This is a genomic window from Kitasatospora sp. NPDC001225, from assembly GCF_053597855.1.
This window is the reverse complement of sequence record NZ_JBSFJC010000061.1, coordinates 1-54,710: the sequence shown is the minus strand read 5'-3', so window position 1 is coordinate 54,710 and position 54,710 is coordinate 1. Positions and strand designations below refer to the sequence as shown.

52 protein-coding genes, 4 pseudogenes and 1 riboswitch are annotated in these 54,710 nt (G+C 73.4%); of the genes and pseudogenes, 27 read left to right on the top strand and 29 right to left on the bottom strand.

Annotation, left to right across the window (positions count from 1 at the left end; genetic code table 11):
• Nucleotides 1-58: 58 nt before the first annotated feature.
• Nucleotides 59-259, bottom strand: a complete 201-nt coding sequence (locus ACWDCZ_RS21775; protein WP_449816709.1) for a hypothetical protein — start codon at nt 257-259, stop codon at nt 59-61.
• A gap of 214 nt (nt 260-473) precedes the next feature.
• Nucleotides 474-650: riboswitch (M-box (ykoK) riboswitch) on the bottom strand.
• Nucleotides 651-861: 211 nt separating this feature from the next.
• Between ACWDCZ_RS21775 and ACWDCZ_RS21770 the strand changes: the two genes are divergently transcribed.
• The 3 genes from ACWDCZ_RS21770 (at nt 862) to ACWDCZ_RS21760 (ending at nt 3,509) form a co-directional block, all read left to right on the top strand.
• On the top strand, nt 862-1,641 hold the full coding sequence (locus ACWDCZ_RS21770) for a DUF4118 domain-containing protein (protein ID WP_449816708.1): 780 nt from the start codon (nt 862-864) through the stop codon (nt 1,639-1,641).
• Between the two features lie 63 nt (nt 1,642-1,704).
• Nucleotides 1,705-2,067 carry a hypothetical protein gene (locus ACWDCZ_RS21765; protein WP_198959392.1) on the top strand — a complete coding sequence of 121 codons (363 nt, stop codon included), beginning with the start codon at nt 1,705-1,707 and terminating at the stop codon, nt 2,065-2,067.
• Nucleotides 2,068-2,249: 182 nt separating this feature from the next.
• Nucleotides 2,250-3,509, top strand: coding sequence for an APC family permease (locus ACWDCZ_RS21760; RefSeq protein ID WP_449816707.1), 1,260 nt, complete (start codon nt 2,250-2,252; stop codon nt 3,507-3,509).
• A 49-nt stretch (nt 3,510-3,558) separates the two neighbouring features.
• Here the strand turns inward: ACWDCZ_RS21760 and ACWDCZ_RS21755 are convergent, their stop codons facing one another.
• The 4 genes and pseudogenes from ACWDCZ_RS21755 to ACWDCZ_RS21740 all read right to left on the bottom strand — a co-directional run.
• Nucleotides 3,559-4,194, bottom strand: coding sequence for a class I SAM-dependent methyltransferase (locus tag ACWDCZ_RS21755; RefSeq protein WP_380781666.1), 636 nt, complete (start codon nt 4,192-4,194; stop codon nt 3,559-3,561).
• Between the two features lie 140 nt (nt 4,195-4,334).
• Nucleotides 4,335-4,535 carry a ferredoxin gene (locus ACWDCZ_RS21750; RefSeq protein WP_449816706.1) on the bottom strand — a complete coding sequence of 67 codons (201 nt, stop codon included), beginning with the start codon at nt 4,533-4,535 and terminating at the stop codon, nt 4,335-4,337.
• Between the two features lie 3 nt (nt 4,536-4,538).
• Nucleotides 4,539-5,744, bottom strand: a complete 1,206-nt coding sequence (locus ACWDCZ_RS21745) for a cytochrome P450 (RefSeq protein WP_449816705.1) — start codon at nt 5,742-5,744, stop codon at nt 4,539-4,541.
• A gap of 200 nt (nt 5,745-5,944) precedes the next feature.
• Nucleotides 5,945-6,403: pseudogene (locus tag ACWDCZ_RS21740) on the bottom strand (MmyB family transcriptional regulator); the annotation flags it as partial.
• On the opposite strand from ACWDCZ_RS21740, the pseudogene ACWDCZ_RS21735 reads away from it, so the two are divergent.
• Nucleotides 6,402-6,776, top strand: a pseudogene (locus ACWDCZ_RS21735) (SDR family oxidoreductase); the annotation flags it as partial. The pseudogenes ACWDCZ_RS21740 and ACWDCZ_RS21735 overlap by 2 nt on opposite strands.
• Before the next feature lie 126 nt (nt 6,777-6,902).
• On the opposite strand, the gene ACWDCZ_RS21730 reads toward ACWDCZ_RS21735, so the two are convergent.
• Nucleotides 6,903-8,639 (bottom strand): amidase, encoded by a 1,737-nt coding sequence (locus ACWDCZ_RS21730; RefSeq protein WP_449816704.1) that lies wholly within the window; start codon nt 8,637-8,639, stop codon nt 6,903-6,905.
• Between the two features lie 154 nt (nt 8,640-8,793).
• On the bottom strand, nt 8,794-10,290 hold the full coding sequence (locus ACWDCZ_RS21725) for an APC family permease (RefSeq protein ID WP_449816703.1): 1,497 nt from the start codon (nt 10,288-10,290) through the stop codon (nt 8,794-8,796).
• A gap of 97 nt (nt 10,291-10,387) precedes the next feature.
• Between ACWDCZ_RS21725 and ACWDCZ_RS21720 the strand changes: the two genes are divergently transcribed.
• Nucleotides 10,388-11,017 (top strand): TetR/AcrR family transcriptional regulator, encoded by a 630-nt coding sequence (locus ACWDCZ_RS21720; protein ID WP_074003363.1) that lies wholly within the window; start codon nt 10,388-10,390, stop codon nt 11,015-11,017.
• 139 nt (nt 11,018-11,156) lie between these two features.
• Here the strand turns inward: ACWDCZ_RS21720 and ACWDCZ_RS21715 are convergent, their stop codons facing one another.
• Nucleotides 11,157-13,688 (bottom strand): collagenase, encoded by a 2,532-nt coding sequence (locus tag ACWDCZ_RS21715; RefSeq protein ID WP_449816702.1) that lies wholly within the window; start codon nt 13,686-13,688, stop codon nt 11,157-11,159.
• A 335-nt stretch (nt 13,689-14,023) separates the two neighbouring features.
• Nucleotides 14,024-14,704: a TetR/AcrR family transcriptional regulator gene (locus ACWDCZ_RS21710; protein ID WP_449816701.1), complete on the bottom strand. Its 681-nt coding sequence runs from the start codon at nt 14,702-14,704 to the stop codon at nt 14,024-14,026.
• A 99-nt stretch (nt 14,705-14,803) separates the two neighbouring features.
• Here ACWDCZ_RS21710 and ACWDCZ_RS21705 point away from each other — a divergent pair, with 99 nt between their 5' ends.
• Entirely contained in the window at nt 14,804-15,769 is a 966-nt protein-coding gene (locus ACWDCZ_RS21705; RefSeq protein WP_449816700.1) for an NAD(P)-dependent alcohol dehydrogenase, read from the top strand.
• 461 nt (nt 15,770-16,230) lie between these two features.
• Here the strand turns inward: ACWDCZ_RS21705 and ACWDCZ_RS21700 are convergent, their stop codons facing one another.
• Nucleotides 16,231-16,611, bottom strand: a complete 381-nt coding sequence (locus tag ACWDCZ_RS21700) for an alpha/beta fold hydrolase (protein WP_449816699.1) — start codon at nt 16,609-16,611, stop codon at nt 16,231-16,233.
• 300 nt (nt 16,612-16,911) lie between these two features.
• On the opposite strand from ACWDCZ_RS21700, the gene ACWDCZ_RS21695 reads away from it, so the two are divergent.
• From ACWDCZ_RS21695 to ACWDCZ_RS21680, 4 genes are all read left to right on the top strand, one after another.
• The gene (locus tag ACWDCZ_RS21695; protein ID WP_449816711.1) at nt 16,912-18,204 is read left to right on the top strand and encodes a molybdopterin-dependent oxidoreductase; all 1,293 of its coding nucleotides are present in this window, start codon (nt 16,912-16,914) and stop codon (nt 18,202-18,204) included.
• Nucleotides 18,201-18,713 carry a hypothetical protein gene (locus tag ACWDCZ_RS21690; RefSeq protein ID WP_416875397.1) on the top strand — a complete coding sequence of 171 codons (513 nt, stop codon included), beginning with the start codon at nt 18,201-18,203 and terminating at the stop codon, nt 18,711-18,713. The genes ACWDCZ_RS21695 and ACWDCZ_RS21690 overlap by 4 nt, the downstream gene beginning before the upstream one ends.
• Before the next feature lie 86 nt (nt 18,714-18,799).
• Entirely contained in the window at nt 18,800-19,657 is an 858-nt protein-coding gene (locus ACWDCZ_RS21685; protein ID WP_449816698.1) for an S-methyl-5'-thioadenosine phosphorylase, read from the top strand.
• Nucleotides 19,658-19,719: 62 nt separating this feature from the next.
• Nucleotides 19,720-21,057: a glycosyltransferase 87 family protein gene (locus ACWDCZ_RS21680; RefSeq protein ID WP_449816697.1), complete on the top strand. Its 1,338-nt coding sequence runs from the start codon at nt 19,720-19,722 to the stop codon at nt 21,055-21,057.
• Between the two features lie 12 nt (nt 21,058-21,069).
• Here ACWDCZ_RS21680 and ACWDCZ_RS21675 read toward each other — a convergent pair whose 3' ends face one another.
• The 4 genes and pseudogenes from ACWDCZ_RS21675 to ACWDCZ_RS21660 all read right to left on the bottom strand — a co-directional run.
• On the bottom strand, nt 21,070-21,315 hold the full coding sequence (locus ACWDCZ_RS21675; RefSeq protein ID WP_449816696.1) for an acyl carrier protein: 246 nt from the start codon (nt 21,313-21,315) through the stop codon (nt 21,070-21,072).
• 47 nt (nt 21,316-21,362) lie between these two features.
• On the bottom strand, nt 21,363-22,034 hold the full coding sequence (locus ACWDCZ_RS21670) for a methyltransferase domain-containing protein (RefSeq protein WP_049658826.1): 672 nt from the start codon (nt 22,032-22,034) through the stop codon (nt 21,363-21,365).
• Nucleotides 22,031-22,489, bottom strand: a complete 459-nt coding sequence (locus ACWDCZ_RS21665) for a TIGR04282 family arsenosugar biosynthesis glycosyltransferase (RefSeq protein WP_449816710.1) — start codon at nt 22,487-22,489, stop codon at nt 22,031-22,033. The genes ACWDCZ_RS21670 and ACWDCZ_RS21665 overlap by 4 nt, the downstream gene beginning before the upstream one ends.
• Nucleotides 22,490-22,687: 198 nt before the next feature.
• A pseudogene (locus ACWDCZ_RS21660) lies at nt 22,688-23,380 on the bottom strand (glycosyltransferase family 2 protein); the annotation flags it as partial.
• 209 nt (nt 23,381-23,589) lie between these two features.
• Here ACWDCZ_RS21660 and ACWDCZ_RS21655 point away from each other — a divergent pair.
• A pseudogene (locus ACWDCZ_RS21655) lies at nt 23,590-24,354 on the top strand (response regulator transcription factor); the annotation flags it as partial.
• A 5-nt stretch (nt 24,355-24,359) separates the two neighbouring features.
• On the top strand, nt 24,360-25,517 hold the full coding sequence (locus ACWDCZ_RS21650) for a sensor histidine kinase (RefSeq protein ID WP_449816695.1): 1,158 nt from the start codon (nt 24,360-24,362) through the stop codon (nt 25,515-25,517).
• A gap of 2 nt (nt 25,518-25,519) precedes the next feature.
• On the opposite strand, the gene ACWDCZ_RS21645 is transcribed toward ACWDCZ_RS21650, so the two are convergent.
• The 4 genes from ACWDCZ_RS21645 to ACWDCZ_RS21630 all read right to left on the bottom strand — a co-directional run bounded on the left by ACWDCZ_RS21645 (nt 25,520) and on the right by ACWDCZ_RS21630 (nt 29,345).
• A complete protein-coding gene (locus ACWDCZ_RS21645) occupies nt 25,520-26,575 on the bottom strand; it encodes an NAD-dependent epimerase/dehydratase family protein (protein WP_449816694.1) in 1,056 nt (351 codons plus the stop codon).
• Nucleotides 26,576-26,628: 53 nt separating this feature from the next.
• Nucleotides 26,629-28,110 carry a flavin-containing monooxygenase gene (locus ACWDCZ_RS21640; RefSeq protein ID WP_449816693.1) on the bottom strand — a complete coding sequence of 494 codons (1,482 nt, stop codon included), beginning with the start codon at nt 28,108-28,110 and terminating at the stop codon, nt 26,629-26,631.
• A gap of 263 nt (nt 28,111-28,373) precedes the next feature.
• Nucleotides 28,374-28,793 carry a RidA family protein gene (locus tag ACWDCZ_RS21635; RefSeq protein WP_449816692.1) on the bottom strand — a complete coding sequence of 140 codons (420 nt, stop codon included), beginning with the start codon at nt 28,791-28,793 and terminating at the stop codon, nt 28,374-28,376.
• A 45-nt stretch (nt 28,794-28,838) separates the two neighbouring features.
• Nucleotides 28,839-29,345, bottom strand: coding sequence for a cupin domain-containing protein (locus tag ACWDCZ_RS21630; RefSeq protein ID WP_449816691.1), 507 nt, complete (start codon nt 29,343-29,345; stop codon nt 28,839-28,841).
• Between the two features lie 85 nt (nt 29,346-29,430).
• Here ACWDCZ_RS21630 and ACWDCZ_RS21625 point away from each other — a divergent pair, with 85 nt between their 5' ends.
• On the top strand, nt 29,431-29,934 hold the full coding sequence (locus ACWDCZ_RS21625) for a MarR family winged helix-turn-helix transcriptional regulator (protein WP_387973201.1): 504 nt from the start codon (nt 29,431-29,433) through the stop codon (nt 29,932-29,934).
• A gap of 326 nt (nt 29,935-30,260) precedes the next feature.
• Here the strand turns inward: ACWDCZ_RS21625 and ACWDCZ_RS21620 are convergent, their stop codons facing one another.
• The 6 genes from ACWDCZ_RS21620 to ACWDCZ_RS21595 form a co-directional block, all read right to left on the bottom strand.
• Nucleotides 30,261-30,806: an EF-hand domain-containing protein gene (locus ACWDCZ_RS21620; RefSeq protein WP_387973198.1), complete on the bottom strand. Its 546-nt coding sequence runs from the start codon at nt 30,804-30,806 to the stop codon at nt 30,261-30,263.
• Between the two features lie 143 nt (nt 30,807-30,949).
• On the bottom strand, nt 30,950-31,471 hold the full coding sequence (locus ACWDCZ_RS21615) for a pyridoxamine 5'-phosphate oxidase family protein (RefSeq protein ID WP_198959389.1): 522 nt from the start codon (nt 31,469-31,471) through the stop codon (nt 30,950-30,952).
• Nucleotides 31,468-31,836, bottom strand: a complete 369-nt coding sequence (locus tag ACWDCZ_RS21610; RefSeq protein WP_049650457.1) for a hypothetical protein — start codon at nt 31,834-31,836, stop codon at nt 31,468-31,470. Before ACWDCZ_RS21610 ends, ACWDCZ_RS21615 begins: the two co-directional genes overlap by 4 nt.
• 29 nt (nt 31,837-31,865) lie before the next feature.
• Complete coding sequence (locus ACWDCZ_RS21605; RefSeq protein ID WP_387973195.1) at nt 31,866-33,071, bottom strand: GNAT family N-acetyltransferase; 1,206 nt, start codon at nt 33,069-33,071, stop codon at nt 31,866-31,868.
• A gap of 45 nt (nt 33,072-33,116) precedes the next feature.
• On the bottom strand, nt 33,117-33,854 hold the full coding sequence (locus tag ACWDCZ_RS21600; RefSeq protein ID WP_387973192.1) for a class I SAM-dependent methyltransferase: 738 nt from the start codon (nt 33,852-33,854) through the stop codon (nt 33,117-33,119).
• A 78-nt stretch (nt 33,855-33,932) separates the two neighbouring features.
• Nucleotides 33,933-34,766: a hypothetical protein gene (locus tag ACWDCZ_RS21595; RefSeq protein WP_449816690.1), complete on the bottom strand. Its 834-nt coding sequence runs from the start codon at nt 34,764-34,766 to the stop codon at nt 33,933-33,935.
• A gap of 370 nt (nt 34,767-35,136) precedes the next feature.
• Here ACWDCZ_RS21595 and ACWDCZ_RS21590 point away from each other — a divergent pair, with 370 nt between their 5' ends.
• Entirely contained in the window at nt 35,137-35,436 is a 300-nt protein-coding gene (locus ACWDCZ_RS21590) for a hypothetical protein (protein WP_449816689.1), read from the top strand.
• A 101-nt stretch (nt 35,437-35,537) separates the two neighbouring features.
• Here ACWDCZ_RS21590 and ACWDCZ_RS21585 read toward each other — a convergent pair whose 3' ends face one another.
• Nucleotides 35,538-36,563, bottom strand: coding sequence for a DUF5937 family protein (locus ACWDCZ_RS21585; RefSeq protein WP_449816688.1), 1,026 nt, complete (start codon nt 36,561-36,563; stop codon nt 35,538-35,540).
• A gap of 100 nt (nt 36,564-36,663) precedes the next feature.
• On the opposite strand from ACWDCZ_RS21585, the gene ACWDCZ_RS21580 reads away from it, so the two are divergent.
• From ACWDCZ_RS21580 to ACWDCZ_RS21555, 6 genes are all read left to right on the top strand, one after another.
• Nucleotides 36,664-37,956, top strand: a complete 1,293-nt coding sequence (locus ACWDCZ_RS21580) for an MFS transporter (RefSeq protein ID WP_449816687.1) — start codon at nt 36,664-36,666, stop codon at nt 37,954-37,956.
• Between the two features lie 142 nt (nt 37,957-38,098).
• Nucleotides 38,099-38,326 (top strand): hypothetical protein, encoded by a 228-nt coding sequence (locus ACWDCZ_RS21575; RefSeq protein ID WP_388051022.1) that lies wholly within the window; start codon nt 38,099-38,101, stop codon nt 38,324-38,326.
• A gap of 5 nt (nt 38,327-38,331) precedes the next feature.
• A complete protein-coding gene (locus ACWDCZ_RS21570) occupies nt 38,332-39,885 on the top strand; it encodes a radical SAM protein (RefSeq protein WP_449816686.1) in 1,554 nt (517 codons plus the stop codon).
• 53 nt (nt 39,886-39,938) lie between these two features.
• The gene (locus ACWDCZ_RS21565; protein WP_449816685.1) at nt 39,939-40,334 is read left to right on the top strand and encodes a hypothetical protein; all 396 of its coding nucleotides are present in this window, start codon (nt 39,939-39,941) and stop codon (nt 40,332-40,334) included.
• Nucleotides 40,334-41,677, top strand: coding sequence for a lanthionine synthetase C family protein (locus tag ACWDCZ_RS21560; protein ID WP_449816684.1), 1,344 nt, complete (start codon nt 40,334-40,336; stop codon nt 41,675-41,677). Before ACWDCZ_RS21565 ends, ACWDCZ_RS21560 begins: the two co-directional genes overlap by 1 nt.
• Entirely contained in the window at nt 41,674-44,850 is a 3,177-nt protein-coding gene (locus ACWDCZ_RS21555; protein ID WP_449816683.1) for a lantibiotic dehydratase, read from the top strand. Before ACWDCZ_RS21560 ends, ACWDCZ_RS21555 begins: the two co-directional genes overlap by 4 nt.
• Nucleotides 44,851-45,754: 904 nt before the next feature.
• On the opposite strand, the gene tsaD is transcribed toward ACWDCZ_RS21555, so the two are convergent.
• Complete coding sequence (gene tsaD, locus ACWDCZ_RS21550) at nt 45,755-46,822, bottom strand: tRNA (adenosine(37)-N6)-threonylcarbamoyltransferase complex transferase subunit TsaD (RefSeq protein ID WP_449816682.1); 1,068 nt, start codon at nt 46,820-46,822, stop codon at nt 45,755-45,757.
• A 106-nt stretch (nt 46,823-46,928) separates the two neighbouring features.
• Here tsaD and ACWDCZ_RS21545 point away from each other — a divergent pair, with 106 nt between their 5' ends.
• Nucleotides 46,929-47,144, top strand: coding sequence for a hypothetical protein (locus ACWDCZ_RS21545; RefSeq protein WP_387973168.1), 216 nt, complete (start codon nt 46,929-46,931; stop codon nt 47,142-47,144).
• 90 nt (nt 47,145-47,234) lie between these two features.
• Here the strand turns inward: ACWDCZ_RS21545 and ACWDCZ_RS21540 are convergent, their stop codons facing one another.
• Nucleotides 47,235-47,759 carry a hypothetical protein gene (locus ACWDCZ_RS21540; RefSeq protein WP_449816681.1) on the bottom strand — a complete coding sequence of 175 codons (525 nt, stop codon included), beginning with the start codon at nt 47,757-47,759 and terminating at the stop codon, nt 47,235-47,237.
• Between the two features lie 99 nt (nt 47,760-47,858).
• Between ACWDCZ_RS21540 and ACWDCZ_RS21535 the strand changes: the two genes are divergently transcribed.
• The 4 genes from ACWDCZ_RS21535 to ACWDCZ_RS21520 are packed head-to-tail and all read left to right on the top strand — an operon-like array spanning nt 47,859 to nt 50,654.
• Nucleotides 47,859-48,173 carry a type VII secretion target gene (locus tag ACWDCZ_RS21535; protein WP_449816680.1) on the top strand — a complete coding sequence of 105 codons (315 nt, stop codon included), beginning with the start codon at nt 47,859-47,861 and terminating at the stop codon, nt 48,171-48,173.
• Nucleotides 48,170-49,765: a hypothetical protein gene (locus ACWDCZ_RS21530; protein ID WP_449816679.1), complete on the top strand. Its 1,596-nt coding sequence runs from the start codon at nt 48,170-48,172 to the stop codon at nt 49,763-49,765. The genes ACWDCZ_RS21535 and ACWDCZ_RS21530 overlap by 4 nt, the downstream gene beginning before the upstream one ends.
• Nucleotides 49,762-50,151 carry a hypothetical protein gene (locus ACWDCZ_RS21525; RefSeq protein ID WP_449816678.1) on the top strand — a complete coding sequence of 130 codons (390 nt, stop codon included), beginning with the start codon at nt 49,762-49,764 and terminating at the stop codon, nt 50,149-50,151. Before ACWDCZ_RS21530 ends, ACWDCZ_RS21525 begins: the two co-directional genes overlap by 4 nt.
• On the top strand, nt 50,151-50,654 hold the full coding sequence (locus ACWDCZ_RS21520) for a hypothetical protein (RefSeq protein WP_074003334.1): 504 nt from the start codon (nt 50,151-50,153) through the stop codon (nt 50,652-50,654). Before ACWDCZ_RS21525 ends, ACWDCZ_RS21520 begins: the two co-directional genes overlap by 1 nt.
• A gap of 705 nt (nt 50,655-51,359) precedes the next feature.
• On the opposite strand, the gene ACWDCZ_RS21515 is transcribed toward ACWDCZ_RS21520, so the two are convergent.
• On the bottom strand, nt 51,360-52,469 hold the full coding sequence (locus ACWDCZ_RS21515) for a hypothetical protein (protein WP_449816677.1): 1,110 nt from the start codon (nt 52,467-52,469) through the stop codon (nt 51,360-51,362).
• 274 nt (nt 52,470-52,743) lie between these two features.
• Here ACWDCZ_RS21515 and ACWDCZ_RS21510 point away from each other — a divergent pair, with 274 nt between their 5' ends.
• Together ACWDCZ_RS21510 and ACWDCZ_RS21505 are read left to right on the top strand one after the other, a co-directional pair.
• Complete coding sequence (locus ACWDCZ_RS21510; protein ID WP_449816676.1) at nt 52,744-53,316, top strand: CHAP domain-containing protein; 573 nt, start codon at nt 52,744-52,746, stop codon at nt 53,314-53,316.
• Between the two features lie 107 nt (nt 53,317-53,423).
• Nucleotides 53,424-53,822, top strand: a complete 399-nt coding sequence (locus tag ACWDCZ_RS21505; RefSeq protein WP_380744234.1) for a peptidase inhibitor family I36 protein — start codon at nt 53,424-53,426, stop codon at nt 53,820-53,822.
• Nucleotides 53,823-53,969: 147 nt separating this feature from the next.
• Here ACWDCZ_RS21505 and ACWDCZ_RS21500 read toward each other — a convergent pair whose 3' ends face one another.
• Entirely contained in the window at nt 53,970-54,515 is a 546-nt protein-coding gene (locus ACWDCZ_RS21500; RefSeq protein WP_117486284.1) for a hypothetical protein, read from the bottom strand.
• Between the last annotated feature and the right edge of the window lie 195 nt (nt 54,516-54,710).

Sequence of the window (54,710 nt, the reverse complement as noted above, 5' to 3'; positions counted from 1 at the left end):
GGTGGCGAGCCGTACCAGGAAGTCGACGGTGGTCAGGGTGTGCACGACGGCACCTCCTTCACGGGAGGAGGGGTACGGACGGTGGCACGCGGTCGGTGGCCCCGGTGCGATGGGGGCAGCCGCCCAGGGCGGTCCGGACGATCACGATGACGACCAGGACCGCCACGATCGGCGGGTAGGTGCGCAGGGCACCCGTGCCGATGTCGCAACCGGTGGAGACCGCGCATCGCGCGCCGAGGACGCGATGCCGGCAGGGCATGGCGAAGCCGTCGGGCGGGCGTGACGCAGCGGCGCGTGTGCGCGCGGGGGAGGTGGCTACCGCGTGCCGGAGGTGTACGAGGGCAGGCGCGGGAAGGGGCGACTGTGGCCCGGACTACTGCAATCCATGTCTCTCGCCTCCTCCCGGTCGACGCACCCCGTGGTGCGTGTGATCGACACGGCAAGGAGTTCGCCGGCGCGCGGAAACAGCAGCCGACTCACCCCAACTCGTCAGAGCTTTGGCACTCCACGGCGTGTCCGGCCGCCTCGGCCGGAAGCCACTTCGGATCAACCCTTAGGTCGGGAGGATCTGTCCTAACCCTGGGCGTCTCTCGACGTCGTCGGATCAGTGGCCTGTGTCCGTGAAGAAGCCTCACCGAACGAGGTGCCTTCTTCAAACCTCGAAAAGCATAGTCCTCCGCCCCGGGCATACTTGCGCACTTGGTAGAATCTTTACCTTTCGCGTCATGTGGAGGGATGTGGAGGGCGGTGGCGCGAGTGGCCGGCGCCGCCGCGGGGCCGGGCCGCAAGGATCGCGTTAAGGCTTCGCCGGCCGCTTGCCACCGCCGCAGGGGCTGCTACACCGGAACCAGGAGGTGCGCGATGCCCTGGTACGTTCGGCAGGTCCGGCTCGTTCGGCGCCTGATGGCAGGGCCGTCCTCGCTGGTGGTGGCCGTGGTGGTGCCGCTCGCGCTGAGCGCGGTGCTGCTGCCGGCGCGTGGCCACCTGGCCAACACCAACGTCGCCCTGCTGCTGGTCGTCGCGGTGGTGGCGGTCGCCGCCGTGGGGCACCGGCTGGCCGGTGCCGTCGCCGCGCTGAGTGCCGCCGCGTGGTTCGACTTCTTCTTCACCGCCCCCTACGAGCGGTTCAGTATCAGCGACTCGTCGGACATCACGACGGCGGTGCTGCTGCTCGCCGTCGGCCTCACGGTGTCCCAACTCGCCGCCCGTGCCCGCCGGTTCGAGGTCGTCGCCGTCACCGACGCCGGCCACCTCGCGCGAATCCACGACGCGGCGGTCCTGGCCCGCTCGAAGCCCGCCCCGACCGTGGTGGACCACGTCCGGGACGAGCTGGTCGACCTGCTGGGCCTGCGGGCCTGCCGGTTCGAGTACGGCTCCCTGATCGGCCACCCGCCGCGCCTGGAGCACGACGGGTCCGTCGTCGTCGGCCGGAAGGTCTGGCCGACCGAGGAACTGGGCCTGCCCGCCGAGGAGGTGGAGCTGCGCGTGTTCGGCGGCAACGGCCGCTACATCGGCAGGTACCTGCTCGACCCTGCCCCCGGCAGCCACCCCGACCGCCAGACCCTCCTGGTCGCGGTCACCTTGGCCGACCAGGCCGGCGCGGCCCTGGAGACCTCCACGGGCCACGTGACGGCCGCCTGACCCCTCACCTCGCCAATCCCGGGCACCCACCGCGCCGGGCGGTGATCCGGTCTAGCGTGAACGGTGCTGACGACGAGGACGAAGGAGGTGGCGGCCGTGCGGCTGGAGATGCTGACGGTTCCGCAGTGCCCGAACGAGTCGGTGCTGGCGGAGCGGCTCGCCGTGGTGCTGGCCGACCTGCCGGGCGTCGGGCTGGTGCGGCACGTGGTCGAGGACCAGGAGGACGCCGAACGCCTGGGCATGCACGGCTCGCCCACCCTGCTGGTCGACGGGAACGACCCGTTCGCCGCCCCCGGAACACCGCCGAGCGTGTCCTGCCGGCTCTACCGGAGCGCGGACGGCCGGGTGGACGGGGCGCCGAGCGTCGAGGAGCTGCGACGGGTACTCGGTGCCCCGGCCCGGTCCGCCACCCGCGAGGTCGGATGACGTGCTCCGCGGGGACCGACCCGCGGGCTCGTGCCCACTCACGGTGAGGCGTCCTGGCTCGCGGGCGGTGGCCAGACCCTCGCCTCGGTCCGGTCCGCGAGGCCGGCTCGACACCTTGCTCCTATAGCGTGCGCCGGAACCGAAGTCCGGAACGGCCGTGCGCCGTGGTCGAGGAGCGAGCGATGGGGACACCGGCAGCGGCCCGGGCCGGGGAGCTGGGGCGCCACCTGGGCGTGTTCGACGCCGTGGTGATCGGGCTCGGGTCGATGATCGGCGCGGGGATCTTCGCCGCGCTCGCCCCGGCCGCCGGCGCGGCCGGGTCCGGTCTGCTGCCGGGCCTCGCCCTGGCCGCGGTGGTGGCGTACTGCAATGCCACCTCCTCGGCCCGGCTGGCCGCCCGCTACCCGGAGTCCGGCGGCACCTACGTCTACGGCCGTGAGCGGCTCGGCGAGTTCTGGGGCTACCTGGCGGGCTGGGGCTTCGTGGTCGGCAAGACCGCCTCCTGCGCGGCGATGGCCCTCACGGTGGGCTCCTACGTGTGGCCCGGACAGGCGCACGCGGTCGCGGTCACCGCGGTGGTGGTGCTCACCGCGGTGAACTACGTCGGCGTGCGGAAGTCCGCGTGGCTGACCCGGGGGATCGTCGCGGTCGTCCTGGCGGTGCTCGCCGCCGTGGTCACCGCCTGCCTGACCGGCCCCGCCGCCGAGGGCGCTCGGCTCGCCGTCGGTGCGGACGCGACCTTCGGCGGGGTGCTCCAGGCCGCCGGCCTGCTGTTCTTCGCGTTCGCCGGCTACGCGCGCATCGCCACCCTCGGCGAGGAGGTCCGCGACCCGGAGCGGACCATCCCCCGGGCGATCCCCACCGCGCTCGCCATCACGCTCGTCGTCTACGCGGCCGTCGCCGTGGCCGTGCTCGCCGTGCTCGGGCCCGACCGGCTCGCCCACACCGCCGCACCGCTCACCGAGGCCGTGCGTGCCGCCGGCGTCCCCGCGCTCGCCCCGGTCGTGCGCACCGGGGCGGCCGTCGCGGCGCTCGGCTCGCTGCTCGCGCTGATCCTCGGGGTCTCGCGCACCACCCTGGCGATGGCCCGCGACCGGCACCTGCCCCACGTCCTGGCCGCCGTCCACCCGCGCTTCCGGGTGCCGCACCGCGCCGAGCTCGCGGTCGGCGCGGTGGTCGCGGTCCTGGCCGCCACCACGGACGTCCGCGGCGCGATCGGCTTCTCCTCCTTCGGTGTGCTGGCCTACTACGCCATCGCGAACGCGTCCGCCTGGACCCTCACCCCCGTGAAGGGCCCCGTGCGGATCGTGCCCGCCGTCGGCGCCGTCGGCTGCGTGCTCCTGGCCTTCGCCCTGCCGCCCTCCTCGGGCCTGTGGGGAGCCGCGGTGATCGCGGCCGGTGCCGCCGCCTACTGCCTGCGCAGGGCCGCCGCCCGCGCCTGACGGACGGGAGCACCGTCCCGGCGGCTAGGCAGGGCCCCGGGAGGTGGCGTTACGCCTGGGCGCGACTCAGGACCCAGACGCCGTAGGCGTCGTTCGCGGGGTGCAGCTGGTAGGTGCCGGCCCGCAGATCGACGCGCAGTCCGGCGGCGGCCAGGTCCGCCTCGAACTCCGCCGCCGGGTAGGTGCGGGCGTGCGGCGGCGGGTCCTGGAGGTGGAAGCCGACCAGGATCCGGCCGTTCTCGCCGAGCACGTCGCGCATCGCGCCCAGCGCCCTGCGCTCCGTGTCCTCGGCGAGGAAGACGATGACGTTGCCCACGCAGACGACCAGGTCGAACGGGCCGTCGTCGGGGCCGAGGTCGAGGATGTCGCGCTCCTCGATCGCCAGCCCGGGGTAGGTCTCCCGGGCCTGCCGGACCAGGGCCGGGTCGGGCTCGATCGCGACCACGTCGTGCCCCCGCCGCAGCAGCGCCGCGGCGACCCGGCCCATGCCGGCGCCGGCGTCGAGCACCCGGGCGCCGCGCGGCAGGAGGGTGTCGGCGAGCCGGGCCTCACCGTCGACGTCCTCGCCGGCGGAGATGAGGTCGGCGAACCGCTTGCCGTAGTTCCCGCTCTGCCGCGCCTCCTGCCAGCGGGTTCGCCGCGTCGTCGGTATGGGCTCTCCGTGCGGCGGCGTGGTGCTGTTCATGTCCCGCATCCTAAGGCGAGACCGTCGGCGCTGGTCACGGCCACCGAACGCCCGGCCGCGGGCCCTGGCGCCGCAGGCCCTCCCGGGGCCTCGGGCTCCGCGAGACGACCGGACGATCATGTGTCGGACCGGCCCGGCCGTCACAGCTCGGCCGACAGGCTGATCGCCGAGGCGGGGCACAGGGCGACCGCCTCGCGCACCGCGTCCAAGGCCTCGGCGGGAGGGTCGGGTTGCCGTACGACCGACGTGCCGTCGTCCTCGCGCTGGTCGAAGACCTCGCCGGCCGTCAGGGCGCACATTCCGGAGCCGATGCAGCGGTCGACGTCCACGGTGATCCTCATCGGTCACGCGTCCCAGGTGACGGGGAGGCTCTTCACCCCGTAGATGTCCGCGAGCTCCGGGCGCAGGGCGACCTCCTCGGGCGGTACGGCCAGCCGCAGCGTGGGGAAGCGGCCGAGCAGCGCGGGGAAGGCGACCCGCATCTCGATGCGGGCGAGCTGCTGGCCCAGACACTGGTGGATGCCGTGGCCGAAGGCCAGGTGTCCGCCGTCCTGCCTGCTCAGGTCGAGCACGTGGGGATCGGGGAAGCGCTCGGGGTCGCGGTTGGCGGTATTGAAGGAGAGGATCAGCCGCTCGCCGGCCTTGACGGTCCGGCCGCCGAGTTCGACGTCCTCCAGGGCCGTCCGCATGAAGGTCTTGGCGACGCTCAGGTAGCGCAGCAGCTCCTCCACGGCCCGGTCGGCGAGCGCGGGATCGGCGCGCAGCGCGGCCAGTTGGTTCGGGGTGCGCAGCAGCGCGAAGGTGCCGAGGGCCAGCATGTTCGCGGTGGTGTCGAGTCCGGCCGCGAGCAGGATCAGGCTGATCCCCTTCAGCTCCTCGTCGGTCAGGTCGCTGTCGGTGAGGTCGCTGAGCACGTCGTCGGTGGGGTCGGCGCGCTTGGCGGCCACCAGTTCCGCCAGGTACTCCTGGGTCGCGGCGTAGGCCGCCATGAGGTCCTCGTCGCTCGTCTCCCCGTTCATGAACGAGTCGACCTGCTCCTGGAAGGAGCCCCGGTCCTCGTACGGCACCCCGAGCAGTTCGCAGATCACGATGGCGGGGATGGGCTTGGCGAACGCGGTCACCAGGTCCGTCGGAGGCCCGGCGGCCTCCATGGCGTCCAGGCGGGCGGCGGTGACCTGCTCGATGCGCTCGGTGAGCAGCCGCATGCGCCGGACGGTGAACTTGCCCGTCAGGGGCTTGCGGTAGCGGCTGTGCTGGGGCTCGTCCATGAGGACGAACTCCCCGGGCGGCGCCGGCGGGATCTGGAAGTCGCCGTAGTCGATGGTCGGGTGGAGCATCAGGTCCTTGCGCGAGCTGAACCGGGTGTCGGCCAGCACCGCCCGGACCAGGTCGTAGCCGGTGACCAGCCAGCCGGGCTGCCCGCCGGGGAAGGTGTAGCGGCTCATCGGCCCGTGCCGGCGGGCGTCGATCAGCTCGGCGGGCGGGTCGAAGGGACAGCCGGGGCGGCGTGCCGCCGGCATGGTCGTGACGGTGTGCGGGGATTCCCCCATGGCCGTGCCTCGTTTCGCGTTGCCGCACGTTCGGATAACTGGAAAGCTACGGCTTTTCCTGACGTGGCGTCAATCGCATGAAAGGCATTGTGCCAGCTCAGTAGCGGTAAACTGATGCAATGACGCTGAACTCGAACGCAACGGCCCGTTGCAATGGATGAAGGTTAAGGCAAACTCGCCGGGCGTCACGGAGCAGGCTGTCACCCGGCGGGCCGGTGGGCGCGGTTCGCTGTGGCGTGCACGGAGCCGAGCAGGCTGAGTGCCTCGGCGCTGGGGCTGCCGGGTTCGGCATGGTAGATGATCAACTGCTGGCCGGGGGCGTCCCGCACGTCGAACGCGTGGTGGGTGAGGGTCATGCCGCCGACGTCCGGGTGGTGGACGTGCTTGTGTTCGCGGGTCTTGCCGCGCACGGTGTGGGTGTTCCACAGCCGGGCGAAGTCCGTGCTGCGCGTGCTGAGTTCGCCTACGAGAGCCCGTAGGCGCGGACTGCCCGGGTCGACGCCGGACGCCTGGCGCAGGTGCCCCACCACCGTCTCCGCCGTCCGGTCCCATCGGAGGTGGAACGGTCGACCTGCCGGGTCGAGGAAGACCATGCGGGCCAGGTTGTCCATCGCTTCGAAGGGGGAGTACAGGGCCTCGGCCAAGGCGTTGGCGACCATCTCCGCCGCCTTGCCCGTGTTGCGCGCCCAGGGCGGCGGGCACATCGTGAACATCGCCTCCGTCGGCGCGCACGAGGTCTCTCCCACCGCCGCCGTGTACTGCGCCACCAAGTTCGCGGTCCGTGCGATCTCCGAGGGCCTGCGTCAGGAGTCCGCCGGTGACGTCCGGGTCACGCTGGTCTCGCCGGGTGTCACGGAGTCCGAACTCGCCGACGGCATCGCGGACCCGGCCGCCCGGGCGGCCATGCGGACCTACCGCGCCGTGGCCCTGCCGGCCTCCGCGATCGCGGACGCCGTCGCCTATGCGATGTCCCAGCCGCCGTACGTCGACGTGAACGAGATCGTCGTACGACCCGCGGCGAGCGTCCAGTGACGGAAGGAAAGGGCTGGAGAGGCCACCTCCACCCTCTGGTGGAAACGGCCTCTCCGGTCTGTGGAATCGCGGTCGGGAAGGTGTAAACCCGCCAATTCCTCGGTGTCTTGACGGATCGTCAGGTTGTCAGGAAGCCGGAAGGCGCGGGGTGCGCGGCGGCTCCGTGCGGCGGTGTCCGGTCGACTCGAAGGCGGCGGCGAGCCGGAGCAGGCTGTTGTCGTCGTAGGAGCGGCCCGCGAAGGTCAGTCCGACGGGCATGCCGGTGTCCGCCATGGTGCCCATGGGGACGGTGACCGTCGGGATGCCGAGGTGGCGGGGGGCGAGGTTGCCGTTGGCGACCCAGACGCCGTTGCGCCAGCCGAGGTCGGCGGAGGCCTCGTTCACGTCCATGTCCGCGGGGCCGACGTCGGCGACGGTGGGGAAGACCACGGCGTGCAGGCCGAGTTCGTCCATCCACGTCTCCAGGTCGATCCGGCGGGTCTCCTCCAGGCCGCGCAGGCCTTCCTCGAGGTGCGGCATGTCGGTGATCGACGCGTAGGGGTGGTCGCGCACCAGCCGCGGGTAGTCGGCGATCCCGTCGTCGAAGCCGGCGTAGCGGTCCGGCAGTTCGCCGGGGTGCTTGGGCCAGATGAGCGCGCCGTCGACGTCGGCGAGCGTCGCCAGCGCGGGGTCCCCGTTGGCGCGCAGGAAGTCGTCCCAGGCCCAGGCGGAGAGGTCGAGGATCTCGTGGGTGAGGAAGTCGCGGCTGACCAGGCCCCGGGTGAGGAGCGACGGCGCGCCGGGGCGGTCCGACTCGTAGTTGGTCACCACGGGGAAGTCGACCTCGACGACCTCGGCGCCGGCGGCCTCCAGGTCGCGGCGGGCGGCCTGCCACAGGGCGATCACCGAGGCGCGGGTGTCGATCGGCTGCCCGGTCTGGCCGCCGATGCCGCCGTCGGGGTTGGTGCCGGCGTCGGGGTCGGCGTTGATGTACATCCGGGGGACGCCGACGCGCCGGCCGGCGAGCGTCGCGCGCGCCGCCGCCGCGTTGGCGGGGGCCAGCGCCGGGTAGGAGGCCGGACGGACCTGGGACGGCGCGGGCAGCGGGATCCAGGGCTGGGCGCGCCACAGGTCGCCGCGGGTGTCCGGGTCGTCGGCGACGATGACGTCGAGCAGTTCGAGCAGGTCCGCCATGGTGCGGGTGTGGGGGACGACGACGTCCATGGTCGGGACGAGCGGCCAGTTGCCGCGCACCGAGATCACGCCGCGGCTGGGCGTGTAGGCGCACAGCGCGTTGTTGGAGGCGGGGGCCCGGCCCGAGGACCAGGTCTCCTCACCGAGGCCGAAGGCGCCGAACGAGGCGGCCGTGGCGGTGCCGGAGCCGTTGGAGGAGCCGGAGCCGTAGGCGCTGGTCAGCCAGTCGGCGCTGTACGGGCTCTCCGCGCGGCCGTACACGCCGCGCTGCATGCCGCCGTTGGCCATCGGCGGCATGTTGGTCAGGCCGATGAGCACGGCCCCGCCGGCGCGCAGGCGCTCGATGGCGAAGGCGTCGCGCTGGGCCACGAGGTGCTCGAAGGCCGGTGAGCCGGCGGCGGCGGTGAGGCCCTCGGCGAGGTAGCTGTCCTTGGCGGTGTAGGGGATGCCGTCGAGGGGGCCGAGGGTCTCGCCGCGGGCGCGGCGGGCGTCGGAGGCCTCGGCCTCGGCGCGGGCGCGGGGGTTCGTCACGACCATCGCGTTGAGCGCGGTGGCGGTGCCGGGCCGGTCGTAGGCGTCGATCCGGGCGAGATAGGCGTCGAGCAGGCCGAGCGCGGTGGTCTCGCCCTTCTCCAACGCCGCGCGCAGGTCGGCGATACCGGTCTCGACGACGTCGAATGCGCGTGTCATGCGGGTGCCTCCAGGGTTTTCGGTTGAACGGTCCGAGGTGTCGGGCCTCGAAGGTGCGGCGCTGGGCCGCTGGTGGGACGTGACCCCGCCCGGGGGGGGGTGGGATGCAGCTTCGCACGCGTCGGCCGAGCGGTGCCGCCCGGGCCGACGCCGGCTACAGGACGGCGGGGGCGGGTTCGGCGGTGTGCGGGTGCTCCTGGTCGGTGTCGGTCATGCGGCGGTCGGGGCGGCGGGCCAGCAGGTAGGCGAGGCCGGCGAGGGTGACGGTGCCGACGCCGAGCGGCGCCGCCCAGATCTGGTACCAGGGTGCTCCGGCCGGGGCGAGGATGGTGCGCGGCCAGCAGATGTTGACCAGTTCGAAGCCGGTCCACAGCACCGCGAGGACGTTGAGCGGGGTGCCGAGGCGTCCGTAGCCGACCGCTCCGGCGGGCGTCCAGGTGCCGCGCAGGCGGGCGACGAGGGCGACGAGGGCGAGGATGAAGAACGGCACGAAGATGGCGGCGCTGCCGAAGGTGATCAGGCTGCCGATGGCCGAGGTGTTCAGGCCGAGCACCAGCGCGGCGCAGCTGACCGCCGTGGCGGCGACGAGGCCGCCGATCGGCGCCTGGTGCCGGTTGACCTTGCGGACGTGGCGGGAGAAGGGGAAGACGTCGTCGCGGGCGAGGGAGTAGAGGCCGCGGGCGGCGCCGCCCTGGGAGGCCATCAGGCAGGCCGTGAAGCTGATCAGGACGACGAGGACGAAGGGCTTCTCGGCCCAGCCGCCGAAGGCGTGGGTGACGGCGCTGGTGACCGGGTCGAGGTCCTTGACCGCGACGACGTCGGCGGGGTCGGGGTGGGCGAGTTCGACGGAGACCGCGTTGAGGATGACGACGAGTCCGACGCTGAGCAGCGACCACCACATCGCCCTGGGGACCTGTCGGGCGGCGTCCTTGGTCTCCTCGGCGGTCGACACGCAGGCGTCGAAGCCCATGAAGGCCCAGCCGGCGACGGCCACGGCGGCGAGCAGGGCACCGGTGTCGCTGATGCCCAGCCCCTTCGGCGCGTTCAGGAAGTCGGTGAGCAGGGAGAGGCCGTGCTGCCGGAAGACCAGCAGCAGGGTGAGGCCGACCAGGACGGAGGCGACGGCTTCGGCGGCGATGCCCAGGCCGACGAACCAGCGCAGGAAGTTGATGCCGTAGGCGTTGACCAGGGTGCAGCAGAGGATGAAGCCGGCCGAGACGAGGACCTGTTCGGCGGGCGTCGGGACGGTGCCGAAGAGCGCGAAGAGCCAGGGCGAGGCGAGGTAGGCGACGGTGGTGTTGCCGAACATCACGGCGAACTGCCACATCCAGCCGCTCAGCCAGGCGACGGCCGGTCTGGCCAGGCGTCTGCTCCACTGGTAGGCGCCGCCGGCCAGCGGCCACTGCGAGGCGAGCTCGGAGTAGACGGCGACGACCAGGCACTGCCCGAGCAGGCACAGCGGCAGCGCCCAGACCCAGGCCCCGCCCGCGACGCTCATGCCGACCTGCACGGCGGCGTACAGCCCCACGACCGGGGAGACGACGGCGAAGCCCATGGAGATGTTTCCGAGCACGGTCAGGCTGCGCCGCAGCTCCTGCTGGTAGCCGAGCGTGGCCAGCCGGTCGGCATCGGTCGGGGTGGTCTCGGCCACGGGCTGCGCCTTCCAGATAAAACTAACTTTGTTAGCAACCGCTGTTGATCTGGCACGATAGCCTCCGGACACGGGGAGCGGAAGAGGGGATTTTTCTGTGGGCCGACCGAGCAGGGCAGTGCTGACCCGCGAGCGGATCGCGCTCGCCGCGCTCCAGGTGGTGGACGAGGACGGCCCCGACGGCCTGACCATGCGGGCGCTGGCGGAGCGGCTCGGGGTCAAGGCGGCCTCGCTCTACAACCACATCCAGAGCAAGGACGAGCTGGTCGACGCGGTCTCCGGGCTGGTCAACGACGAGATCGACCACACACCGCTGGGCGATCCCGACTGGCGGGCCGGCCTCGCGGCGTACGCGCGCGGCTACCGCGCGGTCTTCCTGAGGCACCCGAACGCCATCGCCCTGCTCGCCCGCCGCCGCGTCGAAGCGGCCAGCGCGCTGCGCGGCTACAACGGGCTGCTCGCCCTCCTCGGCCGGGCCGGCCTCGGCCCCGCGGACGCGGCGGAGGTCGCCGCGGCGGTGGACTACCTGGTACTCGGCTCCGCGGTGGAGACCTTCGCGGCCGGCTTCACCCGGGCACCGGCCGAGTACCGGCCGGAGTACCCGGCGCTCGCGGACGCCCTGGACAGCTCCTTCGCCCGCGGCGGCGGTGCCACGGGCCTCGACGACCGCGGGTTCGAGCTGGGGCTCGGTCTGCTGCTCGACGGCGTGGAGCGGCGGACCCCGTAGCGCCGGGGCGGCTCGTCGCTGCCAGGGGAGGGGACCGAGGCTCGTGCCGGACGGCGGGGGCGTTCGCGCGCCGACGGGTTGTCGGTCTGCGAACGCCCCCGTCCGGGGCCGCGGCGGATTGCTCGCGCCGGTGTGCGGGTCAGTACCGGGTGGTGACGGTGACCCCGCTGAACGCGGTCTTGCCGTAGAGGGTGATGTACCGGTACCCGGCGGTGGTGTTGGTGACGGTGATGCTCTGGTCGGCGCCGTTCTTGGTGGAGGAGGCGGTGTAGGCCGTGTTCGAGGCCCAGGCGTCGGAGTTGTAGTACAGGTGGGCGGTGCCGGTGCCGCCGGCCGTGCTGACGTTCAGGGTGACGGTGCCGGCGGGCATGAAGATGTACAGCTTGTCCTGCTCGCCCTCGGCGGCGGACCGGTCGGTGCGGAAGCAGTTGCGGTCCATGGCCCGCGGGTCACTGCCGGTGCAGGCGGTGGGGGCCGCGGGGGTGGTGACGGTGACGGGCTTGCTGGTGCCGGCGGTCTTCCCGTTGGTGTCGGTGACGGTCAGGGTGACGGTGTAGGTGCCGGGCGCGGTGTACGTCTTCCACGGGGTGGTCTCCGTGGAGGTGGTGCCGTCGCCGAAGTTCCAGGCCCGGGAGGCGATGCCGCCCTTTCCGCCGGTCTCGGTGGAGCGGTCGGTCAGCTGCGCGGTCAGGCCGGAGACGGTCGCGTCGAAGGCGGCGGTCGGCGTGCCCGCGCTCAGACAGGTGTCGGCGGCGCAGGTGTCGAGCCAGGTCCTGAAGCCCGCGTCGTAGAGGGTGCCGATGGCGTTGTAGTAGGCGTAGCCCTGGGCGTAGTTGCCGGCGCGGAAGTAGTAGAGCATGCCCTGGATGACGCTCGGGTACCGCTCGACCATGTGGCGCACGGCGAGGTAGCCCCAGTGGTAGGTACGGACGAGGTCGCTGTTGCGGTAGGTGCTCTGGAACAGGGTGCTGAGCGGGTAGGTGTGCTTGGGGGCCTGGGTCACCGCGTTGGTGTCGGTGACGCCGCGATACGTGTAGGAGACGTACTCGGCGACGCCCTCGATCCACCACAGGTCGGGGACACTCGTCTGCTGGTCGAAGCCGCCCTTGAGGTTGTAGCGGGCGTCCAGGACGTGGGCGTACTCGTGGTTGAGGTTCCAGATCCGGGCGGTGAAGCCGTTGTCGGTGGGGTGCCGGTACATGATGGTGACGGGCTGGTTGGCCGGGTCGGTCGGTGTCCCGGTGAGGGTGATGCCGCCGTTGTTGGTGTTGGCGCCGTAGATCGCCCCGGCGTAGGTCTGGTAGTCCGCCTTGCCGGAGAAGACCACGATCTGCACGGACGATTCGTACTGGCCGGGTATGGGGCCGTTGTCGCGGACGAGGTTGTGGAAGAACGCGTCCTCGCCCCTGAGATCGGTGCAGACGGCGGCGAGTTCGGCCGGGGTGAGGTCCTGGGCCAGGACGGTGCGGGTGGCGTCGCAGGTGTGGCGGACCGGCAGCGAGGCGGCGATCAGCCGCTTGTTCAGGTCGCAGGTGCCGTAGGTGGAGCACTGGTCCGGGTCGAGGTAGTCGGCCATGGCGGCGGTGGCGACCCACAGCGGGGCGGTCGGGCCGGTGATCGACGATCCGTCGAGCAGGGACTTGACCAGCGGCCGCACCTTGCCCTGGAAGGCCGGGTACTTGACGAAGCGGGTGAGCACGCGGCCGGCGTTGGCGTCCAGGACCGCGTTGTCGGTGCCGAGCAGGTCCCGGTGCTTGAGGGTGAAATCGTTCAGGGTGTCGATGATGCTCGGGTCGGCGGCGACGGCGGCGAGGAAGTCCGGGTTCTTGTCGTGGCCGCGGTCCAGCGGGGTGAAGACGCTGTTGACGAAGGTGACCATGTTCCTGGAGCCGTCGTACGAGCGGTCGTAGCCGTTCAGTACCCGCTTGTAGGTGTTCAGGTAGCGGGCCTGCAGCTTGGCGCTGTCGGTGAGGATGACGACGTCGTTCGCGATCTGACCGTGCGCGTCGGTCACGTCGGTGAAGTGCGGGCCCGCGACGAACGCGTCGATGCCGCGTGCCACGGCCTCGGTGAGCGTGCTGTCGAAGCCGGGGATGTGCGCGGGGTCGTTGGACTGCACGTAGTAGCCCGCGCGCAGGAACAGGACGAGCTGCCACGCACTCGTCGAGTTGTCACCCGGGTAGGTGGCGGCGGCGTCCCGGAAGGCGTCGGCGACCGTCGCCATCTGGCCCTGGCGGAACACGCTGACCGCCTCCGAACCGGAGGCGTAGAACAGCGAACCGATGCACTCGGGCTTCGAGGCCTTGACGAAGGCGACGAGGGCCGTCCCGGAGCGGCCGCTGAAGTCGGCCGGGGTGCACGACTGGACGGCTGCCGGAGCCGCGGACAGCGTCTGCGGCGAGGCCTTGGCCGAAGCCGTTCCGGAGGAAGCGGGCTCGGGCGACACGGGAACGCCGGGCAGCGGGAGCTGATCGGGCGTCAGTCGGCGGCTCTGCGGTGCGTCGTGCTCCGAGGAGTCCGTCCCGGGAACGTCGGTGGGCGGCAGGAGGCTGCCAGGGGCCTGCCGGGTGCTGGGGGTGGTTGTGGGGGTGGGGGCGGCAGCCAGGCTGGGGCCGGCGGCCAGGCCGAGGAAGGTGGTGCTCGCCGCGATCGCGGCGAGCAGTCTGGGCATGCGTGAGGGCAGGCGCAACGTCGTTCCTTAGTGGGGGGAGGCAGACGAGCGCTCAGCAGGCGGGGGAAGGGGAGGCGGCTGGGGCGCGTCGACGCATGCTCTCACGTGGTCCGACGCGCCATCAATAGGGCGTGACATGTCACATGCCTTAGAGGGGTGAGGCGTGGTTCGGTGGGGGGTGGCCTGAAGTCGCCCACGCGGAGAGGATCATGACCCGCAGTCGGTTGGTGGGCGACCGGGATCCGTCAGCAGGCGCCGGTCCGGCGAGCGGGCCGGCGCCTGCTGACGGCCAGACAGATCCTGGTTGCCGGTGGAGGTGCGGGTGCCGTCTCGTGTCAGCCCCTGGGGTGCCGCTGCCGCTGCGAACTGTCCGTTGCCATCGGGAGGTTGCGCAGTGTCAGTGCGGCCGGCGGAGGCAGCGGTCCGCTGGCCGCGTCGGCGCGGAACGACTGGAGCAGGTAGGCCACCAGGCGGCGGGACGCCGCACCGTCGTCCGGCAGGGCGGTCACCAGGGCGCAGTGTGCCAGCAGGACCACGGTGAGGTCGGAAGGATGGAAATCGGCCCGCAGCGCGCCCGAGGCCTGGGCCCTGCGCACCAGGGTCGTGAGGTCCCGCTCGGCTCGTCGCCGGGACGGCGCGTGCTCCGGCGTGCTGTCCGGGAAGGCCGTGACGAACGCGGCCGGGAACCCGCGCTCCTCCCGTTGCAGGGCGCAGACCGTCTCGACCAGCTGCTGGAAGCCCTGCCACGGGTCGGGGGCGGCCAGCGCCTCGGTGAGCGCCCGCGAGCAGGTCTCCATCTGCCGCGCGAACGCGCCCCGCACCAGGGCGTCCCGGGTCGGGAAGTGCCGGTACAGCGTCGCCACGCCGACCCCGGCCCGACGGGCCACGGTCGCCATCGGGGCGTCGATCCCGTGCTCCGCGAAGACCGCACGCGCGGCGACGAGGACACGCTCCCGGTTGCGCCGGGCGTCCGCCCGCGCCCCGTCCCGGGCTGTGATCCGAGAGGATTCCGCCATCACTGTCTCTCGCTTCCGGTCGAAACGGACGATTGCGTCCACTTGAGAGCCTACGGTCGCTGCCAGATCCCTGCGGCCCCCGGCGGCAAAGGCGGAACGATGAACGACCACATGATGAAGGCAGTGCTCTACGACCGCTACGGCGGCCCCGACGTGCTCTACACGGGCCGCGTGCCGCGCCCCGAGCCGGCCCGCGGCGAGGTCCTCGTGAAGGTGCGCGCGTTCAGCGTCAACGGCGGCGAACTGGCCGTCCGGGCCGGCCGTCTCCGCCTCCTGAGCGGCCGGACGTTCCCCAAGCGCGTCGGCCTGGACTTCACCGGCGAGGTCGCCGCACCGGGAGCCGGAGTCACCCGGTTGGCGGCCGGCGACCGGGTCTGGGGAGTCCTGGGCCGCACCTCCGGGTTCGGCAGCGCCGCCGAGTACGTCACCGTGCCCGCCGAGCGGGTCGGCCGGCTCCCCGACGGCCTCGACCCGGTGGACGCCGCCGCGCTGCCCGTGGCCACCGCCGTCATCACCGCCCTGCGGGACAAGGCCGGGCTGCGCCCCGGCGAACGACTGCTCGTCCGGGGCGCGGCCGGCGGTGTCGGCAACGCCGCCGTCCAGCTCGGACGGGCGTACGGCGCCGAGGTCACGGCCCTCGCCCGCGCGGCGAGCCTCGACTTCGTCCGCGGGCTCGGCGCGCACCGGGCCGTCGACCATCGGACCGTGCGCTCGGCCGAGTTGGGCCGCTTCGACGTGGTCCTGGACGCCGTGGGGACCGACCTGCGGGTCTTCCGGCGCCTGCTGACCCCCGGCGGGCGCATGGTCGCCCTCGCCTTCGACGCGAAACGGCCCGCCGCGACGTTCGGCTACGTCGCGGCCAGCACGGTCCACGGACACCGCCGGGTCCGCTTCTTCAGCGGTGACCCCAAGCGGGCGGACTTCGACGACCTCGCCCGCCACGTGGCCGAGGGCAAGCTGCGCCCCGCGGTGGACACGGTCTTCCCCCTGGAGGAGACGGCAGCGGCACACCGGGCGCTGGAGGCGGGCGGCGTCCGGGGCAAGTACGTGGTCAGGGTCGCGTAGGACCCGGTGGAGGCGCTGATCCCAGTCACCCGTACGGGTTCGTGCGGCCCCGTCCGAGCAACGGTTTCATTCGGCTGACCAGGGGTTGTACGACCAGTACGTCCACGTTCGGCGCAATCGTGGTTCGGGGCCGGTCGGCGGCGTCAGGCTGCGCCTCGTTCTTGATCGCGGCAGTGTCGGAGGCCCGGGGCTGTCGCCGCGCGTGGCGGTCCGCCGCCGGTCGTCATCGCCCCGCCCGCCGCCGTCGCCGGCCGCCTACGGCCGGAGCCAAGACCGGGCTCCACCGCCACCCCGACAGAGTCATGATCGTCCTGAGCACCTTCCGATGCCGCATGACCGAGGAGGCGACACCGTGATCGAGGTCGAGCGGACACGGGCACCTGAGGCGAACCGGTTGCCGGCCCGAACCCACGTCGGCGAGAACATCGGAACGACGGACACCCACATCGACTTCGTCGAACTCAAATGACCGGCTGCCTGGCGGGTGCCGCGTCCGCGTGAGTCTTGAAGAAGCCGATCAGTTCGCGGCTCAGCAGCTCCGGCTGTTCCTCCGACAGGAAGTGGCCGGCGTCGGGGATCCCGACGAACCGGATGTCGGTCGCGAGGCCTTCGTTCGAGGCGCGGGACAGCGGCCGTCCGCCCGTGACCGCGGCGCTCCGCGACCGGTTGCTGCGCCTTGCCGGCGCGGGGGTTCGGACGGCCGAGTCACGGTGCCACGACTGAGGATGATCTGACATGTAGTCAAATCCATGGGGCGAGCCGCCGGATGCTTCCTCGATGACCGACGGCGACCTGAAATTCCGTAATAAGTTGATTGCTGCTTCATGGGTGATCTGCGGCATACGGTCGTGTCAGCGCGGCCAACCCGCCTCCGCACGCACCCGCGAAGGAGCGCCACCCTGAACGCCCACGACGACGCCGACGGACCCCACCGCCCCCAACCCGGCCCCGAGCGGGAGCCCGGGCCGGTCCCGGCACCGCAGCCCTCCGCGGGCAAGCCGGCCGCCGGACCTCCACCACCGCTCCCGCAGCCCGAGCAGCCCGAGCAGCCCCCGGCGCCGCCGCGCGACCACACCGCGGAGGGACGGCGACCGGCCCCCCACGCGCCGACGCGCACAGCCCCCAAGGCCAGGGGATCCCGCCTGCGTGCCGCGCCCGCCGCAGGCCCCCCGCCCGGGCCCGCCCGCCCGGAGTTCTGGCGCAGCCCCTTGCGCGGCCCCTGGCTCACCTCGGTGTTCGGCCTGGTGCTGCTGCCCGGGATCACGGTGGTGTTCGTGACCGGGCTGCTGTCCTACGCCGCCTACAACCCCGACCTCGCCGCGGTCAACGACCAGACCCCGGACAAGGGCTGGCTCGGCTTCTACCTCTTCTCCTGGCCCACCAGCCCCAGCTGGCTCTACCGGCTGAACCAGGGGATCCACGTGACCCTCGGCATCGTGCTGGTCCCGGTGCTGCTGGCCAAGCTCTGGTCGGTCATCCCCAAGCTCTTCGCCTGGCCCCCGCTCCGCTCACTGGCCCAGGCGGTCGAGCGCCTGTCGCTCCTGCTCCTGGTCGGCGGCGCGCTGTTCGAGTTCGCCACCGGCATCCTCAACATCCAGCTGCACTACATCTTCCCCGGCTCCTTCTACACCCTGCACTACTACGGTGCCTGGGTCTTCATCGGCGCCTTCGTCGTCCACGTGGTGTTCCGCGTCCCGGTCATGGTCCGGGCGCTGCGCAGCCGGCGCCTGCGCACCGAACTGCGCACCGGTGCCGCCGACACGCTGCCCGAGCCGCCCGACGACACCGGTCTGGCCTCCCCGCGCCCCGCCCCCGCGACCCTCTCCCGGCGCGGAGCCCTCGCGCTGGTCGGTGCGGGCTCCCTCGCGCTGTTCGCGGTGACGGTCGGTCAGAGCATCGGCGGATGGTGGCGCAGGACCGCGCTGCTCGCCCCGCACGGCCAGGAGCCCGGCGACGGCCCGAACGGCTTCCAGATCAACAAGACCGCCGCCGCCGTCGGCATCCGCCCCGCCGACATCGGCCCCGACTGGCGGCTGACCGTCCGCGGCCCCGGCCGGGAAGCCGTCCTCACCCTGGATGAGCTGAGGAGCCTGCCGCAGACCACCGCGGCCCTGCCCATCGCCTGCGTCGAGGGATGGTCCACCCCCGACCAGGACTGGACCGGAGTCCGGCTGACCGAGCTGGCCGCGCTCGTCGGCCTGACCGACAGCCCACCGGACGTCTTCGTGGAATCCGTCGAACGCGGCGGGTCCTTCGCCTCCACCGTCCTGCGCGACAACCAGGTCCGCGACGCCCGCTCCCTGCTGGCCCTGCGCGTCAACGGCGCCGACCTCTCGCCCGACCACGGCTACCCGGCCCGGATCATCGTTCCCGCCAACCCCGGTGTCCACAACACCAAATGGGTCACCCGCCTCACCTTCGGAGCCACCGGATGAAGCGCCGCAGCGGCCTCCGCGAGCGCTACGGCGCATCCCCCCTGCACCTGCTCCTCCTCCTGTGTTCCTTCGCCCTGGCCCTGTACGCCGGGATCCGCCTCCTCAAGGGCGATCCGCTCGGCGTCGTGATCTGGTTCGTCGGGGCCGCGCTGCTCCACGACCTGGTCCTGCTGCCGCTCTACACGCTCACCGACCGGGCCGCCCAGGCCCTGACGGGTGTCCGCCAGGCTCCCGCGGGCGGTACGCACCGGATGCCGGCGGTCAACTACGTCCGCGTCCCCGCGTTCCTCTCGCTGCTGCTGCTGGTCGTCTGGTACCCGCTCGTCCTGCGTCGCGTCCCCGGGTACCGCTCCGCCACCGGCCTGGACCCGGACGTCTTCCTCGGGCGCTGGCTGCTGCTGACCGCGGCGTTCTTCGCCGTCTCGGCGCTCTTCCTGCTCGCCGCGACGGCCCGGCGGGGACGGTCGCACAAGCCCCGCCGCGAGCCGGCGGCGCGGGGACGTTCGTGATCCGTAAGGCATGGTGCCCCGGTTCCGGCCCGGTCCGTTCCTAGAGTTGGCCGGGAGGCTGTTCCCGAGAAGAGAGGTGGACCGGGATGACGGTCGACCAGGACGTCCCGCCGAGCGCCGAGGTGGGCGTCATCGGTGGCTCCGGGCTCTACGAGCTGCTGGACGACGTGACCGAGGTACGGGTGGACACCCCGTACGGCGAACCGAGCGACGCGGTGTTCGTGGGAGAGGCGGCCGGCCGCCGGGTCGCGTTCCTGCCCCGGCACGGGCGCGGCCACCGGCTTCCCCCGCACCGGATCAACTACCGCGCCAACCTGTGGGCGCTGCACACGCTGGGCGTGCGGCAGGTGGTCGCGCCGTGCGCGGTGGGCGGGCTGCGCCCGGAGTACGGGCCGGGCACGCTGCTGGTGCCCGACCAGTTCGTGGACCGGACCTCGGGGCGCCCGCAGACCTTCTACGACGGCCTGCCGCTGCCGGACGGCACGGTGTCGGAGGTGGTGCACGTGTCCATGGCCGACCCGTACTGCCCGGCGGGGCGGAAGGCGGCGCTGGACGCCGCCCGGGAGGCGGCCTGGGAGCCCGTCGACGGCGGAACGCTGGTGGTGATCGAGGGCCCGCGCTTCTCCACCCGCGCCGAGTCCCGCTGGTTCACCGCCAACGGCTGGTCGGTGGTCGGCATGACGGGACATCCGGAGGCCGTCCTCGCCCGTGAACTCGGGCTCTGCTACGCCTCGCTGGCCCTGGTCACGGATCTCGACGCCGGGGTGGAGAGCGGCGCGGGCGTCACCCACGGCGAGGTGCTGAAGGAGTTCGCCCGCAACGTCGACCGGCTGCGCGCCGTGCTGTTCAAGGCGGTGGAACGGCTGCCGCTGGTGCGCGAGTGCCCCTGCCCGCACGCCCTGGACGGTCTCACGACCGGTCTTCCGGGGGTCCCCGGCGTCTGACGCCCCACCCCGGCGAGGGAACGCCGGGGCCGTGAGGCCTCATCAGTGGGAGGTTGGACAGGATGATCGACCGTACCGTTCCGTCCTGCGCGCTCGCGCTCGCGGCCCTGGTCACCGCGCTGGCGCTGACCGTCACCGACGGCGGCTCCGTGCCGCTCGCCGTCTGGTACCTCCTCGACACGGCCCTGTTCGCGGTCGCGGTGGTGCTGCTGCGCGGGGTGCGCGGTCGGCTGGTCGCGCCGCTGGTCCTGGCCGGCGCCGTGGCCGTCGCCGCCGTCGGGCTGCTGGCCCCGCCCCGCACCAGTGACGACGCCTACCGCTACGTCTGGGACGGCCGGGTCCAGGCGGCCGGGATCTCGCCCTACGCCCACACCCCGGACGATCCGGCGCTGGCCCGGTTGCGTGACCCGGGGCTCTTCCCGGTCGGTGACGGCTGCACGGGCTGGGACGAGCGGCGCACCACGGCCGGGGACTGCACCCGGATCAACCGGCCGGCCGTGCACACCATCTATCCGCCGGTGGCACAGGTCTGGTTCGTCGTCCTGCACCCGTTCGGCGACGGGGTCCGCGGGGTGCAGGCCGGCGGTGCGGTGCTGGCGGTGGCGACGACCGCCCTGCTGCTGAGAGTGGGGCGGGAGCGGTGGCGGGCCGCGTTGTGGGGGTGGTTCCCCGGCGTGGCCGTGTGGGCGGTCAACGACGCGCACGTGGACACGCTCGGAGCCCTGCTGACGGTCGCCGGGCTCGGCTGCGCGGCGCGCGGGAGGGCCGTGCGAGGAGGGCTCCTCCTCGGCGGCGCGGTCGCGACCAAGCTGCTGCCGGCCCTCGTCCTCCCCGGCGCGCTGGCGGGCCTGTCCGCCCGGCGCCCTTCCCGGAAGGACGTCCTGCTGGTCGGATCCGCGCTCGGCGCCTTCGCCCTGTCCTACCTCCCGTACGTCGTGGCCTCGGGCGCCTCGGTCCTCGGCTACCTGCCGGGCTACCTGAAGGAGGAGGGCTACGAGCAGGGCCACATCGACCGGTTCGGGCTGCTGAGGCTGGTGCTGTCCGACCGCCTCGCACCGTGGGCGGCGGCGTTCGTCCTGGCGGCCGTGGCGGTCCGGGTCCTCCGCCGGGGCGACCGGAGTGAGCCGTGGGCCGGCGCGCTCCTGGTGACGGGCACCGCGCTGCTGCTGGTCGCGCCCTCCTACCCCTGGTACGGGCTCCTGGTGGTCGCGCTGGTGGCGCTCGACGGCCGCTGGGAGTGGCTGGCCGTCCCGGCCGCCGGCCAGGCGCTCTACCTGGTGCAGGGCCCGGTGGCGCAGCAGTTCGCCTACGGCACGGCCCTGTGCGTCGTCCTCCTGGTCCCGCTGCTGCGCCAGCGCCGTACAGGGCGGGTCGCCGCCGTGGCGGGGGCCGGGAACTGACCGGCGGCCGAGCTAGGTGGCAGCGCCTTCGACGTTCCGGCGAACCCACTGGGCCAGGCGGGCGGGCGAGCCGAAGTTGTCGGGGTTGATCTCGTCGAGTTCGGCCGAGAAGCCGAACGCCTCCTCGATCCACACCACCACCTCCATGACGGCCGTGGAGTCCAGCACGTACGAGAGGTCCGTGTCCGCGGCGATGTCGTGACCCGGCCCCAGCTTCTCGGAGATGTGGCTGATGATCCGCTCTTCGATGGTGGTCATACGGGTGGCTGCCCTTCGTTCGATCACGAGTTCTCAGTCACTGGTTCTCAGCGGGCGGGCGCGGTGCGGCGGCGCAGGGTGAGGAAGCGTCGGCCGTGGGAGGTCCATCGTTCCGCTTCGACGAGCCCGGCGCCGTGGGCCCGTCGTGCGGCGGCCCTGGCGCCGAGGCGTGCCCAGGCGAAGGGCGGGCCGAGCCGGCCGTCCGGGCCCTCGACCCGGACGGTGACGCGTTCGTCGACCTCGCGCGGCTCGACCTCCACCAGCAACAGCCCGTCCGGCGCGATGAGTTCGGCCGCACGCCGCAGCAGGGCCTCCGGGTTCCCGCCGATGCCGAGGTTGCCGTCCGCCAGCAGGGCCGCACCCCAGCGGCCCTCGGCGGGGAGCCGGTCGAACACCGAGCGGCAGAGGGCCGCGCCGCCGAGGCCGAGGGTGCGGGCGACGGCCGCCGGGGTGACGTCGACGCCGAGGGCCGGGACGCCCACGGCGAGGAGCGCGGCGACGAGTCGGCCGGGTCCGCAGCCGAGGTCCACGACCGGCGCGGACAGGTGGAAGCAGCGCATCAGGAGGCTGTGGTCGCCGCCGGCGGCCGGGGCGCACCAGCGTTCGATGTCGAGCGGGATCCGGCGTCCGTCGTCGCCGCGCAGCCACAGCGGACCGCGTCCGGTGCGGACGGCGTCGGCGAACGGGTCGTCGATCCATGCCGTCGAGGTGCCGGTCAACCCGCCACCTCGGGGACGGTGCGGAACGAGCGCAGGCGGGCGGCGAACCGGCTCCGCGGCGCCTGGGAGGCGACCAGCAGGGCGTCCTCGACGGTGTCCACGTCGGTGGCTTCGGGCAGGGTGCGCACCGTCAGGCCGGCCGCCCCGAGCCGGTCGAGGAGCACCCGCCCCGTGTCCGGGGTCGACATCGGCACCCCCAGGAGGAGCCGGCGGGCGAGGTCCTCGGTCGGCCGGGCCAGGCCGAGGGCCCAGAAGCCGCCGTCGGTCGCGGGCCCGTACCAGGCGTCGGCTCCGGCCCGGCCCGCCGGGGAGAGCGGCTCGGCCAGGGTGGCCGCGCTGAGCTGCGGGGTGTCCATGCCGACCAGCAGCGCGGGCGCGTGCGGGGCCAGCCGGGCCGCGTGGCCGAAGGCCGCCGCCAGCCGGGCGTCCAGTCCGCCGCCGCTCTGCGGAAGCACCTGCCACCCGGGCGGCAGCCAGCGGCCCGGTTCGCCGTCCAGGACCAGCAGGCGCCGCCCGGCCGGCACGGTGGCCAGGGTGTGCAGGGTGTCGGAGAGCGCGGCCTCGGCCAGCGCCGCCGCCTGCTGGGGCGTGCAGGCCGGGGTGAGCCGGGTCTTCACCCGGCCCGGTACGGGCGACTTGGCGATGACCAGCAGGGTGGGCGGCGGGGCGGCGAGCACGGCCCGCATGTCCCGGATCGCCTGCCGGGTGCCGCGCACCGTGCCGGTGACCTTCGAACGGCCCGCGCGCGGCAGGTAGTCGACGGAGGTCTCGGTGATCCGCATGCCGGCGGCCGAGGCGGCGAGCACCATCTCCAGCGGGTATCCGGAGCGGCGGTCGCCCAGGCCGAGCGCCAGCAGGCGTTCCCGTCGGGCGGCCCGCATCGGGCCCAGGTCGTGCAGCGGGGCGCCGGTGCGGGCCCGCAGCCGGCGGGCCAGCACGGTGTTGGCGAGCCGTGCGTGCACGGGCCAGGCGCCCGTGCTCACCGGCCGGCGGCGGCCGAGGACGAGGTCCGCCGTGCCGTCGGCCACCGGAGCGGTGACCCGGGGGAGTTGGGCGGGGTCGAGCGAGCCGTCGCAGTCCAGGAAGCAGACCAGCTCGGCGGTGGCGGCGAGGAGCCCGGTGTGGCAGGCGGCGCCGAACCCGCGCCGGGACTCCTCGACCACGGTCGCTCCGAGCGATCGGGCGAGTTCGGCCGAGCCGTCCCGCGAACCGTTGTCCACGACGATGGCCCGCCAGCCGGGCGGGATGCGCCCGAGCACCCAGGGCAGCGCCTCGGCCTCGTCGAGGCAGGGCAGGACGACATCGACACCGGACGAACGAGGGGTAGCGGAGGTCACGTCGGCCACGCTAAGGGCGTGTCGGCCCGGGACGGTGGTGCCGCAGCCTTACGGAAGCCGAACGTCGCGCCGACGGCCCACCGGGGAGCCGTCGGGGGCCGCACCGGTGCGGACCGGTGTGCGGACGGGTGTGCGGACGGGGCCCAGGATCTTACGGAGGTCGAACGGGGGGACGGCGGCGGCGTCCGCACCGGCGCCCGGCGCCTATTCTCGGCGGGGTGAACGAGCCCTCCGCCAACGTGTCCTCCGCCATCGCCGGGCCGTCGGCCGCCGGCCGCATCCTGGTGATCGACGACGACCCGACCGTGGCCGAGGTCGTCGCCGGCTACCTCACCCGGGCCGGCCACCACGTCGACCACGCCGCCGACGGTCCGCGGGGGCTCGCCCTCGCCCGGGCCCACCAGCCGGACCTCGTGGTCCTGGACCTGATGCTCCCGGGCATCGACGGCCTGGAGGTGCTGCGGCGGCTGCGCGGCCAGGCCGCCGGCGGGGAGCTGCCGGTCGTGCTGCTCACCGCCAGGAGTGACGAGGCCGACCGCGTCCTCGGCCTGGAGCTGGGCGCCGACGACTACGTCACCAAGCCGTTCAGTCCACGCGAACTCGTCCTGCGGGTCCAGTCGGTGCTGCGGCGCTCGCGCGTGGCGGCACCCGCGACGGGCGCCCCGGCCGGGCCCGTCCGCTCCGGGGACATCACCGTCGACGGGCCGGCCCGTCGCGCTCACCGTTCCGGGAGGGAACTGTCCCTGACGGCACGGGAGTTCGACCTGCTGGCCTTCCTCCTGCGGTTCCCCGGGACGGTGTTCTCCCGCCAGGAGCTGATGGCCCGCGTCTGGGGCTGGGACTTCGGCGACCTCTCCACCGTCACCGTCCACGTGCGGCGCCTGCGCGAGAAGATCGAGGACGATCCCGCCGCCCCGCGGATGATCAGCACGGTGTGGGGCGTCGGCTACCGCTACGACCCGGTGCCCGGTGCCGAGGAGGACCGCGGGTGAAGGACCTGCTGCTGATCGCCCTGTTCGCCGCGCTCGGCGCCGGCGGAGCGGGCCTGCTCGGCTGGCCGGCCGTCCGGCTGCTACGCAGGCGCTCGATGGCGCTCTCGCTGTTCTGCGTCGCCGTCGTCACCGTGCTCGCGGTCGTCTCCGGCACCTTCGCCGTCGCGCAGGCCATGTTCCTCTCCGCCCACGACCTCGGTGTCGTGATAACGGTGCTCGCCATGGCCGCCGTCGTGTCCCTGGGCACCGCCGCCCTGCTGGGCCGACAGGTGGTCGCCGGCAGCCGGGCCCTGACCGCGGCCGCCCGGACCGTCGGCAGCGACACCGGCTTCACCGCGCCCGTCCACCCGCTGGGCCGCGAACTGGCCCAGCTGAGCGAGGAACTGTCCGCCACCAGCGCCCGTCTCGCCGAATCCCGGGGCCGTGAACAGGCCCTCGAACAGTCCCGGCGGGAGCTGGTCGCCTGGATCTCCCACGACCTGCGCACCCCGCTGGCCGGGCTGCGGGCGATGGCCGAGGCGCTGGAGGACGGCGTCGCCGAGGAGCCGGACCGCTACCTCCGGCGGATCCGCACCGAGGTCGAGCGGCTCACCGGGATGGTGGACGACCTCTTCGAACTCTCCCGCATCCAGGCCGGAAGGCTCGCCCTCTCGCTCTCCCGGGTCTCCGTCTACGACCTGGTCGACGACGCGCTGGCCGGTGCCCACGCGCTGGCCCGGCAGCGCGGCGTCCGGCTCGAAGGCCGGCAGGTGGAGCCCGAACCGGTCGAGGTCGACAGCCGCGAGATCACCCGGGTCCTGGGCAACCTGCTGGTCAACGCGATCCGCTCGACCCCTCAGGACGGCGTGGTCACGGTCTCCGCGCGGCGGGAGGCGGACGAGGTGCTGCTCTCGGTCACCGACGGCTGCGGGGGCATCCCCGCCCAGGACCTGACCCGGGTCTTCGAGACCGGCTGGCGTGGCACCGAGGCCCGCACGCCCAGGCCGGCCGATCCCGGCGGGCGGTCCGACCGGCCCGAGGCCGGCGGCAGCGGTGCCGGCCTGGGCCTCGCCATCGTCCGCGGCATCGTCGAGGCCCACGCCGGGCGGGCCCGCGTCCACAACGTGGCGGGCGGCTGCTGCTTCGAGATCGCCCTGCCGTCGGCCCGGAGCTGACCTCAGACCCGCAGCGGTGCGGCGGCGAACTCCGCCATGCCCCGGTCGAACGGGACGCGCGGCAGCCAGTCCAGTTCGGCGCGCAGCCGGTTCGAGTCGGCGGTGACGTGCCGTACGTCGCCGAGCCGGTACTCGCCGGTCACCGTCGGCGCCGGACCGCCGTGGGCCGCGGCCAGCGCGGCCGCCATCTCACCGATGGTGCGCACCTCGCCGCTGCCCACGTTGTACGCCCGGACGCTGCCCGGCGGCCGGTCGCCCACGGCCGTCAGTGCCGCGAGGTTGGCGGCGGCGACGTCCTCGACGTGGACGAAGTCCCGGCGCTGGCGGCCGTCCTCGAAGACCCGGGGCGCCTCGCCGCGGGCGAGGGCCGAGCGGAACAGCGACGCCACCCCCGCGTACGGGGTGTCGCGCGGCATCCCGGGGCCGTACACGTTGTGGTAACGCAGCGTCAGCACTGTTCCGCCGCAGGCGCGTGCCCAGGCGGCGGAGAGGTGTTCCTGCGCGAGCTTGGTCACCGCGTAGACGCTGCGCGGGTCGGCGGGTGCGCTCTCCGAGACCAGGCCCGGCCGCAGGGGAGCGCCGCAGACCGGGCACGGCGGCTCGAACCGTCCGGCGTCCAGGTCGGCGGGCCGCCGCGGCCCCGGTGCCACCTCGCCGTGCTCCGCGCAGTGGTAGCGCCCTTCCCCGTAGACCACCATGGATCCGGCCAGGACCAGCCGTCGGACGCCGGTCCGCGCCATCGCGGCGAGGACCACCGCCGTGCCGAGGTCGTTGCAGCCGACGTACCGCGGTGCGTCCTGGAGGTCCAGTCCCAGGCCGACCATCGCCGCCTGGTGGCAGACCGCGTCCACCCCGGCGAGCGCCTCCTCGACGGTCGCCGCGTCCCGGACGTCCCCGCGCCGGAAGTCGACACCCGCGGGCAGCGCGGGCGGGTTCCCGGTCGGATGGACCGCGGGCAGCAGGGCGTCCAGGACGCGCACGTGATGGCCGGCCGCGACCAGGGCGCGCACCACGGACGCGCCGATGAAGCCGGCACCGCCGGTGACCAGGATTCTCATGCCGCCGACGCTAGCGTCCGACCGGGCCCGCGGCCGGTCGACACGGGGCGGCGTCACGGACCGGTAAGACGCGCACTCCCGGGCCCGCCGAAGGCGAGGACGCCGTCCTCGATCGGGTCGGACAGCAGGACCTTCCGGTCGTGGTGGTAGTCCATCACCATCCGCCAGGGGAACTCGCGCCCCTGGCGCGGCATGACGTCCTTCGCCCGCCGGATGTAGCCCGAGGTCAGCTCGTCGACCACGCCCTCGGCGGTCGCGTTGGCCGCGTGGTCGACGGGCACGGCGACGGTGCGGCCGGTGGCGTCCAGGTGCCTGAGCAGGCGCACCAGGTAGGCGGCGGCGAGGTCGACCTTCAGGGTCCACGAGGCGTTGGTGTAGCCGAAGACCCAGGCCAGGTTGGGGATGCCCTCGAGCATGACGCTCTTGTAGGTGCAGACGTCGTGCAGGTCGCGCGGTTCGCCGTCGACGCTGATCGTGGCGCCGCCGAAGGCCTGGAGGTTCAGACCGGTGGCGGTGACGACGACGTCCGCGGCGAGTTCCCGGCCGGAGGCGAGCCTGATGCCGGTGGGGGTGAAGGTCTCGACGGTGTCGGTGACGACGTCGGCGCGGCCCTCCCGGAGCACCCGGAAGAGGTCGCCGTCGGGGACGGCGCACAGCCGCTCGTCCCACGGGTCGTAGGCCGGGCTGAAGTGGGTCATGTCGATGCGCGGGCCGACCGCCCGGCGCACCCCGGCCAGCAGCATCCGGCGCGTCGCGCGGGGGAAGCGCCGGGCGGTCCGGAAGAGGGCGCGCTGCAGGCCGATGTTGCGTCGGCGGGTCATCCTGGCGACCAGCGGACCGGGCAGGAACCGCTGCTGCCAGGCGGTGATCCGGTCGACCGAGGGCACCGAGAAGACGTACGAGGGCGAGCGCTGGAGCATCGTCACGTGAGCCGCCCTGTCGGCCAGCGCCGGGACGATCGTGACGGCGGTCGCGCCGCTGCCGATCACGACGACCCGCTTCCCGGTGTGGTCGAAGTCCCGCGGCCAGTGCTGCGGGTGGATCCGCAGGCCCTCGAACCGCTCGGCGCCGGGGAACTCGGGCAGGTGGCCCCGGTCGTAGTCGTAGTAGCCGGTGCAGGTGACGAGGAAGGAGCAGACCCAGGTCTCCCGCTCGCCGGTCGCCTCGCGCAGCGCGGTCACCGTCCACCGCTGGTGCTCGCTCGACCAGTCGGCGGCCAGCACCCGCAGTCCGTGGTGGATCGCCTTGTCCACGCCGTACTCGCGGGCGGTGGCGGTCACGTAGTCGCGGATCGACTCGCCGTCGGCGAGCACCCTGGTCCCGTTCCAGGGGCGGAACCGGTAGCCGAAGGAGAACATGTCGGAGTCCGAGCGGATGCCCGGGTAGCGGAACAGGTCCCAGGTGCCGCCGATGCCGGGGCGGCGTTCCAGGATCGCGAAGTCACGGCCGGGGAGGTCCCGGCGCAGGCGGCAGGCGACGCCGATGCCGGCGACTCCGGCGCCGATGACGAGGACGTCGGTGCGGTGTGTGGTCATGGGTCCACTGTCGTGGTTCGCGGGCGGCCGTATCGTCTTTTCCCGACAAGCTCTTGGCATTTGCGCGACAGGGGCGGGCGATGGGCAGTCCCATCCGGGCCACCTCGGTCCGTCGCCGGCTCCGCGACCTGCGCGCAGGGCGGTTCCACCGGCGGCGGCCCGGGCCGTGTGAGTGGCCCGGGCCGTGTGGGCGGTCCGTTTCGGTTCGAACGGCGGCGGTGCGGCGAGGGGTCCCGCCGGCGGGTGGGACCCCTGCGGGTAAGTCAGTCGGTTGCCTCCGCTGTCGGTCGGACGGCGACCGCGTCGATCTCGAAGAGCATCCCGGGCAGGGCGAGCGAGGCGACCCCGCTGAGCGTCTGCGCGGGCAGCCGGTCGCCCCAGGCCCCGGCCAGGGCCTTGCCGAGGACGGCGAGCTTCTGCGGGTCGTGGTCGACGATGTACGAGCCGAGCCGGACCACGTGCTGGAAGCTGAGGCCGACCCCGGCGAGCGCGGTGCGCAGGTTGGCGAGGGCGAGTTCCACCTGGGCGGTGAAGTCGCCGGGTACGACCTGGCCGTGGGCGTCGGAGGCGTACTGGCCGCCGATGAACACCGGTTCGCCGGGTGCGGAGGCGGCGTGGCTGTAGCCGAACGGCGTCGGGTCGTGCAGGCCGGGCGGGTTGGTGATGGTGCGGGTGTCGGTCACGGGGTTCTTTCTCCTGGTGTCGGGCCGGGCTCGGTGCCGGGCGGTCTACGGCTCGGACCGGGCGGCTTCGTCCCGGGCGTCGCGCCAGCTCGGCGACTCCAGGAAGTGGTTGTCGAAGAGGTCCTGCTTGGCGAGCAGTTCCTCGACCGTCGCCTCGCCCGCGCGGATCCGCTCCAGGAGGCGGAAGTAGTCGAAGCGCTCCACGCCGGGGGTGATCACTATCAGCAGGTCCGCCCCGGAGTCCGGCGCGGCCGCGAAGGCGTGCGGCAGGTGGGGCGGTACCACCACGAGGTCGCCGCTGCGGGCGGTGACCACGTCGTTCCCGACCAGCACCTGGGCCGAGCCGTCGACGACGAAGAACAGCTCCGAGGAGCCCCCGTGGTAGTGCGGGGTGGCGCCGTCCTTGCCACGCCCCAGCGTGACGCGCAGGGTGCTCAGGGCGCCGCCGGTGGCGCTGGAGTCCGCCAGCAGCCGCCCCTGGCCGCCGAGCATCGAGACGGTCTCGGCTTCGTCGCCCCGCACGACCACGGCTTCCGGTCCGATCAACGTCATTGGTCTCTCCCCACGGTGAGCACTCCGATAGTTCCTTGGCTGATAGTACTACGTCTAACTATCTCCCATCGAATAACATTCCCCCATGGATCACGTGGACGTCATGCTCGACCAGTGGAGCCGGGAGCGCCCGGACCTCGACCTGGCGGCGGTCGGCACCGTCGGCCGCCTCGGCCGCTTCGCGCTGCTCGCCGGCCGGGTCGTCGAAGAGGTGTTCAAGCAACACGGCCTCCAGCGCGGCGAGTTCGACGTTCTCGCCACCCTGCGCCGCTCCGGCGCGCCGTACGAACTGATGCCCTCCGAACTCGCCGCGCTGCTGCTGATGTCGCGGGCCGGCATGACCAGCCGGATCGACCGGCTGGAATCGGCGGGCCTGGTGGAACGCCGCACCGACCCGGCGGACCGGCGCAGCGTCCGCATTGCCCTCACCGCGGCCGGACGCGCCCTCGTGGACGCCGCCTTCACCGACCACGCCGCCAACGAGACCGCGCTGCTCGCCGCCCTCTCGGGCGAGGAACGGGCCACCCTGGACGGGCTCCTGCGCAAACTGCTCGCCGGCGTCGAGGGCACGGAGACCCCGGCACCCTGACGCCCCCCCCGCCCGACGCCCCCGCCCGAGGTCCAACCACCCGAGGTCCAGCCACCCGCGACCGCTCCGGAACGCCGTCGGCCGCCGTACAAGGGGAGCGCGTACGGCGGCCGACACCCGGTGCGGTGTGCCTGCCGCAGCTCCTGCGGCTGATGCGCCCGGAGACCCTGTGCCACGAGTAGCGGCGCGGGACCGGATCCGGTCGCGGGGCCGGAACTGGTGAAACCGGCGGGCCGTACCCGTTCCTGACACCGGGTCGGCCCGTGTCGGCTCTCATCAGCCGATCCAGCTGGGAGCCGCCGGCGCACGCTGCCGCGCGCCGGCCGTCAGCCGATCGGTCCGAGGAGAAAGTTGCCCGGCGCGGTGGGGTCGTCGCTGAGGTAGAACTCGATGATCGCCTCGCGGAACTCGTCGAGGCTGATCACCCCGTTCCCGTCCCGGTCCAGCCGTGGGAACGCCTGCTCGGAGTGCACGCGGGGCACGCCCAGCTGCTCGTACATGTGGACGTACTCCTCCTTGCTGAGGACGCCGTCGCCGTTGGTGTCGTAGGCGTTCAGCAGGGCGTCGGCGATCGCCAGCACCGTGCCCTCGAAGTGCGCGGGCGTGGTCACGTCGGCCTTCATGACGGTGAGGAACTCCTGGCGCGAGACCTGTCCGTCGCCGTCGGTGTCCCCGTGCTCCAGCAGGAGGTCCCACCAGCGCGCGAAGGCGTCGTGCAGGGCCCGGATGGTGGCCTGGTCGTCCCTGGTCGCGGTCCGGGCGAACACGTCGGCGGTGCCGCGCAGGTCCTCCTGGGACAGCTGTCCGTCCCCGTTCAGGTCGAACCAGTCGAACAGGGTGTTGAACTTCTTGCTCTTCACGGCCGACGTCATGTGGTCCTCGATTCCCTGGCCGCGCGGGCGGCGTGCGGCGGCATGCGGCGAACGGTAGAAGGGGCGCTCCGGGGGACGCCCCCGCAACGCGGGGAAGCCACCGTCGCGGGTGACGGCGGGAGGGCGGCGGTGCGCCAGGTGGCTCAGCCCGGCCCGGTGAGGGCGTGGAGGGGGACCTCGACGCGCTGGTCGTGCTTGTCGACGAGCCAGCGGTCGATGTCCAACAGCCACCAGCGGTCGACCTCGACAGTGTAGAAGCGGCGGGGGCCCGAACCCCGGAAGTCGGATGCGGGCAGGAGCCATTCGCTCCGCACGGCGGGGTCGGGGAAGTTCAACTCGTAGTAGAGCCGGTGGTGTTCCGCCACGCCCTGGTCGTCGGTGGCGCGGCAGGTGCCGGTGAACTGGGCCCCGTCCAGGCCGAGTCCGGGCAGGCCGGTCAGGTAGAGCGAGCCCGCGACGCGGGGGTGGCAGCCGATGTTGCGGGAGTGCAGGGCGGTGCGCAGCGAGTAGTAGAGCAGCCGCAAGGGGGCGCCGGGAGCGCGCAGCGGCACGAAGTTGACGGTGGAGGCCCACGGTTCGGTGCCGTCGGTGGTGGCCAGGGTCATGAACCGGGCGTGGGTGAGCAGGTGCCCGCTGCGGCGCAGGAGTTCGTCGGTGCCGGTCACGGGGTGCGTCCCGGTGCGGGGGTGCGGTCGAAGCCGAGGGGGACCGGGGGGTCGCTGAGCAGGGTGGCGTCCAGCAGGGTCCACCAGCGCGTCTGTTCGGTGCGGCGGTGTTCCCAGGCCGGGTCGCGGCCGCGGTCGGCGACCTGGCGGCGGTAGCGGCCCCAGCCGGCTTCGTCGGCGAAGCTGACGGTGTGTTCGATGGTGTGGACGTGGGCGCCGACGGTGCGTACCGCCCACCGGGTGCGCAGGACGGTGTCGAGTCCGTCGTAGTACCAGGACTCGCGGGCGCGGACCCACTCCCAGAAGGCGTGCGGGTCCGTCTCCGCGTCCGGCGTGGGCTGGATCAGGTAGACCAGGTGCAGCACGGCGGGTCTCCTTCCGATGTCGGCGGCGGTCAGCCGGAGGCGGGAGCGTCGGGGCCGTCCTGGGCCCAGCCGTTCCACTCGGGTGCCAGGGCCCAGGGGCGGGCGGCGCACCGGCCGGTCCAGAGCCGGGCGGTGCGGGCGTTGTGCCGGGCCGCCGTCCGCCGGTCGCAGAACCGCCCGTGCAGGGGCAGGACGACGGCGGCGAGCGGGGAGAGCACGGCGCCCTGCCGGATCTTGATCTGCCAGGCGGAGACGGCCAGGCGGTAGCGGTGGAAGCCGCCGGCGGCCGCGTAGTCGACGGGGGCCTGGTAGCAGAGCACGAAGTACTCGCTCCGGGGCTGGGCGGCGCGGTAGTCGAAGCCGAAGTAGCGGCCGTAGAGCCGGTCGTGGTGGGTGTAGCAGACGTTCACGGCGACGGGGCGGCCGTCGCGGACGGCGAAGCAGCCGACGGCCCGGTCCAGCACGCCCGTCGTGGCCTGGGCCGCGAAGGAGCGGAGCATCCAGGCGGGGTCGGTGGTTCCACCGTGCCGGGCACGGGTCTGCGTCACCAGGGCCGCGGCCTGCCGGGCGACGTCCCCGTGGGCCAGGGGCCGCCATTCCACGGTCGTGCCGCCGCGCTCGCAGGTGCGGCGTTCGGCCCGGCGGTGGGTGCGGTCGGGCTGGCTCATCCGCGCCGACTGCTCGGCGTAGCCGCCGGCCGGGACGGCGACGTTGGCGTCCGCGTCGTGCAGCAGGACGACGGCCCGGGGGTGGATCCGGGTGAGCTCACGGGCGTCGCCGGCGGCCAGGTAGGGCAGGACCACGCCGTCGAGGCCGCGGTCGCGGGCCAGCCGGAGCGCCCCTTCCAGCAGGACTTCCAGGGCGCGGTCGCGGTCCTCGCCGCGGGTGCGGACCAGTTCGTTGTAGGTCGAGCGCCGGGCTCCCAGCCACAGCCATCGCGCGGACCGGGCGGCCGCCAGGTCCGGGAACAGCGTGGGCAGGTGGAACAGCCCGGGTTCGTCGTTCTCGCCGGGCCAGACGGACAGGGCGCCCAGCAGCCGGCCGCCGGAGGCGGCGGTGAGCGCGCCGGTGTCGCCGTGGGCGAGTTCGAGCGCGCGCACCCAGGCGCTGCTGTTGTAGAAGTTGTCCGGGCCGATCAGCCGGTCCCACCGCGCGGGGTCGACCGCCGCGGGGGACGGGGGGAATCCTGCCTCGATCGGGCCGGGGCGGCGGTGGTCCCGTGGTGTGGTCGCCATGGTGGTGTCTCTGGGATCGGGCTCCGGGGGTCGGGTTCTCCGGGATCAGGTCCTGGTGCAGCTGATGATCGCCGCGTGGGGGCAGGCGAGGTACGGCCGCCAGAAGTCCTCGCCGTGGCGGGCGGTTCCTTCCCCTGAGACCCGGAAGGCGGGCCAGGAGATCGAGGCGAAGCCCGTCTCGCGCAGGGCCCGTTCCAGGGTGGCCCGGCTCCAGTACCGTGCGGTGATCCGTTCGTCGTAGCGGCCGAAGCACAGTTCCAGCGTCACCCGCGAGGCGTCGTGGCGCGACTCGGTCTCCACCAGGCGCAGGCCGTAGCGCTCGTAGTAGGTGCGCTCGCCGTGGAAGTCCGGGTTCACCGGCAGGGTGACGAACCGGCCGCCCGGGCGCAGGGTCCGTGATGCCAGGGCGCACAGGGAGAGCAGTGCTCCGTAGTCCTCCGCGTACGGCAGGACGTACACGGCCAGGCACGCGTCGAAGGCGCCGTCCTCGACGAGGTCGCGGCGCTCGGTGTACTCGATGCCCAGCGGCTCGTCGCGTTCGGCCCGCCGCGCGACGTCGAGCATGCCGCCGGAGACGTCGTACCCGACCACCCGCGCCGCGCCGCGTCGCTTGAGCTCCCGGCTGTACAGGCCCGTACCGCACCCGATGTCCAGGACGCTGCGGCCGGTGACCGTGCCCAGTGCGGCGAACACGCTGAACGACTCCAGGTGTCGGCGCCAGGGCAGGAGGAACATCTCCTCGTACATGTCACCGAGGGTGTCGAACCGGTCCGCTCCGCCCATGCCTTCGATTGTCCGCCCGATCTCCGGGGCGTGCCCGGCCCGCTACCGCCGCGGGTCCCGAGACCGCCGCCGGCTTGGCTACCGCCCGCTCCCGGCCGTCGCCCGCCCGCGCAGGGAGACCCCGAAGCGGCTCCGGAGCCGGTGCACCTCCCACCACGCCACCGCGGTCACCGTCGCGGGCCCGCCGACCACGGCGGCCAGCCGGACGGCCGGCGGGCCGGGCGGCAGGCCGCCGAACACCAGCCCGATCAGGGCGAGTTCCCAGACCAGGACGCCGGTCAGGACGGGCGGGAACACCGGGTGCACCCGGTCCATGGTGAAGGCCGTGCGAACCACCGTCGGCGAGGCGAAGGCCACGAACATCAGCACCCAGATCGGCAACGCCAGGACCAGCAGGTTGAACAGCGGCCCGAGGAACAGCCCCTGGACCGACCCCTGCGCCTGACCGGCGAGCCACAGCAGCACCGGCACCGCCGCGCACGCGCCCAGGTACTGCGAAGCCATCAGGACCGCCGGCCGCACCTGGGCCCGCATGGCCGGGCGCGCGGCCGGCCCGGCGAGCCGGAACAGCACCCTGACCACCACGGGCGCGGTCACCAGCACCAGCAACGGGGTGACCGTCAGCCGGGTCTCGAACTGGTCGTCGAGCTGGTCCCAGTCGTCCGCCGTCCCGTACACGAGCAGCACCACGAGCGCCGCCCCGAGCGCCAGCCACCCCCGTATCCGCTGCACCCGCAGCACCACCTCGTCGGTGATCCCCCGGGGCCCGGGCACGATGAACACCCGTCGTGCCAGCCGCCGCGCCGACCTGGCCATCGGATAGAGCGTCAGGAAGACCAGGAACGGCCACAGGCAGAACAGCAGCGGCACCAGGGCCCACCACCTGGCCACCCGCCGCGCGGGCGCCAGCAACTCCCGCAGGGTGGGCCACTCCTCGCCCCGGAACCGCTGCCACAGCGGGACTCCGGCCGGTCGCGGCCACTGGCGGGGATCCCGCGGGTAGGGGCTCCGTGGGAAAGAGCCCTGATCTCCGTACGTCACGCCGAGTTCCTCACGCCTCTCCGTGTCGCTGCCGACACTCCGTCAACCCGTCAGCGCCGCACCCTACTGCCCTGCGCCCGTGCTTCGTCCACCCCCTGCCCGCCACCCGTCCGGCCGACGGCCGTTCTCGGTTCGCGCTCGGACCAGGCCGGTCACCCGGTCTCGGGGGGCGTCGGATGAGCCTGCGGAGTGTGACGGGAGTGGCGGTGGGGCCGCCGCGCAGCGGCCCTACCCTTCTGCCATGGCGACATGGCGGCGGTCTCTGGCTGATGGGTTGTGGGCTCTCGACAAGGTCCTGGGCGGGCAACGGCGTCCGACCAGGTTCCAGAAGTGGGCGGGCCGGCACCCGGTCCAGGCCGGCCTGTGGGTGGCCGCGCCCCTCACGCTCTTCCTGTGGCTGGTGTCGGGTGATGAGACCGACAGTCCCCTGTTCGTCGTGATCGGCGGGCTGGCCACGTGGCTGATCCTCGGCCTCACCGCGACCTCGGAGCGGCTCCGGCAGCGTCGGCTCAAGCGCCTGGGGATATGGGACGGATCGTGAGACGGCCCGGGCCCGGCAGGCGGAGGCCGGTGAAGGCGTCCTCGTCGTGACGGCCGAGACCCTGGTGGGTCGTCCCGCGCACCGGACGCTCCTGCCAGTCCTCAACGAGGAGGACTCCGGGGCGAAGGCGGCGCTTGCGCACCGTCACGCCGTCCGTCCGCTGCGGCGAGCAGGACCTCCGCCGCCTCGGTGCGCACGTACAGGACGTACCGGCCGCTGCGGTGGGCGTCGACCAGGCCGGCGGTGCGCAGGGCGGTCAGGTGCTGGGAGACCCCGCCGGGCGTGATCCCGGTGCGGCGGGCCAGCTCGGTCGTCGAGGCGGGCGTGTCGAGGTCGGCCAGCAGCCGGGCCCTGGAGCGGCCGACGACCGCTGCCAGGGCCTGCGGGACGGTGACCTGTCGTTCCCAGAGCGCGGCCACCCCACGCGGCGGATAGCGCAGGGTGGGCTGCCAGTTCGGGCTGACGACGGAGAAGACGCGGGGCCAGACGAACACCGACGGCACGAGGAGGAGGCCGCGCCCGCCGAGCCGCCGGCTGCCGTGGACGTAGTGGTGCCCGACGCGCAGGGTGCCGTCGTCCCAGGTCACGACGGACCCCAGGTCGCCCAGCAGTCGGTCCGCCCCGTGCTCGGCGAACAGCCTGGCACGGTGCAGCACGTCCCCCTCCAGCAGCGAGCGCATGCGGGGCCAGTACGGCGCGAGCGCGATCTCCCAGTACGACGCGATGAGGTCGGCGAGTTCGGCGAGGCCGCGGCGCGGATCGCCGCGCAGCCGGTCGACGCGCTCGGAACGCGGCGCGCGCGGAGCGCCGAGGCCCGACCGGACCTGCTCGGCGGGCGTGGCACGCAGGACGGCCAACTCGCCTTCCAGATCGGCGGCCGGGCCCGCCGGCGGCGGCGCGAGGAAGATCGGGATCGACCCGGGCGGATCCGGGACCAGATCGGCGAGCAGACGCCAGTCCAGCCCCGAGGCGGCCAGCCGGCGTCCGGCCTCGCCGCTCCACGCGCGGTGCAGCGGGTGCTCGGCCGGATGCTTCAGCACTCTGACGCTGGCCACCACTTCCCACAGCGGCGACAGGGTGAACCTGGTGCGGGCCAAGTCGCGGACGGAGAACGCCAGATCCAGCACGATGCCCCCTCGACGGCGGAGGACCCAGCGGCCGGCGGCCCGGGATTCAGTACAGCCTAAATTCCTCGCCCGCCGGCCGGTGCGGCGGGAACCTCGGCTCATGACCAGCACCGATCTTCCCCAGCGGCCGGACACGGCCGCTACCACCCCCGATCCGTCTCCTTCGGTCCTGCGGGACCCGGGTTTTCGCCTGCTCGTCGGCGCCGCCGCGGTGAGCAAGCTCGGCACCGCGGTGAGTGCCCTCGCGATACCGCTGACCGCCGTCCTGGCCCTGCACAGCTCGCCCGGACAGGTCGGCCTGCTGGCGACGCTGAGCACCCTCGCCTTCCTGCTGATCGGCCTGCCGGCCGGGGCCTGGGTGGACCGGATCCGCAAGCGGCCGGTGATGATCGCCGCCGACCTGGTCCGGGCCGCCCTCCTCGGGTCGGTGCCGGCCGCCTGGGCGCTCGACTGCCTGACGATCCAACAGCTCTACCTGGTGGTGCTGTTGACGGGCGTGGCCACGGTCTTCTTCGACGTGGCCACGCTGACCCAACTGCCCGACCTGGTCGGGCGCCACCGGCTCACCCAGGCCAACGCCCACCTGGTGACGGTGGACGCCCTCGCCCAGATCGGCGGGCGCAGCGCGGGCGGATTCCTCACGGCCCTGCTCTCCGCCCCGGCGGCGATCGTGGTCGACGCGGTCGGCTACCTGTGGTCGGCGCTCCTCCTGCTGCGCATCCGCCGGCCGGAGCCGCGTCCGCGGCACCGGCCCGACACGGGGCTCGGCCGCGAGATACGCGAGGGACTGCGCTTCGTGCTCGGTGACCCGATCCTGCGGGCCGTCGCGCTCGCCGGAGCACTGACGAACCTGTCCGTCCAGCTGTGCCAGACCATGGTGCCGGTGTTGTTCGCCCGGGAGCTCGGCCTCTCCGGCAGTGTCATCGGCCTGTTCTTCGCCGTCGGCGGTCTCGGCGTGCTCATCGGTTCGATGTCGGCCCGCTGGTCGGCCCGCCGGTTCGGCGCCGGGCGGCTGCTGTGGTCGGTGGGCCTGGCCGTCGCACCGTTCGGCGCCCTGCTGGCTCTGGCCGCCCGAGGACCGGCCCTCTGGCTCGCCACCGGAGCCTGGCTGATCACCACGTACAAGATCGGCGTCGACAACGTGATCCAGGTCAGCTTCCGGCAGAGCGTCACCCCCGACCACCTGCTCGGCCGGATGAACGCCACCATGCGCGTCCTGTTGACGGGCTCACTCGCGATCGGCGCGGCCCTGGCCGGCCTGCTGGGCGAACTCGCCTCCGTCCGAACCGCGTTGTGGGCCGGGGCCGCCGGACTCGCCACGGTCTGGGTACCGATCTTCTTCTCGCCGCTGCGCACCCGGCGCGAACTGCCGGGCACCGGCGCTCCGCGATGAACCGGCAGCCGGGCGTTCGCTCCCGCGCTGTCATCACTCCGGCAGCGGGCGCGGGCGGTTAGGCCGGCACCGGAGCGGGAACCGCCTCCGTCCACAGGCGGCCGGCGACGGTGACCGGCCCGCGCCCAGGAAGGGGAGCAGCATGCCGAAGGACCGTGCACCACGCGCCAAGGTCCGCCTCATCGCCTCGGAGGACACCGACCCACAGGTCCACGTGCCCCCGGGGCAGACGTACGAGATCGTCACGGCCACGATCGTCGACTCGCAGCTCAGCGACATCGCCGAGGAGACCTCCAGCGGGAGAACCCTCAGCCCCGCGCGGCTGTGCGGCAGTCGCTCGACCTGCGTGGCCATCCTGGAAACCGAGTAGACGGCATGACCGCCCCTCTCGCCACCTCCCGGTACACCCTGCGAGTGCCGTTGACCGAGGGCTACGCCCTCTTCAACACCAGTACCGGCAGCGTCATGAAGTTCGACGGACCGCAGGCCGAGGAGGCCACGGCGCTGCTGAGCGGGAACCGCCGGCTGGTCGCCCCGGACTCCTTCGGTGAACGGCTCACCGCGCGGCTGCGCCGGAACGGGTTCCTGGTGGACCCGGAATTCGACGAGGTCGCGGAGGTGCGGGAGCGGTACTGGGCGGCCCGGGGCAACGCCCCGGCCGTCCTCCTGGTGACCACCACCATGGACTGCAACCTCGGCTGCTACTACTGCTACGAGTCGCGCTCCTCCGACGCGCTCCGTCTCGACGACGCGGACATGCTCGTCGCCCTCGCGGCGCAGCGGCTGGGAGACCACAGGAAGTCCCTGCACGTGGACTGGTACGGCGGCGAACCGCTGATGAACATCGACGCGCTGGAGCGCGGGTCGATCGCGCTCCAGGAGTACTGCCGCGAGAAGGGGATCGCCTACCACGCCTCCGTGGTCTCGAACGGCACCCGGTGGCCCGAGGACCCCGCGTCCTTCGTCGGGCGCCACAGGATCCGCGAGGTGCAGATCACGTTCGACGGAATGAAGGACAACCACGACCGGAGGCGGCGGTACCGGCAGGGGTACCGCCGGGAGGACGACCACTCCTCCTTCGAGCAGGCCGCCGACCTGGTGGACGTGCTCGTCCGGCACACCCGGGTGGACGTCCGGTTCAACGCCGACCACGGCAACGCCGGCGACCTCGCGCCGTTCATCCGGTTCGCGACGGCCCGCGGCTGGTTCGACGGCCCCTTCCGCTGCGTCCTGGCGGTGGCCAGGGTGTCCGGGTACTCGGACCGTTCGGCTTTCCTGCGCCCGCACGAGCTGGACACCGAGGAGTTCTCCGCGCTGGAGGAGACGGCCAGGAGCATGCTTCCGCCGCAGGCCCGGGACACCCAGGACATCGTGGGCGGATTCCCGCACCCGAAGACGTCCGTGTGCGGAGCCCTCGCGGAGGGCTCGGCCGTCGTCGGGGCCGACGGGCTGGAATACCGCTGCGGTCTTCAGGTGGGCGAGCAGCACCGTGCCGTAGGCCGGTTGAGGGCGCTCCCCACGGCGGCGCTCCCGCTGGCGGCGCTCCCGCTGGCGGCGCTTCCGATGAAGGCGCTCCCGCTGACGGTGCTCCCGCCGGCGCAGGCCGGAGCGGAGCCGGAGCCGGAGCCGGAGAGCTTCCCCGACCGGTCGTGGTGGGCGGAGTTCGACCCGACGCGCCTGCCGAGCTGCTCCAGGTGCTCGTTCCTGCCCGTCTGCTGGGGCGGTTGCCCGAAGCGGCACCTGGACGGCCACCAGGTGTACCTCGACTCCGAGAGCCTGTTCTGGCGCCGGAACCTTCCCCGGATGATCACCGAGGGACTCGGCGAGCCCGCGGACGGGTTCGTGTTCACGGAGGCGGACCAGTTCCGCGACGACATCCCCGCCGGAGCGGCCGCCGGTGCTCCCGGTTGCGGCCCCCGCCGGCGCTGAGATAGTGGAATCGAGGGAACACAGCCCGGCAAGAGGCGTTGGAAGGTCGCGCCATGAACGACCGGATCATAGGAGCGGAGATCACCGACGACCAGTTCGATCTGGACATCCGGGTCAAGGTGGTCACGAAGGCCGTCGACAGGTTCACCCGGAAACTGCCGGACGGCACGGACAGCTGCGCCAGCACCTGTGGTGACGAATGCACCAACAGCTGCGCCAGCACCTGTGAGAGCGGCTGCACCGACAACGAGACCGAGACCTGTGAGACCTGCGGGTCGTGCACCTCGGAGTGCGACGCCGGCGCGACCGGGGCCGGATGCGGTGAGGTCCGGCTCTTCGAGGACCACTACATCCTGGAAGTCAGCCAGGTCCGTGGCGACGGGATCACCCGCAGGGCCGCCGGAGAGCAGGTCATCCGCCGCGTGGAGCGCAACCCCCGGGAAGGCTGATGGCCGTAGCTGCCCACGCGACGACCACCTGGCAGCCGGTCATCGGCGACGCGCGGACCGCGGACACGGTCCGCGCCACGGGCCTGGACGTGCTGTCGCGACTGCGCGATCCCGCCGTCGCCGAGGGAGTCGGCGCCGCGGCCCCGCGCCACGGGCGCCCGCGCTGGACGCCGTCCAGCACCGCGCAGGGCACCTGCGGCCTGGCCCTGGCCTTCGGGCACCTCGACCGCTGCCTGCCGGGCGAGGGCTGGGACCTCGCAGCCCACCGCCACCTCGCCCACGCCGTCGACAGCACCGCACGGCACCCCGTGACGGGCCCGGGACTCTTCGCCGGCCTCGCCGGAACGGCGTTCACCACCGCCTACCTGGCCAACGGCCGGGGACGGTACCGGGGCCTGCTCGACGACATCGACGACAGCCTGTACGACCAGGTGGCCCGACTGGACGACCACGGGCCCCGAGGCCCTCGCGCCGTCGGCGGACCGGGCCTCGCCGTCGCCGCCTTCGACCTCGTCTCCGGCTGGACCGGGGTGGCCGCCTACCTCCACTCCCGGCCGGCCGGCCCGAACCGGGACCGCGCCCTGAACACCCTGCTCGGCCGGCTCGTCGACCTGTGCCGGGACGACGACGGGATGCCCGCCTGGCACACCCCCCACCACCTCATCGCCGACGAGGGCATGCGGGAGCGGTACCCGTCCGCGGTCGCCAACTGCGGCCTGGCCCACGGGATCACCGGACCGCTCGCCCTGCTCGCCCTCGCCCACGCCGACGGCCCGGCCGTCCCGGGACACACCGAGGCGATCCGCCGGGCCGCGTCCTGGCTCGCCGCACGGCACGTCGACGATCCCCGGGGCGGCGGGTACCCGGCGGTCGTCGCGCTCGGTGAGCGGGCGCCCGCGCCCTCACCGGCGCGCGACGCCTGGTGCTATGGCAGCCCCGGTGTCGCCCGCGCCCTGTGGCTGGCCGGCACCGCCCTGGCCGACACCGGCCTCACCGATGCGGCCACGGCCGCCGTCCGGGCCGTCCTGAGACGACCGGTCGCCCAGCGGCGCATCGCCTCGCCCGGCTTCTGCCACGGCATCGCCGGCCTCCTCCAGGTCACCCTCCGGTTCGCCGCCGACACCGGGGACCCGGAGATCATCGCGGGCGCGCGCCGGCTCGTCGACCAGCTGCTCGACGAGTACCAGCCCCGATCGCCCTTCGGCTACCGCAGCATCGAACCCGACGGCACCCGCGCGGACCGGGTCGGCCTGCTGGAAGGCACCCCCGGGGTCGCCCTCGCCCTGCTGGCCGCCGCCATGCCCGAGCCACCCGCCTGGGACCGGTTCTTCCTCCTGTCATGACCGCCGACGCCTCCCGCCCGCCCGGTGCCCCGCCGCGGCCCGCCGCCGCGCCGCGGCTGTACCGCGCGCTCGACTTCGTCATGATCCGCACCCCCGTCCTGCCCGTCACGGACTACCCCGCGGGCGACGCCCCAGGGCCCGAGCCCGCCACCCCCGGGGCCGCGCCCGCCACCCCCGGGGCCGAGCCCGCCATCCCCGGGGCCGCGCCCGCCACCGCGCGCGTGCGGGACAACGACGCCGCCCGGCGGGCCATCGTCGTCTCCTCGCTGTCCCTGGCGGCCGCCCTGCGGCGGCCGGCGAGCACCGAGCGCGACCGGCGGCACCTCGAATCGAGCCTCCTGCGCTACCTCATCCGCCTCAGCACCCGGCCCACCCCGTTCGGGCTCAGTGCCGGCGCCGCCCTCGGGCACTGGGCACCGGTCACCGACGTCCGCCTCGCCGACCGGCCGCCCGACGCCCACGCCCGCCTCGACATGCACGCCCTCCTGCACTTCGTCACCGCCCTCGAATCCGTCCCCGAGATCCGCCGGGAGACCCGGGTCATCGCCAACCCGGCCGTACTGCACCGCGCCGGCCGGGTCACCCTGAGCGGCGTCGAAGCACCCCGCACCGCCACCGGCGGCGAGAACGTCACCCTCCGGGCCACCGGTGCGGTCACCCGGGCCCTCGCCCTCGCCCGTACCCCCATCGCCCATGCGGACCTCGCCGCCGACCTCCTGCGAACCGTCCCCGGAGCGACCCCCGACAAGGTCGACGACCTGCTGTACCGCCTGTGGCGGCACGCCTTCCTCCTGACGGACCTCCACCCGCCGCTGACCTGCCTCGACCCCGCCGGGCACGTGCTCGACCACCTCGCCCGCATCCCCGAGGCCGCTGTGCCCCACGCCGACCTCGACGCGCTGCTCGCGGCCGTCCGGGACTGGGAGAAACAGCCCCCCGACACCGGCGCCGCCACGTTCCCCGCACTCGCCGACCACGTCCGCCGGGTCACCGGCCTCGCCACGGCCACGCCCCTCCAAGTCGACGCGGCGCTGCCCCTCGCGGCCGGGCGGATGTCCCGCGAGGTCGCCGACGCGGCCGTGGCGGCGGCCGAACTGCTCCTGCGTCTCACCCCCTTCCCGGACGGGCCGCCGCACATCGCCGGCTACCGGCGCGCGTTCGAGGCCCGGTACGGCACCGACCGCGACGTGCCCCTCCTCGAACTCCTCGACCCCGTCGCCGGCCTCGGCACACCCTCCCCGTCCGCGGCGGGCGCACCCCTGGACACCACACGGGCCGACACCCTGCTCCGGCTCGCCACCGAGGCGCTCCACGACCACCTGACCGGCATCGACCTCGACCAGGACACCATCGACCGGATCGCCCTCGCGGACCCCGACCCCCACCGGCTGCCCGCCTCGCTCGACCTCTACGCCATGGTCGCCGCCCCGTCGCCCACCGCCATCGACGCGGGCGACTTCCGGCTCGTGGTCGGCGCCAACACCGGCGCCGGAGCCGCCGGGCGCAACCTCGGCCGCTTCGCGGGGGTACTGCCCGAAGCCGTACCCGCCCTCGCCGGGATCGCCGACGCCGAACAGGCCCTGGACCCCGAGCGCGTCCAGGCCGAACTGGTCTACCTGCCCGAGAAGACCCGCTCGGCCAACGTCGTCGTGCGCCCCGCCGTCCGCGACCACGAGATCGGCATCCGCACCAGCGCCGAGCCCGGGCCGACCCGCTGGATCCCCCTCGACGAACTCGCCGTCCGGGTCACCGACGCCAGGTTCGCGCTGATCTGGGACGACGGCACCGGCACCGTCCGGGAGATCGCCGTCTGCGCCGGACACATGCTCAACCACAGCCGGGCGCCGGCCGTCTGCCGCTTCCTCGCCGACCTGAGCCGCGACGGCACCGCCCTGCTCACCGGCTTCGACTGGGGACCGGCCCGCGGCTTCCCCTACCTGCCCCGCGTCACCCGCGGCCCGCTCGTCCTGCGCCCGGCCCAGTGGCGCCTCGACCACGCCCGGGGACAGGAGCTCACCGGGCACCCGGACGGGTTCCCGGCCGCGCTCGACGCCTGGCGCCGCCACTGGCGGGTGCCCCGCCACACCTACCTGACGAGCAGTGACGAGGCCGCCGACCACCGACTCCTCATCGACCTCGCCGCGCGCTCCCACACGGAGGAACTGCGCCGCGCCGTGAACCACCTGCGGCCCGGCGGCGCCGTCGTCCTCCAAGAAGCCCTCCCCGGCCTCGACGACGCCTGGGCCACCGGGCCCGACGGGCCCCACATCGTGGAACTCGTCGTCTCCATGATCCGCCGCGCCGCCGCCCCTCCCGCACGGCGGCCCCGGCCCGCCCACGCCCCGATCGGCCGCACGGAGCGAATGCGCCACCCCGGAAGCGACTGGACCTACGTCAAGCTCTACGGCGACCGGCAGGACGAGAACTCCCTGCTCGCCGACGGCGTCAGGAACCTCGTCCGCGCCATGGCGCACCACACGGACCGCCGCATATTCCTGCGCTACGCGGACCCCGACCCCCACCTGCGGCTGCGCCTGCGCGGCGACCCCGGCCGGCTCATCCCCGCACTCGGCGACTGGGCCGGAACCCTCCTGGCCGACGGACACCTCTCCCGGTTCGGCTTCGACGTCTACGACCGCGAGATCGAACGCTACGGCGGCCTCCCAGCCATGGACGCCACCGAGCAGCTCTACACCGCCGACAGCCTCGCCGTCCTCGACCTGCTGTCCCTCGGCCGCACCGGACAACTGCCGCTCGACGACACGGCGCTCGCCCTGCTCACCATCGACGACCTGCTGGCAGGCCTCGGCCTCGACGAACCGGACCGGCTGCGCTTCTACCGCCGGATCCACGACCGTTGGACCCACCGACTGCGCTCCGCCGGCGCCCAGTACCGCACCCGCAAGGCGGAGTTCTGCGAACTGCTGCGCGGCCCGGCCCCGCCCGGCATCGACGCCGTCCTCGCCGAACGCTGCCGCGCCGCGCAGGACGTCGCCGCCCGGCTCGCCGACCTGGACCGCCACCGGCTGCTCGGCAAGCCGCTGCCCGACCTCTGCGACAGCTACGTCCACCTGCACTGCAACCGCCTGCTCGGCCCGGACCGCACGACGGAACACACCATCCTGGAACTGCTCTTCCGGACGCGCCAGAGCCTGGCCGCGACGGCCCGCTGACACCCCGGTGGGTTTCCTCGGGACCACCGCGTGATCGATGTCCGGTCCCGCAGTGCGTCCGTCCTCGACCTCGACGCGAAGCTGCCCGGCCAGGCCTTCAAGAAGGGCGCGGGGGAGTCGTTGTTCTGCGAGTTCGACGCAAGCTCGGCCGGGGCACTGCGGTCCGCCTCGTGGTTCAGCACGTGGCTGTACACATGGCATGCCGATTCGTGGCTGAATTTCCCCGTATCCATACCAACTCCGAAGAATGGTGGCCCTGTTGTGGGGCCAAGAAGACGAGATGGGAGGACGGACCTTGAAGGTGGAGCCGTCCATGCCGTCCGCGCCGTCGAGGGCGGAGGAGGGTAAGATTTGCCGCGATCATGACATATCGTGGTCGGGTCCGCATGGGTGGTCCGCATGGTGAACAGCTGTCGTTGCACGGTGCCGAACGGGGCGCGGGCCGCGGCCTCCGGTCGCAGCGTCGGGACAACTCCCTTGTGCAGGGGGCCTGGTGGCACTCAGCGAACCCGTCCGGTCCTTGATCGGTCCCCGCCTGCTGCGTTCGAAGCGGTCTACCGCGCTTCCTTGGGCAGGGCAGCAGCCGGGCAGGTGCAGCCCCCGCTTCTGACCAGCTCCGGCGGCCCCTGCCGTCCGGCCGTGTCGGACCCGTCCTCGAGCCGGGCGCGGCGGTGGTTCGGTTCCCGGCGTGGCGCCATGGTGTCCCCTCGGGAGTCCGGATCGGACCTGTGGATCTCGGGCCGCGCTCGTCTCCCGCGACCGCTCTCCCGGGCGGCTCGGGGTGCGGACAGTGATCCGGAGCGTCGCTCTCCACGTCACCGTCACCGCCGCCGGACGGGCCGGGAACCGGGTGGTCAGGAGGCGCCGAGGGGTGTGCGGCGGGGCCGCCGGGCCCTGCGGGTCGTCACGCGGCCCGGACCGCGGCGAGCGGGGAGAGCGCCGCGTACTCCAGGGGCGCGGAGGGGTCGATCGAGAGGTTCATCGGGGACGGGGCCGCGCCCGAGCGGACCAGGAGGTCGCCGATGGCCGCGATCATCGCGCCGTTGTCGGTGCACAGCCGCAGCGGCGGCACCCGCAGGGTGATCCCGGCGGCGGCGCAGCGCTGTTCGGTCAGCGCGCGGATGCGGGAGTTGGCGGCGACGCCGCCGACCACGACGAGGGTGCCGATCCCGTGGTCGGTGCAGGCCCGGACGGCCTTGCGGGTGAGGGTGTCCGCGATGGCCTCCTGGAGAGCCGCGGCCGCGTCCGGGACGTGCGGCTCGCCGCCGGCGGCCCGTTGGGCCTCGACCCAGCGGGCGGCGGCGGTCTTGAGGCCGGAGAAGGAGAAGGCGTACGGGGGATCGTTGGGCCCGCTGAGCGGGCGGGGCAGGCGCACCGCGTTCGGGTCGCCCTCGCGGGCGGCGCGGTCGATGGCGGGCCCGCCGGGGTAGGGCAGGCCGAGGATCCGGGCGACCTTGTCGAAGCACTCGCCGGCGGCGTCGTCCAGGGTGTCGCCGAGGTGGACGATCGGGTCGCGGGCGAGGTCGCGCACCAGCAGCAGGGAGGTGTGCCCGCCGGAGACGATCAGGACGACGCACGGGTTCGGCAGCGGCGCGCCCTCCAGGGCGGCCGCCGCGACGTGCCCGGCGAGGTGGTGGACGCCGTAGAGGGGCACGCCGAGCGAGAAGGCGTAGCTCTTGGCCGCCGCGACCCCGACCTGGAGCGGACCGGAGAGGCCCGGCCCGGCGGTGACCGCGACGGCGCCGACGTCGGCGAGGGTGAGCCCGGCCCGGTCGAGGGCCTCGCGGACCACGGGCGCCATCGCGTGGACGTGGGCGCGGGCGGCGATCTCCGGCACGACCCCGCCGTAGCGGGCGTGCTCGTCCATGCTCGACGCGACCGCCTGCCCGAGCAGGACCCCGTCCCGGACGAGACCGGCACCGGTCTCGTCGCACGAGGACTCGATCCCCAGCACCACTGGCGAGGCCGGCATCGCACCCACTCCTTATTGCTCCTCGATATGCAACTGCAACTATTGTGCAATAAGGCACGGGAAGGGGGTCCGGCGGGGTCCGGCTTCCCGGACGGTGCGGCCCGCGGTGCTGGGGGCGGGCCGGAACAGCCAGCTCTCGGTCTGCTGCACGATGCCGATGCCGGTGAAGCAGTGGACGGTGAAGTCCGGGTTCGGTGCGGAGACGGGTGCCGGCACCGGATCGTCGGTGACGGCCGCGGTGGCGGCCGCCGGAAGGAGGACGGTTGCGGCGGCGAACGGCAGCGGCGGCGACGGCCTGATCGGTGGGACCTACCCGGCGTAATGAGCGGCACTCCATCGGATGCACCATCCTGATGGCGCTGCGCACGACGCGGGGCCGGGCAGTCCTTCGGCCCCGCGCACTGCCCGGGTTCTACTGCTGCGTGTTGAATGGGTCCAGCAGCAACCGGGCCTCGCGTCGCAGGTGTTCGAGCGGCTGAGTCAGTGCGGCCCCATGGTGGTTGACCGCCTCGGCGAGCGCTGCGATCTGACCACCGACCGGGCTGGTGCCCCCCGAAGCCGTCTTCAGCACCTTCGCAGCCTGGCCCGAGGTCATCGGCTTGCCGGTGGTGATGAAGGCCCGCAGCTCTTGGGCGGCGGAGAGGGCCCACCGCGGACCGTCGGCGGCAGTTGCCGGCGCCAGCTTGGGAAGAGGAGGCGGCCGGAGCCGGCTGCGGTCGTAGACGTGCAGCTCCGGACCAGCCTGCTTGCAGAGACGTTCCGCTGTTGCCCGGGTCGCGTCCGGCACCGTGTCGCCTGCTGCGAGCAGGTGCACATCCGCGCCGAGCTTGCGACTCAGGGCGACGTCGCGCTCGAGTCGCGCGTCCGTGAACTGCAACGCCGAGGTCATGACTTCGCCTGCGAGGACCTGTTCGTCCCAGATCCCGAAGATGTCCACCTCCTCCGGGGTCCGACGCTTCTCCCGCAGCGTCTATGCTCGTCGACCGTGCTCGTTCGATTACGGCGAGCCATGGAGCTTCTTGGGGGAGAGCAGCCGATGTCCGATTCGGTGGGGTACACCGTCCAGCCCGACGCGTTGGACCACGTGACCACGGGGCTCAACAACGTCGCAACCGACCTGGCCTCGGCCAATCAGGCCTACACCGCGCAGAAGCCCTACCAGTCCGCCGACTTCGGCGAGTTCGGTGTGGACCGGGCGTGGGCGGGCTTCGACACCAACTGGAGCCAGGAACTGCACGTCACCCAGCGCGCCGTGGCGCAACTGGTCCAGAAGATGTCGGCCACCAGCGCCAACTACCGCGCCGCGGAAACAACGGCCGCCGCATCGCTGACCCCGGCGCAGACCCGATGAGCAAGGTCGCGGACCTGCAGAAGGCACAGCAGTCCATCACGCACCCCGGTTCCGGCTTCTTCATCGGCGCCGCGATTCTCGGCGCGATCGGCGAGGCCCTGGCGGTGGCCGGGCCGGCCGGGAACCCGGGCGTGATACGCGAGCGGGCCAAGGCGTACGCGGAAACCGCCAAGGCCTACGCCAAGGCGTCCACCGACCTCGGGGACGCCGCCGACAACCGGCTGCCGAACGCCTGGACCGGCTCGGTCGCCGAGAACGCCGCCCAGTCGATCCGGGCGCTGGCGAACGAACTGACCGTCTCCCAGAAGTCCTTGGAGCAGGCCGCCACCGCGCTGAACGCCTGGGCGGACAACCTGGAAGGCGCCCAGAGCACCGACGCGCAGGGCGTGACCGCCCTGGAGAACGTGCAGAAGTCACTCGCCCACGACGCCTTCGACATGAGCAAGGCCGTCGCCGCCATCGAACCGGCCAACACCGCGGTGGGAACGAGGATCTCGGCCGCCCAGCGGGCGGAGAGCAGCGGCACTCGCGCCGCGAGCATGCTCAACCAGCTCGCCGCCAAGGCCCGGACCGAGCGCGCCGGACAGGGGCCGATCGATCCTCTCGCGGCGCTGGTGCTGGCGAACGAGAAGGGCCCCGGAGGTGAGGCGGACGGCGACTACATCCTGACGGCCGGCCAGCTCGACCGCGCCGAGCAGTTCATGTCCGTGATGAACGGCGCCGACCAGCTCGCGTTCCAGAAGCTGCTGTCCGGCGCGAAGTCACCGGAGGAGGCCGCCTACCTCTGGAAGGCCCTGGCGGCCGGCCACTCGGTGGCTGACGTCCAGCAGTTCGACGCGCTGATCCACCCTCACGGGGACGACCCGCGCTGGCTGTCCGAGCACCTCGTTCCGGCGCTCGGTTCGGACGCCCTGCAGGGGGAGTCCACCACCCACGCGACCGGGCTGACCTACAAGGGCGCCGAGATCCTCGACGGCTACGATGTCTACAGCCAGCGCGACGTCAACGACTGCGTCGCCGCCTCCACGGTGGTCGCGAGCCTCAAGATCGACCCGGTGACGATGCTCCAGCTCACCACCGGCAACATGACCGACGTCCCGGGGGCCGACTCGCCCGAGTACTTCAAGCAGCGCCTCCAGCAGCTCTTCATCGGCCAGTACCAGCAGGGCCAGCTGGCCGACGGCGGCCAGAAGATCTACCCGCAGAACAACGGCGGGATCGGCCCGAAGGGCAACACCTTCCTCGCCAACCAGAACCTCGGGAAGGGCACGGGCTCGACCTACGAGTACGTCAACCTGGACACAGACGATGACCGGCGCGCGGCCGTCACCCGGATCGAGAAGGCCCTGGACGAGGGCACGCCGGTGCCGTTCTGCGCCTTCGACGAGGCCAGCGCCGCGAAGGGCGAGAACGGCAACTACCACCAGATGGTGATCGTGGCCCGGGACGGCGACCGGCTGCAGGTCTACAACCCCTGGGGCCAGTCGGTGTGGGTGACCGAGGACCAGTTCATCCACAACCACCTGAACGACGGCGGCCTCACCGGCACGACGAACATCAACCGGCCCTACGGAGCGGAGCTGCCGAAATGACCGACATCCTCCCGGACACCGAACTGATGACCGGCTACGACGTCGAGGCCGCCATCACCCGCGGCCTGCTGATCGACGGAGTCCCGCGCCGGGTGCTCTTCGGCGAGGCGGCGATCGCCGCCTCCTACCAGGCCGAGGCCCTGCACATGGGCCCGCACCCGCTGGGCGTCCTGGCCCAGTACGTCCGCGCCGGCGGCTTCGCCGGTGCGCTCGACCTGCCCGAGCCGGTGATCGGCCGGGAACCGGGCGAGCTGGTCCGCGGCTGGCTGCGTGCGGCCGCGGCCGGCGGGGCCGACCTCGGGCGCGAGGTCCTGTTCGCCCGCTGGCTGGCCGAGGTCGCGCTCCTGATCACCATGCGGCGCCGGGTCCGGGAAGAGGGCAGCTGATGCGCCGAACCGTCATCACCAGCGTGGCGGCGCTCCTGGTCGGCGCCCTGCTGCTCGTCTCCCACCTCGCTGGCTGGTGGTCCGACTCCGGCCCGGCCGGCACCACGGTCGCCTCCACCCCCCGACCGGAGGTGGAGGTGCCCCTCCCCGAGAAGGCGTCGAACGCCACCTCTCCGTATCCGACCAGCACGGTGACCCTGACGGTCGGACAGCGGCTCGGCGTCAGAACGACCGGGGGCGCCCTGCAGAAGAAGTGGTACCTCTACTCGGCGGGCGACGGCAGCGTGCTGCGGCCCGGCAAGGACTTCGTCATCAGCCCCTGCCCCACGGACCCGCCGATGGCGGGCTGCGGCTCCGAGTTCGACCTGACCTTCAGCGCCTTGTCGCCCGGAACCACCACACTGACGTGGTTGTTCGGGGAGGGGAGTTGCGATGCCGGCGTACCGAAGTACAAGGGGGACCGGTGCGACATCTCCAAGAGCATCCAGGTCACCGTCCGCTGACCATCACACGGAACCTCGACGGCCCCGGCCGCCCCGCCCAGCACCTGTCTCCCCGAACCGGGAAGGCGGGAGCTGATGCGGTGCGCCCTCGCCGCTGCGACAGGTGATCCTGGCCGCCGTCGGCGAGCGGCTCGGCGTGCCCGCCGGGCCGGAGAGCGTCACGGCCGTGACGCGGGAACCCGTCGTGGCGAGCGATGGTGTCCTGCTCCGGCGTCGGCCGGACGCCATCACCGTCTCGGGGAACCGCGGCAGCGTGGCGCCCACACGGTCCCAGGTCTCCCTGGTCCTGCGGGCGCCGGACACCCGCGCGAGATCGGGCGTGACGCCGGAACCCGCGAGCCATCGTCCGGCCCGGGAGGCCTCTTCCCGCCCCTGCCCGTCGAGACGCCGTTCCTTGTCGACCGTCGACTCCCGCCCGGCTTGCGCATGACGGATCAGGACGATCCTCCGGCCGGTACCCGCGATCACGTCGCCTCCTCTTGTCCGCCGGCCGTGGTACGGCCCGGCGGAATCGCTTGATCCTTTGCATTCGAACACTACCCAGCACGGGTTTCGGCGCCCACGTCCGTCGGAGCCGCTGCCGGTTGGGCGACGGCCATGTCGGCCTGCTCGCAGCCGTCCGGATAGAAGGGAGGGCTACCAGCGCGTTCGCAGACGTGACCACCACGTCGGCGAACTCCTCGAACGGTGGCACGGGCGAGGGGCTCAGCACGGGACGTCGCCGACGCAGCGCCAGAGGGTTTCGCGGTCCGGGTAGACGTTGGCGCGCGGTGAGAACAGGTGGCCGGTCCACTGCCGGCCGTCTCCGGCGGCGGCGAAGACCTCCGCCTGGTAGGCGAGCGGTGTGCTGCGGCGGGGGGTCACGCACTCCTCGGGGTCGCTGGTGAAGGTGGCGCCCGGTGCGATGGTGGTGTGCACGACGGAGCGTCCGGGGTCGCAGGAGTGTTGGATGCCCGACCAGGAGCCGGCCACCTTCGCGGTCACCTCGACCGGTGTGTCGGTCGGATTGTCGATCCGGACCGCGAACAGGACCTGACGGGGCTGCACCATCGCACAGGCGCGCAGCCGGGTGCCGGACGGCCCGGGCTTCGGGGCCGAGCAGCGACTGTCCCCGCCGAGCGCGCCGACTTCCACCTCGTGGGCGAGTCCCTCGGCCAGGTCGGCGGGGGTCGCCGTCGGCTCCCGCCCCGCCGCGCCGCCGGACGGTGCGACCACCGATGCGGTGTCGGCGGTCGCGTCGTCGGACCCCCTCGCCCAGACCGCCGCGCCGAGCACGGCCGCGAGGGCCAGGACCCCGAGTGCCGCACCCCACCGGTGCGGCCGGCGCCACCACGCCGACCGCCCGGTGACTGACGGTTCGCCGGTGGGCTCGGGGCGCGCCGGAACCGGTACGGCCGTGGGCGTGGGCGTGGGCGTGGGCGTGGGCGTGGGCGTGGGCGTGGGCGTGGTGGCGGCGCGGCGCGCCGCGCGGCGGTCGCGCAGCTCGTGGTCCGCCGCCTGCTTCGCCTGCTGGTGCCAGTGCTGCCAGCGGTCCAGTTCCGCCGGGTCGGTGCGGAAGATCCGGGCGAGTTCGGCGAGGACGGCGGGGTCGGGCAGTTCGGTGCGGTCGGGGTCGAGGTAGCGGCTGATCGACGAGGTGCTCAGCCCCCGGACGGTGGAGGCGTCGAGCCGGGCCCGCAGTCGGGCCACCACCCGGTCCAGAGACAGGCCGCACTCGGCGAGTCCGTCGTTCAGCGCACGGACGAGCAGGGTCCGGGGGCGGTCCGTTCCCCCTGCCGGGTGCCCCGGGGCCTCGTCCGGCGGTTGGTCATGCATGCGGTGTTGTCCCATCGCTGTCCCAGCGTCCGTCGTTTCCGCAGGTCGGAGCAGTGGGACGGGAAGCGGGAGAGCGCTGGGACGCCGCCCCGGCCGGAGGGCCTGGTGACGTCCGGCGCCGGTCCGCAGGATGGATCCCGCGACACCGCACCGACTCGCCGACTCCCGCCGCGCCACCACCTCTCGGCTCTGGCATGCCCCGGCATGCCCGCCGACTGTAGGCGAACCGATCGGGCGGCGGTCAGGGTCCGTTCACCCCAATGGAGGAGCTCTCATGAAGCTGTCCCGGCGCACCGCCGCCGCCGTTACGCTGACCGCCCTCACCCTGCTGCCGCTCGGCGCCGCCACGGCGCCGGCCTCGGCGGCCGCCACCGTCCGGGACCGGATCGTCTCGGTCGCCCGTGGGGAGATCACCCCCGCGGGCACCTCGCCCGAGAAGACCGGCTCCTGCGACAGGTACTTCGCCTACCACCGGGGCTCCGGCTCCTGCGCGAAGACCCCGTGGTGCGCGGCGTTCGCCGAGTGGACGTGGCACCGGGCCGGGATCGACGGGACGGTCGACGACCTGGCCGCGCGCGGCATCGGCAAGTGGGGCAAGCAGAAGGGGCTGTTCCACCAGCGGGGCACGTACACCCCGAAGCCGGGCGACCTGGTGATCTACGGGGAGCCGGACGGCGGCACTCCCGGCCACGTCGGCGTGGTCGCCGCCGTCCACGCGAACGGAACCCTCGACACCGTCGACGGCAACCTCGGCGACAAGGTCGCCCTCCGTACCCACCTCGACCCGTCGACGGTGATCACCAACCACCAGCACGTCTCCGGCTACGTCAGCCCGCCCGAGGCCTGAGCCTCGCCCGGGGCCTGAGCCCGCCCGAAGTCCGGGCCCCGCCTGAAGTCCGGGCCACGCCCGGCCTGGCGCACACCGTACAACCCCCACCGGAAGGACAGACCGTCATGGAACGCACCCGTAGGCACCTCGGCCTCATCGCCTCCCTCGCCGCAGCCGCGGCAGCCCTGCTCGCCGTCCCGCAGCCCGCCCACGCCGCCCTCGACCCGTGGTCGTGCGTGGAGGGGCGGGTCTGCGTCTACAGCGGACCCGACGGGACGGGCAGCGTCTGCGCCTGGCCCTACGACGACCCGGACTGGCAGTCCGGAGACCGCTGCAGCTGGTCCGCCACCACGAAGGTCCGCTCGGTGTACAACCACGGCGGCTCCGGCAGGCCCGTGGCGTTCTACCCCGGCGCGAACTACACGGGCCAGCGGGTGGTGTGCACGGCGGCGGGCGCGAGGGGCAACTTCTCGCAGAACGGCGGCACCGGCGTCCACCTCCGCTCCCACCGCTGGTCCTGCTAGGCCTGGGCCTCCTGGGGTGTCCCGCTCCCGCCTCGGCACGGGGGCGGGACACCCTGGGCCCGGAGGGCCGGGCCGTGTTCTCGCCGCGGGCGTCGCGGCCCTGGCCCGCCGCCGAGGCTGCCGGCGCGGCTCGGCCGGGCGCTTGTGTCAGAGGGATTCGATGGTCAGGGCGACGGTGCCGCTGACGCCGGAGACGGTGCCGTCGCCGAGGGGGCAGAGCTCGGGGTTGGTTCCGGTGAAGGACAGGGCGTCGACGACCTTGGTGGCGCTGTCGCCCAGGTAGTGGCCCGACATGACGGTTCCGGTGGCGGTGGCGCCGGAGAGGGTGGCTTCCACGGACGTCCAGGCGATGGTGCTCTTGGTGCCGTCCTGCCAGGTGATGACCTCGGTGTACGGGGTGAGGCGGGTGAGCAGGTCCACGCAGGTCTCGCCGGGCTCCGGGTGGGTGGAGGCGCTGGAACCGGGTTGCCCCGTCACGCAGGTCGCGTACGAGGCGTGGTCGGTGTTGGTCACGGTGCCCTGTGACACGTCGGTCAGCGAGGGTGAGAAGGCGATCTCGAACGTGCCCGTGCACGAGACGTCCACGCCGAGGGCGTGCGCGGGCGTGGTGGGGGCCAGGGCGAGTGCGCAGCCGAGTGCGGTGGCTGCGGCCATGGCGGTGGCACGGGAGAGAGCGGCGACGCGGACGGCCATGATTCCTCCGGAGAGCGGGGTTGGTATTTATGCGAACACAGTTGCATCGCACTCGTGTTCGTGCCTCCCGGTGGATCCATCGGAGTGTCCGCCCCGCCCGTACCTCCCGGCCCGGACCCGGCACCCGCGCGGCGCCCGGTTTTGCCCGGCGGCGCGCGGTGCCGGGGGGGCGGGGGGTGAGCGGAAGGCGGGGTC

Excerpts from the sequence above, each read along its gene's own strand:
- ACWDCZ_RS21525 (WP_449816678.1), top strand. The coding sequence starts at position 49,762 with ATGACCGACATCCTCCCGGACACCGAACTGATGACCGGCTACGACGTC.
- ACWDCZ_RS21590 (WP_449816689.1), top strand. The coding sequence starts at position 35,137 with ATGGCGACATGGCGGCGGTCTCTGGCTGATGGGTTGTGGGCTCTCGAC.
- ACWDCZ_RS21745 (WP_449816705.1), bottom strand. The coding sequence starts at position 5,744 with ATGGGGGAATCCCCGCACACCGTCACGACCATGCCGGCGGCACGCCGC.
- ACWDCZ_RS21630 (WP_449816691.1), bottom strand. The coding sequence starts at position 29,345 with ATGACGTTGATCGGACCGGAAGCCGTGGTCGTGCGGGGCGACGAAGCC.
- ACWDCZ_RS21755 (WP_380781666.1), bottom strand. The coding sequence starts at position 4,194 with ATGAACAGCACCACGCCGCCGCACGGAGAGCCCATACCGACGACGCGG.
- ACWDCZ_RS21760 (WP_449816707.1), top strand. The coding sequence starts at position 2,250 with ATGGGGACACCGGCAGCGGCCCGGGCCGGGGAGCTGGGGCGCCACCTG.
- ACWDCZ_RS21645 (WP_449816694.1), bottom strand. The coding sequence starts at position 26,575 with ATGAGAATCCTGGTCACCGGCGGTGCCGGCTTCATCGGCGCGTCCGTG.
- ACWDCZ_RS21505 (WP_380744234.1), top strand. The coding sequence starts at position 53,424 with ATGGAACGCACCCGTAGGCACCTCGGCCTCATCGCCTCCCTCGCCGCA.
- ACWDCZ_RS21715 (WP_449816702.1), bottom strand. The coding sequence starts at position 13,688 with ATGCCCAGACTGCTCGCCGCGATCGCGGCGAGCACCACCTTCCTCGGC.
- ACWDCZ_RS21640 (WP_449816693.1), bottom strand. The coding sequence starts at position 28,110 with ATGACCACACACCGCACCGACGTCCTCGTCATCGGCGCCGGAGTCGCC.
- ACWDCZ_RS21685 (WP_449816698.1), top strand. The coding sequence starts at position 18,800 with ATGACGGTCGACCAGGACGTCCCGCCGAGCGCCGAGGTGGGCGTCATC.
- ACWDCZ_RS21560 (WP_449816684.1), top strand. The coding sequence starts at position 40,334 with ATGGCCGTAGCTGCCCACGCGACGACCACCTGGCAGCCGGTCATCGGC.
- ACWDCZ_RS21775 (WP_449816709.1), bottom strand. The coding sequence starts at position 259 with ATGCCCTGCCGGCATCGCGTCCTCGGCGCGCGATGCGCGGTCTCCACC.
- ACWDCZ_RS21530 (WP_449816679.1), top strand. The coding sequence starts at position 48,170 with ATGAGCAAGGTCGCGGACCTGCAGAAGGCACAGCAGTCCATCACGCAC.
- ACWDCZ_RS21500 (WP_117486284.1), bottom strand. The coding sequence starts at position 54,515 with ATGGCCGTCCGCGTCGCCGCTCTCTCCCGTGCCACCGCCATGGCCGCA.
- ACWDCZ_RS21770 (WP_449816708.1), top strand. The coding sequence starts at position 862 with ATGCCCTGGTACGTTCGGCAGGTCCGGCTCGTTCGGCGCCTGATGGCA.
- tsaD (WP_449816682.1), bottom strand. The coding sequence starts at position 46,822 with ATGCCGGCCTCGCCAGTGGTGCTGGGGATCGAGTCCTCGTGCGACGAG.
- ACWDCZ_RS21580 (WP_449816687.1), top strand. The coding sequence starts at position 36,664 with ATGACCAGCACCGATCTTCCCCAGCGGCCGGACACGGCCGCTACCACC.
- ACWDCZ_RS21730 (WP_449816704.1), bottom strand. The coding sequence starts at position 8,639 with ATGACACGCGCATTCGACGTCGTCGAGACCGGTATCGCCGACCTGCGC.
- ACWDCZ_RS21555 (WP_449816683.1), top strand. The coding sequence starts at position 41,674 with ATGACCGCCGACGCCTCCCGCCCGCCCGGTGCCCCGCCGCGGCCCGCC.
- ACWDCZ_RS21535 (WP_449816680.1), top strand. The coding sequence starts at position 47,859 with ATGTCCGATTCGGTGGGGTACACCGTCCAGCCCGACGCGTTGGACCAC.
- ACWDCZ_RS21565 (WP_449816685.1), top strand. The coding sequence starts at position 39,939 with ATGAACGACCGGATCATAGGAGCGGAGATCACCGACGACCAGTTCGAT.
- ACWDCZ_RS21575 (WP_388051022.1), top strand. The coding sequence starts at position 38,099 with ATGCCGAAGGACCGTGCACCACGCGCCAAGGTCCGCCTCATCGCCTCG.
- ACWDCZ_RS21515 (WP_449816677.1), bottom strand. The coding sequence starts at position 52,469 with ATGCATGACCAACCGCCGGACGAGGCCCCGGGGCACCCGGCAGGGGGA.
- ACWDCZ_RS21625 (WP_387973201.1), top strand. The coding sequence starts at position 29,431 with ATGGATCACGTGGACGTCATGCTCGACCAGTGGAGCCGGGAGCGCCCG.
- ACWDCZ_RS21680 (WP_449816697.1), top strand. The coding sequence starts at position 19,720 with ATGATCGACCGTACCGTTCCGTCCTGCGCGCTCGCGCTCGCGGCCCTG.
- ACWDCZ_RS21620 (WP_387973198.1), bottom strand. The coding sequence starts at position 30,806 with ATGACGTCGGCCGTGAAGAGCAAGAAGTTCAACACCCTGTTCGACTGG.
- ACWDCZ_RS21510 (WP_449816676.1), top strand. The coding sequence starts at position 52,744 with ATGAAGCTGTCCCGGCGCACCGCCGCCGCCGTTACGCTGACCGCCCTC.
- ACWDCZ_RS21520 (WP_074003334.1), top strand. The coding sequence starts at position 50,151 with ATGCGCCGAACCGTCATCACCAGCGTGGCGGCGCTCCTGGTCGGCGCC.
- ACWDCZ_RS21700 (WP_449816699.1), bottom strand. The coding sequence starts at position 16,611 with ATGCCGCAGATCACCCATGAAGCAGCAATCAACTTATTACGGAATTTC.
- ACWDCZ_RS21605 (WP_387973195.1), bottom strand. The coding sequence starts at position 33,071 with ATGGCGACCACACCACGGGACCACCGCCGCCCCGGCCCGATCGAGGCA.
- ACWDCZ_RS21570 (WP_449816686.1), top strand. The coding sequence starts at position 38,332 with ATGACCGCCCCTCTCGCCACCTCCCGGTACACCCTGCGAGTGCCGTTG.
- ACWDCZ_RS21675 (WP_449816696.1), bottom strand. The coding sequence starts at position 21,315 with ATGACCACCATCGAAGAGCGGATCATCAGCCACATCTCCGAGAAGCTG.
- ACWDCZ_RS21690 (WP_416875397.1), top strand. The coding sequence starts at position 18,201 with ATGAAGCGCCGCAGCGGCCTCCGCGAGCGCTACGGCGCATCCCCCCTG.
- ACWDCZ_RS21710 (WP_449816701.1), bottom strand. The coding sequence starts at position 14,704 with ATGGCGGAATCCTCTCGGATCACAGCCCGGGACGGGGCGCGGGCGGAC.
- ACWDCZ_RS21705 (WP_449816700.1), top strand. The coding sequence starts at position 14,804 with ATGAACGACCACATGATGAAGGCAGTGCTCTACGACCGCTACGGCGGC.
- ACWDCZ_RS21750 (WP_449816706.1), bottom strand. The coding sequence starts at position 4,535 with ATGAGGATCACCGTGGACGTCGACCGCTGCATCGGCTCCGGAATGTGC.
- ACWDCZ_RS21600 (WP_387973192.1), bottom strand. The coding sequence starts at position 33,854 with ATGGGCGGAGCGGACCGGTTCGACACCCTCGGTGACATGTACGAGGAG.